This window comes from Streptococcus sanguinis (assembly GCF_020729725.1).
Taxonomy (GTDB): Bacteria; Bacillota; Bacilli; order Lactobacillales; family Streptococcaceae; genus Streptococcus; species Streptococcus sanguinis_V.
The window spans coordinates 228,978-286,648 of sequence record NZ_JAJEPA010000021.1; the positions used below are offsets into that span (position 1 = coordinate 228,978).

Below are 57,671 nucleotides of genomic sequence, written 5' to 3' on the forward strand. Positions count from 1 at the left end.
GACCTTTCTGGCTTTTCTCAGCAGTGTAATTCTACTTCATAATAACAAAAAATCCTATCAATCATGATAGGATTGCTTTTTATGCGGAGGAAGGGATTTGAACCCTCACACCCGTACGGGCACATGCGCCTGAAGCATGCGTGTCTGCCGTTCCACCACCTCCGCTTGAGATTCTATTATAACTTATTTTTGTGAAAATGCCAATAGAGAATATCAGTTTTTTTCACTGTAAGAAAAAAGCAGAAAAATTTCTATTTTTTCTTTACTAAAATAGTTCTATGATATTGCTATTATAGCAAGTATTTGTTACAATTAGATTAATTACTTATTTAGGTAACGAAATAAAAAAGGAGAATGTTATGAAACTGAAAAAATGGCTGCTATTTTTGATGCTGCCCCTTCTGTTTTTGCTGGATTTGAAGCTCTTTACTGCAACTGCTCAAGCAGATGTTTTGAAGAATGCAATCACAGATATTAAAATCTGGGACCACTCTAATGGCCGCGAAGCAACCAAGGTTAACGGTGCTTACAATTTGGTTCAAGGGGGAAATTATCGCTATGAGCTAGTTTTTGATTTGTCTGCTTACGATAACAAGCTCAAGGATGGGGATACCTTTACCTTTACAGTACCGAACGGTGCAACCATTGCTGATGGTACAACTTTTACTCTGACGGATAATGAAACGCAGGTCCAGCTCGGAGCTGCTAAGATGACATCGAATGGTTCAGGTAAGGGCGGTCTGATCACAGTTACTATTCAGAATTTGGCAGATTACAAGGCCAAGACAACTGCTAGTGGAGTAAGAGGAAGTTTCTTCTTTGATTTTCAGGCGACGACAGTAGGCGCTGATCAGGACTGGAATTATAAGCCTGAGGAAACTCAAGGCACGATGAGCCATAAGGTAACCATTAACGAGCGCAAACAAAGCAGTTTTTCAACAGCCGGTGAAAACTACGCTAAGATTGGAGGCGTCATTGCTAAGAAGCCATATAATTCGGCTATTCTCGGCAAGAGCGGTGACTACTCACATAACTGGACTGTTCGTATCAATACTCAGCAAAAGACTTATAATTCTCCGATTGTTATCAAGGATGTCATTCCAGATAGCAGTGCACCTATGCAATTCGTTCCGGAGCAATTTGTCCTTCGCCAAGGGGAGTACACACAGAGTTTATCAAGTATTGCGAATTCTGTTATCTTGAAAGAAGGTCAAGATTATACGGTTGCCTATAATGACACTTATACAGAGTTTACTCTAACCATCAATAACCCAGGCAATCGTGCCTTTATGTTGAACTATATGACAACTTCACCAGCTGATGGTTCTTTGGTATCCAATACGGCTGAGATGGAAGTTGATAATACAAAACTGCCATTCAGAGATGATCGTCCTGGTCAGACGAGCTCTACAGTAGAGCGTAGTAGCCGGATTACAGAAGGCGGTGTTATCACTGCAGATATCAGTAACAGTCTGGTTCTCTACAAACAAGATTCTAAGACTGGTAAAATGCTGGAAGGTGCTGTCTTTAAGGTTACAACTCCTAGTGGTGAAGAGATTACTCTGCCACCAACGGATGCTAACGGTCGGGTTTCTACACAGCCTTTCTCAAGTGAAGAAATCAAGAAAGGCCAATTCACAGTAGAGGAAGTAACAGCTCCGGAAGGCTATGTACTGGACAGTAATCCGATGAAAGTGACTATCAAGGCTGACGGAGCGGTTAAGACAGTCAAGAATACGATGGATCCAAATGCCAGCAAAAAGCTGACAGTCAAGAAAGTTTGGAAAGATGAAAGCAATCAGGATGGCAAGCGTCCAGCTTCTATTGCTGTAGATGTCTATGCCAATGGTCAAAAACTGGCTGATAAGACAGTGACTGTAACTGGTAGTAGTACAGATGCGGAGTGGACAGCTCAGACAACTGATTTACCAATCTTTGATGCAAGTGGTCAAAAAATCACCTATACAATCGGTGAAGATCAGCTTGATGGCTATGAAGCTCCAGAAGTAGATCAGGGAAATCTCTCTGTTACCAATAGTCGTACGCCAGAGAAAATCGCTATCAAAGCCAGCAAGAAATGGGATGATGCCGAGAATCAAGACGGCAAACGTCCTGCCAATGTTGTTGTAAAACTTTATAAAGAAGTTGGCGGTCAGAAATCAGAAGTTGCGAACCGAACTCTGACCGAGGCTGACCAGTGGGCAACCGAGTTCACCAACTTGGACAAATATGAAAAGGGCCAAGAAGTTGTTTATTCTCTGGAAGAAGACGCGGTCCCTCACTATCAATCTCAGGTAACTGGCAATGCTGCTGACGGCTTTGTAGTGACCAACACTTACAAGCCAGAAACCATCAAGATTTCCGGTCAGAAGAAGTGGGAAGATGCGGATAACCAAGATGGCAAGCGTCCAAATGCTGTTAGAGTCAAGATCTTGAAAGGACAAGATATTGTCGATGTGCAGGAAGTGACGGCTGCTAACGGTTGGAAATATGAATCTAATCCTCTTCCTAAGTATGCAGCAGGCCAAGAAATTGCTTATACTGTTGCAGAAGAAGCTGTCTCAGGCTACACGAGCAAAGTGGACGGCTACAATATCACCAACTCTTACACTCCAGAAACGGTCAAGGTTTCCGGTCAGAAGAAATGGGATGATGCGGAAAACCAAGATGGTAAGCGTCCAGCTTCAGTTAAGGTTAAAATTCTGAATGGTGATACGGTTGTGGATGAGCAAAATGTGACTTCCGCTAACGACTGGAAATATGAGTCCAAGGCTTTGCCTAAGTACGCAGCAGGCCAAGAAATCACTTATACTGTAAGTGAGGAAGCTGTTCCAGGTTATACTAGTAAGGTAGAGGGTTACAACATCACTAATTCTTACACTCCTGAGACAACGACTGTGTCTGGCAGCAAGACTTGGGAAGATGGCGATAACCAGGATGGCAAGCGCCCAGCTTCTATCACAGTTAATCTGCTAGCTGACGGTCAAAAAGTCAATACCCAAACAGTCGGTGAGGCAGAAGGCTGGTCTTACAACTTTACTGGCTTGCCAGTCTACAAGGATGGCCAACGAATTACCTATACAGTGACAGAAGAAGCTGTACCGGGTTATTCAACCAATCTCAACGGCTACAATATCACTAACTCTTATACACCAGAGAAGACAGAAATCACTGCCAGCAAGACCTGGAATGACAGCGATAATCAAGACGGCAAGCGTCCAACTAAGATTAGCATTAAGCTGATGAAGACAGTCGGCGGTGTCAAGACAGAAGTCGCTAGCAAGGAAGTGACGGCTGCTGATCAATGGCAAACTAAATTTGAAAATCTGCCAGTTTATGAAAATGGTCAGAAGATTGATTACTCTATCGAGGAAGATGATGTAGCTGGCTATACTAAAGAAATCAAAGATTTCACAGTTACCAACTCTTACACTCCAGAGATGATTAAGATTTCCGGTCAAAAAGTCTGGGATGACGCTGATAACCAAGATGGCAAGCGTCCAGCTTCTGTTAAGGTTAAGGTAAAAAATGGTAATACTGTCGTAGATGAGCTGGAAGTAACAGCTGCTAACAATTGGAAGTTTGAGTCTAAAGCCCTTCCTAAGTATGCAGCAGGTCAAGAGATTGCCTACACTGTCACTGAAAAAGCGGTTGCGGACTATCAAACTAAGATTGATAAGTTCACCATTACTAATTCTTACACTCCTCAAAGTACGGAGTATGCTGTTACGAAGGTCTGGGATGATGCTGATAACCAAGACGGCAAGCGTCCAGCTTCTATCACAGTGCAACTGTATAGCTCAGTAAATGGTGAAGAGCCAGTTGCTGTCGCAGGTAAGACATTAACATTGACAGTTGCTGATAAGGCAGATGCCAACACATGGAAAGCAAGTTTCACTAATCTGCCTCAGTTTGACAAGGGACAGAAGATCACCTACTCCGTCAAAGAGGATGATGCAACAGTAGTCGCTTTGAAAGAAAAAGGTTACAGTCCGAAAGTAGAAGGTCAGACAATCACTAACTCTCATACTCCAGAGCAGGTTAAAGTTTCTGGTCAGAAAGTCTGGGATGATGCAGACGATCAAGACGGCAAACGCCCAACATCTATTACAGTTAAGGTAATGGATGGAAGCACTATTGTTGATACACTTGAAGTAACAGCTGCTAATGGATGGAAGTTTGAATCTAAAGACCTGCCTAAATATAGAAATGGTCAAGAGATTGTCTACACGCTTTCTGAAGTGTCAGTTGCTCAATATGAAACTAAGATTGATAAGTTCACCATTACCAACTCCTATACTCCAGAAACCGTTAAAGTCTCTGGTCAAAAGGTTTGGGATGATGCTAATAATCAAGATGGCAAGCGCCCGGCATCTATCAAGGTCAAGATTTTGGACGGAGATAAGGTGGTAGATGAGCTGGAAGTGACAGCAGCTACTGACTGGAAGTTTGAGTCCAAAGATCTACCTAAGAATAAGAAGGGCAAGAAAATCAACTATACAGTCCTTGAAGAAGTGACAGTTGAGGGTTATAGCAGCAGCCAAGAACAAGCAACAGATGGCAGCTTCACTTTGACTAATAGCTATAAACCAACACAGATTGCTGTTAAGGGAACTGCGGTATGGTCAGATGCTGAAAATCAAGATAAGGTTCGACCTTCTAAGGTTACTGTTCGCCTCTTGGCAGATGGCAAACCAATCAAAGAACTGGTTGTGTCAGAAGAAAATGGTTGGCAGTATGACTTTAGCGGCCTTCCTAAGTACAAGGACGGCAAGGAAATTGTCTATAGCGTTGCGGCTGATCCAGTAGATGGCTACAAGCTTGAGATCAACGGTACTCAGCTGACCTTCAGTCATATCCCTGCTAAGAAAAAGTCTGTTGAAGGAGTGATAACTAATAAGCCAGGCGGTCAAGCTCCGAAAGTCGGAGGAAAAGCTCTTCCTCGTACTGGACAGGAAGAAAATCTCCTTGTTACTATTCTTGGCTTCCTAGCAGCGCTTCTCGCAGGAGGAATGCTGATGGCTAAGGCAAAACGCAGCTAATCAGTTTTGTGACTTACTGAAATTACAGTAAATATCTTATTTGATATAAAAAGCGAACAGGTTCTTTAGAGCTTGTTCGCTTTTTTTATGCCAGTTTCATCCTAGGTATTTTAAAATAGCTGCTTTCTATGAAAAATGAAGCAAACCTTAAGAAATGCCTTCTATGCAAAACAAGCAAGCTAAATCTCGCATTTTTTGTTATAATGAGTGTATTAACTTTTAAGGAGCAATCTTGCAAGGAAAAATCATTAAGGCTCTAGCTGGCTTTTATTATGTAGAGTCGGACGGACAGGTTTATCAAACCAGAGCGCGGGGTAATTTTCGCAAAAAAGGGCAGACACCCTATGTCGGTGATGAAGTCGAATTTTCAGCAGAAAAAGACTCGGAAGGCTATATTTTAAAAATAGCAGAGCGAAAGAACAGTCTCGTGCGACCTCCGATTGTCAACATTGACCAGGCAGTTGTAATCATGAGCGCGAAAGAGCCAGATTTCAATGCCAATCTGTTAGATCGTTTTCTGGTGCTTTTAGAGCATAAGAGGATTCATCCTATTATCTACATCAGCAAGTTAGACCTGCTTGAAGATGAGCAGAGCTTGGATGTCTATGTACAGGCCTATCAGTCCATCGGCTATGAGGTCATTAAAACCACTGAGGAGTTGCTGCCACGACTAGCAGGGAAAATCACTGTTTTCATGGGACAGACTGGGGTTGGAAAATCCACTCTGCTCAATAAAATTGCCCCAGACCTGCAGCTAGAAACAGGAGAGATTTCTGAAAGTCTTGGCCGCGGCCGTCATACGACGAGGGCTGTCAGTTTTTACAATCTAAACGGTGGGAAGATTGCTGATACACCAGGATTTTCGTCCTTGGATTACGAGGTGACTACAGCTGAAGATCTCAATCAAGCTTTTCCAGAGATTGCTGAGGTCAGCCAGTCCTGTAAGTTTCGTACTTGCACTCATACTCACGAGCCAGCTTGTGCCGTTAAGCCAGCAGTTGAGGCCGGCCAGATAGCTTCATTCCGCTTTGATAATTACCTGCAATTTCTCAGCGAGATTGAAAATCGTCGGGAGACCTATAAAAAAGTTGCCAAAAAAAATTCTAAATAAGGAGAAGAACTATGACTTCATTCAAAATTGCCCCTTCAATCTTAAGTGCAGACTATGCTAATTTTGAATCAGAACTGAAAAAGTTAGAAGCAACAGGCGCTGAGTATGCCCATATTGATATTATGGATGGTCATTTTGTACCCAATATCAGCTTTGGGGCTGGGGTTGTTGCCAGTATGCGTCCTCACAGCAAGCTAGTCTTTGACTGCCATTTGATGGTTTCCAATCCTGAGCACCATATCGAAGAATTTGCTCGTGCCGGTGCAGATATTATCAGCATTCATGCTGAAGCGACACCACATATCCACGGAGCGCTGCAGAAGATTCGGGCAGCAGGAGTCAAGCCTAGTGTAGTGATTAATCCGGGAACACCAGTTGAAGCAGTCAAAAACGTTTTGAATTTGGTTGATCAAGTCCTTGTGATGACAGTGAATCCAGGCTTTGGCGGTCAGGCTTTTCTGCCAGAAACCATGGATAAGATTCGTGAATTGGTTGTCTTGCGTGAAGTCAATCAGCTGAATTTTGATATTGAAGTGGATGGCGGTATTGACGATAAGACCATTGGGATTGCTAAAGAAGCTGGTGCCAATGTCTTCGTAGCTGGCAGCTATGTCTTTAAGGGTGATGTCAATCATCAAGTTCAGACTTTACGGGATGCCCTGTATGACTAAGGTTGCACTATTTGCTGGCGGGAACTTGGAGCATTTTAGCTTAGATTTTGATGTTTTAGTTGGAGTAGACCGTGGAAGCCTCTTTCTGCTTGAGCAGGGAGTTTGTCCTGACTTGGCTGTCGGGGATTTTGACTCTGTGACCGAGGAAGAATTGCTGCGCATAAAAGATAGTGCCAAGGAAGTCATTCAGGCCCATCCTGAAAAGGATGATACAGACTTGGAGTTAGCTGTTCTGGCTTGTTTTGAGCGGTATCCAGATGCTTTTCTGACCATTTTTGGAGCCTTTGGCGGCCGTCTGGATCATGCCTTGGCCAATGTTTTCCTGCCCAGTAATGAAAAAATTGCACCTTATATGGAAAAGATTTTTCTGGAAGATGAGCAGAATTTGCTGACCTATGTTCCTAAGGGGTGTCATGAAATCAAACCGGTAGCTGACATGCGCTATCTAGCCTTTCTGCCGTCAGATGATGCTGCCTTAACGATTGAGGGCGCCAAATATCCGCTCAATAAAGATAACTTTTTTTTCAAAAAAGTGTATGCTTCTAACGAATTTATAGGTAAGCCCATTTATTTGGACTTTGATAGCGGCTATACAGTCGTCATTTACAGCAAAGACAGGAGCTGATATGGAGTTTATAATCATCCTCATTCTTTTGGGAAATCTAGTGCTGACCTTTTTCCTATGGCAAAAGCTTAGTCAGCAGACCGAGACGCTAAAGCAAGTCTTGGAAAATCAGGCGGATCATCTATCGGATCAGTTGGACTATCGCTTGGAGCAGGAAAGTCAGAAAAAACAAACAGCTCAGAAAGAGCTGGAATTAGCTCTGGGAGACCGCTTGAGCGAGGTCAGGACAGATTTGCACCGCAACTTGACAGAGCTGCGCTTGGAAATCAGCGATAACCTGACCAAGAATCGGGATAAAACTGACGAGCGTATGCGGCAAATCCAAGAGTCCAATGAAACTCGTCTAGAGCAGATGCGGCAGACCGTTGAAGAAAAATTGGAAAAAACACTTCAGACTCGTCTTCAGACCTCTTTTGAAACCGTCTCTAAGCAGTTGGAGTCTGTCAATCGCGGTCTGGGAGAAATGCAGAGTGTTGCTCGAGATGTCGGCACGCTGAATAAGGTCTTATCCAACACCAAGACACGAGGGATTCTAGGGGAACTGCAGCTGGGGCAGATTATTGAGGACATCATGACGGCCAGTCAGTATGAGCGAGAGTTTGTGACAGTGGCCGGCTCCAGTGAGCGTGTCGAATATGCTATTAAACTGCCGGGACAGACGGAGCATGAATATGTCTATCTGCCCATTGATTCTAAGTTCCCTCTGGCTGATTACTACCGTTTGGAAGATGCTTATGAGTCTGGCAGTAAGGAAGAGATTGAGTTCTACCGCAAGTCTCTCTTAGCAAGTGTCAAGCGCTTTGCCAAGGATATTAAGAGTAAATATCTGGCACCGCCGGCTACGACCAATTTTGGAATTATGTTTCTGCCAACGGAAGGTCTCTATTCGGAAGTTGTCCGCAATCCAGCCTTTTTTGACAGTTTGCGACGGGAGGAGCAGATTGTGGTGGCGGGTCCGTCGACCCTTTCTGCCTTGCTTAATTCACTGTCTGTCGGATTTAAAACGCTCAATATCCAAAAAAGTGCGGACGACATCAGCAAGGTTCTGGGCTCAGTCAAATCCGAGTTTAACAAGTTCGGTGGCATTCTGACCAAGGCACAAAAACACTTGCAACATGCTTCGGGTAACATTGATGAACTCTTAACCCGGCGGACAGGAGCTATCGAAAGAACCTTACGCCATATTGAGCTGTCTGATCGAGACCTCGATTTGAACTTACTTGATTTTTCAGAAGAAAGGGAAAACAATGAAGATTAATCAAATGAAAAAAGATGAACTGTTTGAAGGTTTCTATCTGATCAAGTCAGCAGAAGTCCGTCAGACAAGGGCTGGAAAAAATTATCTGGCCTTTACGTTCCAAGATGATACAGGGGTAATTGAAGGCAAACTCTGGGATGCTCAGCCACATAATGTTGAAGAATTCACTGCTGGCAAGGTCGTGCACATGCAAGGCCGACGAGAAGTCTACAATAACACACCCCAGGTAAATCAACTGACCCTGCGTCTTCCTAAGGCTGGAGAGCCCAATGATCCAGCGGATTTCAAGGAAAAACCGCCAGTTGACCAGAAAGAAATTCGAGACTATTTATCTCAGATGATTTTTAAGATTGAGAATTCGGTCTGGCAGCGCGTGGTCCGCTCGCTTTATAGCAAGTACGACAAGGAGTTTTATTCTTATCCAGCTGCCAAGACCAATCACCATGCTTTTGAGTCTGGTCTGGCCTTTCACACCGCTACTATGGTCAAGCTGGCCGATGCTATCGGAGACATTTATCCTCAGCTTAATAAAAGCTTGCTCTTTGCTGGGATCATGCTTCATGACTTGGCCAAGGTTATTGAACTCACTGGTCCGGAAAATACAGAGTACACTGTGCGAGGCAATCTGATTGGGCACATTGCTTTGATTGATGAAGAGTTGACCAAGACCCTGATGGAGCTGAAAATTGACGATAGTAAGGAAGAGGTTATTGTCCTGCGCCATGTCCTTCTCAGCCACCACGGTCTCTTGGAATATGGCAGTCCTGTACGGCCTAAGATTATGGAGGCAGAAATTCTGCACATGATTGATAATCTGGATGCGGAGATGATGATGATGACTGCTGCCTTAGGACTTGTTGATCCAGGTGAAATGAGCAATAAAATATTCGCTCTTGAAGGCCGTTCTTTCTACAAACCAAAACTTGAACAGTAAAATACGAAAAATGGACATTACTTGGAAAAGAATGTTCGTTTTTTTGTTTCTGTTATGGTATAATGAATAAAATAACTTTAATTGGTGAAAAAATGAAATTAAGAAGAAGTGAGCGTATGGTGGTTATTTCTAATTATTTGATTAACCATCCTTATGAATTAACGAGCTTAAATACATTTGCAGAAAAATATGAATCTGCCAAATCTTCTATTTCAGAAGATATTGTCATTATTAAGCGTGCATTTGAAGAGATTGAAATTGGGACTATCGAAACGATTACTGGTGCTGGTGGAGGAGTCATTTTTAGCCCATCCATCTCCGATACAGAATCTAAGACCATTGTACAAGGTCTTTGTGATCAGCTGTCTGAAAGCAATCGGATTCTTCCGGGGGGCTACATTTACCTATCTGATCTGCTCAGCACTCCATCCATTTTGAATAATATCGGCCGAATCATTGCCAAAAGTTTTAAGGATCAACAGATTGATGCGGTCATGACGGTTGCGACTAAGGGTGTTCCTTTGGCCAATGCAGTAGCCAATGTACTTAATGTACCTTTTGTCATCGTTCGTCGGGATTTAAAGATTACAGAAGGGTCAACGGTCAGTGTCAACTACGTATCAGGCTCCAGCGGAGATCGTATCGAAAAGATGTTCTTGTCCAAGCGCAGTCTCAAGGCCGGCAGCCGCGTCTTGATTGTGGATGACTTCCTCAAAGGCGGGGGGACCATTACAGGGATGATTAGCCTCTTATCTGAGTTTGACTCTGAGTTGGCAGGTGTAGCTGTCTTTGCGGACAACGCGCAGGCCAATCGCGATTATCTGGACTATAAATCGCTCTTGAAAGTGACCAATATTGATGTCAAGGCGAATACCATTGATGTGGAAATTGGAAATATTTTTGATTAGGGAAAAGGGCGGAGATTATAGATGAAAACAGTTTTAGAAAAGTTTGACCACAGTCCGCTGTGGATTCGTTTAGGAGTATTGTCGATTTTATTTGGGATTCTGATTACTGGCATGGTTTTTGTGCAGGGGCAGTCTAATACCAATAGGAATTCAGTTAGTTCGGCTGCCAGCATCGCATCAAGCAGCTCTTCCTTACAACTGTCTTCTGCTCAAAAAGAAGCACAGGAAAAAGAAATTCAGGAAGAGGAGCAAGCAGTTCAGGGCGCAGAAGAAGCCGTTAAACAGCTTGAAACCATGCAAACTTTGGAAGATTTGCAGCTGGCTAAGACTGCAGTAGAGAAGGTTAAGGATGCAGCGACGAAAGCTAGATTCCAAAGCCGTATTCAGGCGATATCAGTCTTGATTGATCCGGAAGCAGCCCAGACAGCTATTTCTGAAAATCCAGCTGCTGTATCAGAAGAAGCAGTGGCTCAGCCGCAGCAATAAGTTAGCAGCAATCTAATAAGCAGAGATAAGCTTAAAATAGAAAAAATGTATTGACAGAAAAGTATCGTCGTGCTATAATGATAGACGGTACTTTTTACTTTTGGTCTCTCAAAAGTGTACAGAGACGTGCTGACAAATGTTGCAAAAGTACACGCAGATGGTAGCTGTCACCAAGTGTATCATCACCAAAATTAAAAAAATACAGGAGAATGTAGATGCCTACAATTAACCAATTGGTTCGCAAACCGCGTAAATCAAAAGTAGAAAAATCTAAATCACCAGCTTTGAACGTTGGTTACAACAGCCATAAAAAAGTTCAAACAAACGTATCTTCACCACAAAAACGTGGAGTTGCAACCCGTGTCGGAACTATGACACCTAAGAAACCAAACTCTGCCCTTCGTAAATTTGCCCGTGTACGTCTGAGCAACCTGATTGAAGTTACAGCTTACATCCCAGGTATCGGACACAACCTGCAAGAGCACAGTGTTGTGCTTCTTCGTGGTGGACGTGTAAAAGACCTTCCAGGGGTACGTTACCATATCGTCCGCGGTGCACTTGATACAGCAGGTGTTACTGATCGTAAACAAGGCCGTTCTAAATACGGTACTAAAAAACCAAAAGCATAAGGAAAGGGGAGAAAGATAAATGAGTCGTAAAAACCAAGCGCCTAAGCGCGAAGTATTGCCAGATCCGCTTTACAATTCAAAATTAGTTACTCGTCTTATCAACCGCGTTATGCTTGATGGTAAGCGTGGTACAGCGGCTTCTATCGTTTACGGAGCTTTTGACCAAATCAAAGAAGCAACTGGAAACGATGCGCTGGAAGTATTTGAAACAGCTATGGAAAACATCATGCCTGTACTTGAAGTTCGTGCTCGCCGTGTCGGTGGTTCAAACTACCAAGTTCCGGTTGAAGTTCGTCCAGAACGTCGTACAACACTTGGACTTCGCTGGTTGGTAACTATTGCTCGTCAACGTGGTGAGCACACAATGGTTGACCGCCTTGCAAAAGAAATCTTGGATGCATCTAACAACACTGGTGCAGCTGTTAAGAAACGTGAAGACACTCACCGTATGGCAGAAGCTAACCGTGCCTTCGCACACTTCCGTTGGTAAGAATAAGATACTAAGGGCGTTGAAAAAGCGACTAAAAATTAGGAAGCTTGACGCGGAATCAAAGATTCTAGGAAAGCTTATCTATTTGCCGAGCTTTTAGCCCGAGGTCAATTCAACTTATCTACAAGTTGAAACCAACAAAACAAGATAAACATTGAGAACGGGTAGGTCCTGCCTATCCGTTTTTGCTAAATAATGTTATAATAAATTGTAAAATAAATTAATAGGAGAAATAACCAAATGGCTCGCGAATTTTCACTTGAAAAAACTCGTAATATCGGTATCATGGCCCACGTCGATGCTGGTAAAACAACAACAACTGAGCGTATTCTTTACTACACTGGTAAAATCCACAAAATCGGTGAAACTCACGAAGGTGCGTCACAAATGGACTGGATGGAGCAAGAGCAAGAGCGTGGTATCACTATCACATCTGCTGCGACAACAGCCCAATGGAACAACCACCGCGTAAACATCATCGACACACCGGGACACGTGGACTTCACAATCGAAGTACAACGTTCTCTTCGTGTCTTGGACGGTGCGGTAACCGTTCTTGACTCACAATCAGGTGTTGAGCCTCAAACTGAAACAGTTTGGCGCCAAGCAACTGAGTACGGAGTTCCTCGTATCGTATTTGCTAACAAGATGGACAAGATTGGTGCTGACTTCCTTTACTCAGTAAGCACTTTGCATGATCGTCTTCAAGCAAACGCTCATCCAATCCAATTGCCAATTGGTTCAGAAGATGACTTCCGCGGAATTATCGACTTGATCAAGATGAAGGCTGAAATCTATACTAACGACCTTGGTACAGATATTTTGGAAGAAGATATCCCAGCTGAATACCTTGAGCAAGCGCAAGAATACCGTGAAAAATTGGTGGAAGCAGTTGCTGAAACTGATGAAGAATTGATGATGAAATACCTTGAAGGTGAAGAAATCACAAATGAAGAATTGAAAGCTGCTATCCGTAAAGCGACTATCAACGTTGAATTCTTCCCAGTATTGTGTGGTTCTGCCTTCAAGAACAAGGGTGTTCAGTTGATGCTTGATGCAGTTATCGACTACCTTCCAAGCCCACTTGACATCCCAGCAATCAAAGGTATCAACCCAGATACAGAAGAAGAAGAAACTCGTCCTGCATCTGATGAAGAGCCATTTGCAGCTCTTGCCTTCAAGATCATGACTGACCCATTCGTAGGTCGTTTGACTTTCTTCCGTGTTTACTCAGGTGTCCTGAACAGCGGTTCATACGTATTGAACACTTCTAAAGGTAAACGTGAGCGTATCGGACGTATCCTGCAAATGCACGCTAACAGCCGTAATGAAATTGAAACTGTTTATGCGGGTGATATCGCTGCTGCCGTAGGTTTGAAAGATACAACTACTGGTGACTCATTGACAGATGAAAAAGCTAAAATCATCCTTGAGTCTATCAACGTTCCAGAACCAGTTATCCAGCTGATGGTTGAGCCTAAGTCTAAGGCTGACCAAGACAAGATGGGTATTGCTCTGCAAAAACTGGCTGAAGAAGATCCAACATTCCGTGTTGAAACAAACGTTGAAACTGGTGAAACAGTTATCTCTGGTATGGGTGAGCTTCACTTGGATGTCCTTGTTGACCGTATGCGTCGTGAGTTCAAGGTTGAAGCTAATGTAGGTGCACCTCAAGTATCTTACCGTGAAACATTCCGTGCTCCTACTCAAGCTCGTGGATTCTTCAAACGCCAATCTGGTGGTAAAGGTCAATTCGGTGACGTTTGGATCGAATTTACACCAAATGAAGAAGGAAAAGGCTTCGAGTTTGAAAATGCTATCGTCGGTGGTGTGGTTCCACGTGAATTCATCCCAGCGGTAGAAAAAGGTTTGGTTGAGTCAATGGCGAACGGTGTCCTTGCTGGTTACCCAATCGTTGACGTGAAAGCTAAACTTTATGATGGTTCATACCACGATGTCGACTCATCTGAAACAGCCTTCAAGGTTGCGGCATCACTTGCTTTGAAAGAAGCTGCTAAGACTGCACAACCAGCTATCCTTGAGCCAATGATGTTGGTAACAATCACTGTTCCTGAAGAAAACCTTGGTGATGTTATGGGTCACGTAACAGCTCGTCGTGGACGTGTTGATGGTATGGAAGCTCATGGTAACAGCCAAATCGTTCGTGCCTATGTTCCACTTGCTGAAATGTTTGGTTATGCAACAGTTCTTCGTTCAGCATCACAAGGACGCGGTACTTTCATGATGGTATTTGACCACTACGAAGATGTACCTAAGTCAGTACAAGAAGAAATCATTAAGAAAAACAAAGGTGAAGCTTAAGCTTTGAGCAAACCTTGGCACTCGTGTTCGCGGGTGCTTTTTCTATTTTTTAGAGAACCGACCCTTCAATAAAAAGGGGAAATAATTGATCAAATGAATCTGAATTTATAATTTCTATTCTGTTTTGTAAGTTGTATTTCTACATTTTCAAAAGATACTGCTTTGCTTTTTCAAATCAATGAAAGCCGAAATGAAAGTTAGTGAAAGAATTCATAATACTTGTTAATAACAATGAAATCAGTTGCATTTTACCTCAATTAAGTATATAATAGAAATGTTGAAAGGTGATTTGTAGCAACTCAAGTTACTCTTTTCACATAAAAATTTTTTGATTTTCATAAGGAGGAAATCACGAATGGTAGTTAAAGTTGGTATTAACGGTTTCGGTCGTATCGGTCGTCTTGCTTTCCGTCGTATCCAAAACGTAGAAGGTGTTGAAGTTACTCGCATCAACGACCTTACAGATCCAGTAATGCTTGCACACCTGTTGAAATACGACACAACTCAAGGTCGTTTCGATGGTACTGTTGAAGTTAAAGAAGGTGGATTCGAAGTTAACGGTAAATTCGTTAAAGTTTCTGCTGAACGTGACCCAGAACAAATTGACTGGGCAACTGACGGTGTAGAAATCGTTCTTGAAGCAACTGGTTTCTTTGCTAAGAAAGATGCTGCTGAAAAACACCTTAAAGGTGGTGCTAAGAAAGTTGTTATCACTGCTCCTGGTGGAAATGATGTTAAAACAATTGTATTTAACACTAACCACGACATTCTTGATGGTACTGAAACAGTTATCTCAGGTGCTTCATGTACTACAAACTGCTTGGCTCCAATGGCTAAAGCACTTCAAGACAACTTCGGTGTTGTTGAAGGTTTGATGACTACTATCCACGCTTACACTGGTGACCAAATGATCCTTGACGGACCACACCGTGGTGGTGACCTTCGTCGTGCTCGCGCTGGTGCTGCAAACATCGTTCCTAACTCAACTGGTGCTGCTAAAGCTATCGGTTTGGTTATCCCAGAATTGAACGGTAAATTGGACGGATCTGCACAACGCGTTCCAACTCCAACTGGATCAGTTACTGAATTGGTTGCTGTTCTTGAAAAGAACGTAACAGTTGATGAAGTAAACGCAGCTATGAAAGCAGCAGCTAACGAATCATACGGTTATACAGAAGATCCAATCGTATCTTCAGATATCGTAGGTATGGCTTACGGTTCATTGTTCGACGCAACTCAAACTAAAGTTCTTGATGTTGACGGCAAACAATTGGTTAAAGTTGTATCATGGTACGACAACGAAATGTCATACACTGCACAACTTGTACGTACTCTTGAATACTTCGCGAAAATCGCTAAATAATTCAATGGTAAAAGAAAGAGGCTCATTTGAGTCTCTTTTTCTGTATGCTGTTTTGCGATAATTATCAGAGACAGGGCTATGGGAATGTATAGGTCTATTCTCTAATTTTTATTAGTCCCATAGAAAGTCAGTTTTGTCACATCTGTCCATTTTTTTAAATGCTTAAAGGGGCTGTTTTGTGGTAAGAGAAGCTAAGCATACTTTTCTTAAAGAAAACTATACCAATTTTATACTTGACAAACGAAAAAACTGTGTGTATACTATCTTTGTTGAAATTATTTAACTTCAAGCATACTATACCAATTTTTAATAAGAAGGGCTGGTTTCTAAAATATAGGAAATCAGAAGTAATGTTATGTGTGGAATTGTCGGAGTTGTCGGAAATCGCAATGCAACTGATATCTTGATGCAGGGCTTGGAAAAGCTGGAATACCGTGGTTATGACTCGGCTGGAATTTTTGTAACAACAGGGAAAACTTCTAGTCTGGTCAAGTCTGTCGGTCGTATCGCTGATCTACATGCTAAAATTGGCATTGATGTCGCTGGGACTACTGGTATTGGACATACTCGTTGGGCTACTCATGGAAAACCTAGTGAAAATAATGCCCATCCTCATACTTCACAGACAGGCCGTTTTGTCTTGGTTCACAACGGTGTGATTGAGAACTACCTTGATATAAAGAATACTTACTTAGCTGATCATGACTTCAAGGGTCAGACAGATACGGAGATTGTTGTGCACCTGATTGGCAAATTCGCTGAAGAAGAAGGCTTGTCTGTTTTAGAAGCCTTTAAAAAAGCTCTCCACATTATCCGTGGTTCTTATGCCTTTGCTTTGGTGGATTCAGAAGATGCAGATGTTATCTATGTTGCTAAAAATAAATCTCCTCTTCTAGTTGGACTGGGTGATGGCTACAATATGGTCTGCTCAGATGCCATGGCCATGATTCGCGAGACAAATCAGTTTATGGAAATTCATGATCAAGAGCTGGTTATTGTCCGTAAAGACAGTGTGGAAGTACAGGATTATGATGGGAATATTCTGGAGCGTGAAAGCTATACAGCTGAGCTAGATCTGTCCGATATCGGTAAGGGAACTTATCCATACTATATGCTCAAGGAAATCGATGAGCAGCCAACTGTGATGCGTAAGCTAATCAACACATACTCTAATGAGAATCAACAGATGGTCGTGGATCCTGAGATTGTTAAAACGGTTCAGGAAGCTGATCGAATTTATATCATTGCAGCTGGAACTTCTTATAATGCAGGCTATGCTTCTAAAACGATGCTAGAAGAATTAACTGATACACCTGTGGAGCTAGGAATTGCCTCTGAATGGGGATATGCTATGCCACTTTTGAGTAAAAAACCATTGTTTATTTTGCTCAGTCAATCTGGTGAAACTGCTGATAGCCGTCAAGTTTTAGTTAAAGCTAATGAAATGGGAATTCCAAGCTTGACTGTGACTAATGTTCCAGGTTCTACGCTTTCTCGTGAAGCAACTTATACTATGTTATTGCATGCCGGTCCAGAAATTGCCGTAGCTTCAACGAAGGCTTATACGGGACAAGTAGCGACTCTGGCATTTCTTGCTAAAGCAGTTGGAGAAGCCAATGGTAATGAAAAAGCAAAAAATTTCGATTTAGTGCGTGAACTTTCAATTGTAGCTCAGTCTATTGAGTCGACTCTTTCTGAAAAAGAGTTAATTGAAGAAAAGGTTCGTGGACTCTTGGAAACGACACGTAATGCTTTCTATATCGGGCGCGGTCAAGACTATTATGTAGTTATGGAAGCTAGCCTCAAGCTTAAGGAAATTTCTTATATTCAATGTGAAGGTTTTGCGGCTGGAGAGCTCAAACATGGAACCATCTCTTTAATAGAAGATGGTACACCTGTTATTGCGTTGATTTCTGACAATCCAACCGTTGCTTCTCATACTCGTGGGAATGTTTCTGAAGTAGTAGCACGTGGTGCTAATGTTCTGACTATTGTGGAAGAAGGAATAGAAAAAGAAGGGGATGATATTATTGTCAACAAAGTTCATCCATATCTATCTAGTATTTCTATGGTTATTCCTACTCAATTGATTGCTTACTACGCTTCACTTCACCGTGGACTAGATGTAGATAAGCCGCGCAATTTGGCTAAGGCCGTTACAGTTGAATAATAAATAGATGAACAATAGGCGTAAGACTAGGAGGGTTATCTCTTAGATTTTACAGCCTATTTTTTATAACTCATAATTTGAATTTTTGATGCGATTTTCAGTACATTTTATATTGTTATATGGCAAAATAAAGAGAATTTTGTGACAAAAGTTGATTTTTTGGCACAAAATCTGTGACAAAGCTTTAGTTTTAAGCGTTTTCATTTTTGTATATACTAGAATTAAAGAAAAGGAGGAAAATCCTAATGGAAGAAAAAGTATCTTTGAAAGTTAGAGTTCAAAAACTGGGAACATCACTTTCAAACATGGTTATGCCCAATATTGGGGCTTTTATTGCTTGGGGAGTGTTAACTGCCCTCTTTATTCCTGATGGCTATCTACCAAATGAGCAATTGGCTGCTATTGTTAGTCCTATGTTGACTTATCTATTGCCGACTCTAATTGGTTACACGGGCGGTTATGTAATTCATGGACAACGTGGTGCCGTCGTAGGGGCTATTGCTACTGTTGGTGCGATCACAGGTTCTAGTGTTCCTATGTTTATCGGAGCTATGGTAATGGGGCCACTGGGAGGCTGGGCTATCAAGAAATTTGATGAGAAGTTCCAGGAAAAAATTCGTCCTGGCTTTGAAATGTTAGTTAATAACTTTTCAGCTGGTCTAGTTGGTTTTGCATTACTGCTTTTGGCTTTCTACGCAATCGGTCCAGTGGTATCGACTCTTACTGGAGCTGTTGGAAATGGTGTTGAGGCTATTGTCAATGCTAAACTTCTACCTTTGGCAAACATTATCATCGAACCAGCAAAGGTACTTTTCCTTAACAATGCTCTTAATCATGGAATCTTTACACCTCTAGGAGCTGAGCAAGTATCTCAAGCTGGTAAATCTGTTCTCTTCCTCTTAGAGGCTAATCCTGGACCAGGTCTGGGTATTCTCTTGGCTTACGCCTTGTTTGGTAAGGGTTCTGCGAAATCTTCTTCTTGGGGAGCAATGGTTATCCATTTCTTCGGTGGTATCCATGAAATATACTTCCCTTATGTTATGATGAAGCCAATTCTTTTCCTAGCTGCGATTGCTGGAGGTGTATCAGGTACCTTTACATTCCAATTTTTAGATGCTGGTCTTAAATCTCCAGCTTCTCCAGGATCTATCATTGCGATTATGGCTATGGCTCCAAAAGGTATGTGGCCTCATCTTAATGTCCTGCTTGGGGTATTAGTGGGAGCAATTGTCTCTTTCCTTGTAGCAGCTCTTATCCTACGTGCAGATAAGTCGACTGATGATTCGTTAGAAGCTGCTCAAGCTGCTACTCAAGCTGCAAAGGCTAAATCTAAGGGGCAAGTAGTTCCAGTTGCTGTAGATACAAACATTTCAAGAGATTCAGTAGAGAAAATTATTTTTGCTTGTGATGCTGGCATGGGAAGCTCTGCGATGGGAGCTAGTATTCTCCGTGATAAGGTTAAAAAAGCAGGTCTGGGAATTCCAGTATCTAATCAGGCCATCTCAAACTTGGTTGATACACCAAAAACATTAATTGTTACTCAGGAAGAACTGACACCAAGGGCTAAAGGCAAGAGTCCAAGTGCTATTCATGTTTCTGTTGATAATTTCTTAGCGTCCCCTCGTTATGATGAAATTGTAGCTTCATTAACAGGAGCTTCTCCAATAGCAGAAATTGAAGGAGATATACCAACTTCAGCACCAGTAGATAGTCAGGAAATTGACCTTAACCATATTGATGCTGTAGTAGTTGCTTATGGTAAAGCACAAGGATCTGCAACTATGGGCTGTGAAACGATTCGGGCTATCTTTAGAAACAAGAATATTCGTATTCCAGTTTCTACTGCCAAAATTTCAGAATTAGGTGAATTTAATTCTAAAAACATAATGATTGTAACAACTATTGCTTTACAGGCAGAAGTGCAACAAGCAGCACCGAATTCTCAATTTCTTATTGTGGATAGTTTAGTAACAACACCAGAATATGATAAAATGGTTGCTAGAATGTATAAATAGAACTAGAGGTTTCTAAATTACGAATGCTATTAACCAAACGAGAAGAACAATTATTGAAGGCTTTCCTACATGTAGGGAAGCTTTCAATACAAGACATGACTGAAATCTTACAGGTCTCATCTAGAACAATTTATCGGACTTTATCAGATTTGACAGATAGCATAGAGCAATATGGGATTGAAATAACGAAGCATGGGAAATACTATATTTTGACTGGAGAACTGGACGATCTACCGACAGAACTTGAAGTGTTAGTTGAGTATAGTCCCCAAGAAAGACAAGAGTTGATTACCTATCGCCTTCTGACTGAGAATGGTTTTGTCACCAATGAAGCCTTGCAAGAGTGCACGAAAGTCAGTAATGTAACTATTATTCAGGATATTTCAGATATAGATAAGCGTCTTTTAGACTTTGATCTGAAAATTGAACGGCAAAAGGGTTATCGGATTTCTGGTGATTCAGTTAGTAAGAGAAGATTTTTGGCTATTTTACTGACAAACTGTATCTCAGTGTCAGATTTTTCAACCAGCAATTTTGGAAGCTTTGATATTTTAGAAGCAGACAGAACTCGGCTGGCCAGTCAGATTGTTAATAAGCAACTGTCAGGTTTTCCAGATATGGATGCTAGGATGAAGATGTTTTTTGCAATCTTGTTATCTCTTATAGGTCAGGAGCAAAACATTGAAAATTTGCCTAATACTAGTAAGCAAGCTTTGGAGATTTCTCAAAAAATTTTTCAAGCTTACTCTAAGCAGACTGAGCAATTTTATAGTATTCAGGAAATTATCTATTTTGCGAGCATCTTGGATGAATTAATCATTAAACGTCAGGAAAACCCGCTCTTTACGGAGAAATTTGATGGTGAATTTTTCTACAATATTTCAAATCTGATTGATACGGTTTCCATGTACACCAAGATTGACTTTTTTAAGGACAAGGTTTTATTCAATTTTCTTTTCCATCATATTCGGCTCAGTTTAGGCGTCCCTATTCTTTTTCAGGGTGAAAATTTACCAGAATCTGTCCAGCTTTTAGTTGAAAGAAATAAATTTCTTTATACAGTCATCAGTCTTTTGGTGAATGATATTTTTCCGAAATACCTTCATACAGAGTATGAGTATGGCATGATTGCCCTACATTTTATCTCTAGCTTAGGTCGCAGTCCAGAGATTTATCCAGTCCGTATTTTGCTTTTAACGGACGAACGTCGGGTCACTAGAGATTTATTAGTCAGTAAAATTAAGAGTGTTGCTCCTTTCGTAGAGTGGATAGATATTCAGTCTCTAGCAGACTATCATAGTATTGATCTCAGTCAGTATGATTATATTTTATCTACCAAGCCACTGGCTAATCAGGAAATTGATGTAATTTCTAGTTTTCCAACCGTCAAAGAATTGCTTGAACTGCAGGAACGGCTTCAGTATGTACAGGCACATCGCACGATTGTCGCGCGTGATGCTATCGCTCCGGAGAAAAGTTATGACTTGCAAGATTATTTGATATCTAGCAGTCAGCTTTTGAGTCAATTTGAGCTGGTACAATTGGAGAATGAGCAATCATTTGAGCGCACGGTAGAACAAATCATCCAATATCAGAAGAATGTGAGTGACTGTGATTATCTAACAAGAAAATTATTATCACACTTCCATAATAGTCCTATGGCTATTCCTAATACTGGTCTGGTACTTTTACATAGTCAGTCTAGCAAGGTAACAACAAATAGTTTTACTATGTTTGAACTCAAACTACCTATCTCCGCATTGTCAATGAAACGAGAGGAAGAAGAGGTCAAAAGGTGTCTGCTAATGCTTATGTCTAAGGAGGCTAGCGAGGAAGTGAGAGATTTAATGACAGCTATCAGTCAGTCGATTATTGAAAATCATCTTTATACAGAGATTTACAAGACGGGAAATCAATCCATTATTTATCAGATGCTAAATACTATTTTTAACGAAAAAATTAAGAAATTGGAGAACTAACATGAAACTTGAAAAACATTTGATTAAGCTTAATAAACAATTTTCTAACAAGGAGGAAGCTATCCGTTATTGTGGGCAAGTTCTTTATGAGGGTGGATATGTTAATGAAGACTATATTGAAGCCATGATTGAACGTGATAAAGAGCTGTCTGTTTATATGGGTAACTTTATCGCCATACCGCATGGAACAGATGCAGCAAAAAAGGATGTCCTCAAGTCTGGCATAACAGTCGTTCAAGTCCCAAGAGGGGTTGATTTTGGGAATGAATCTAGCCCTCAAGTGGCAACAGTTCTTTTTGGTATTGCTGGTATTGGTAATGAACACTTAGAAATTATTCAGAAAATTTCTATCTTCTGTGCAGATGTAGATAATGTTCTTAAATTAGCAGATGCTCAGTCAGAAGAGGAAGTATTGCGCTTACTTGATGCTGTTGAATAATCGAATTTCTTCATTTATCATCTAGTATATATGTCCCTCAAACAAGAAAAGGAGAAATTCAATGAAACATGCTGTTCATTTTGGTGCCGGCAATATCGGTCGAGGTTTTATAGGCGAAATTCTATTCAAAAATGGTTTTCATATTGATTTTGTGGATGTCAATAATCAGATAATTCATGCTCTAAATGAAAAGAGCAAGTATGAAATTGAAATTGCTCAGGAAGGACAGCCCCGCATAGAGATAGCTAATGTGGCTGGCATTAATAGTAAGGAACATCCTGAGCAAGTTATTGAAGCGATTCAAAAGGCGGATATCATTACTACTGCAATCGGACCTAATATACTCCCTTTTATCGCTGAACTTCTAGCTAAGGGAATCGAAGCTCGACGGGCTGCAGGAAATACGCAAGCATTGGATGTTATGGCCTGTGAAAATATGATTGGAGGATCTCAATTTCTCTATCAAGAAGTCAAGAAATATTTAAGTCCGGAAGGGTTGACATTTGCTGAGAACTATATAGGTTTTCCAAATGCTGCAGTAGACAGGATTGTTCCAGCACAAAGTCACGAAGATCCTCTTTTTGTTGTTGTCGAGCCCTTTAATGAATGGGTCGTGGAAACCAAGCGTCTTAAAAATCTAAATTTACGTCTAGAAGATGTTCATTATGAAGAAGATTTGGAACCTTTTATTGAGCGAAAACTTTTTTCAGTCAATTCTGGACATGCAACTTCAGCTTACATTGGTGCTCATTATGGTGCCAAGACAATTTTGGAAGCTCTCCAGAATCCTGATATCAAGTCTCAGATTGAAGCCGTTTTAGCTGAAATTCGCAGTCTCTTGATTGCCAAATGGAACTTTGATAAAAAAGAGTTAGAAAATTATCACAAAGTCATTATAGAACGTTTCGAAAATCCTTTCATAGTGGATGAGGTTAGCCGGGTAGCTCGTACTCCAATCCGAAAATTAGGTTATAATGAACGGTTCATCCGACCGATTCGTGAATTGAAAGAACGCGGTTTGTCTTATGAAAATCTACTTAAAACAGTTGGCTATGCCTTTGACTATCGCGATGTAAATGATGAAGAAAGTGTTAAATTAGACCAACTTTTAAGCAATGAGCCAATCAGAGACGTTGTTGTTCAAGTTACAGGTTTAGACGATAAAGAATTGATTAATCGGATTGTAGAGCTGATATGAAGTTAATTAGTGCCCCCCAAATAAAATGATAGCTGATGATCTTTAGTTCATCAGCTATCATTTTATTGTTGTCAGTTAATTTATCTTTTATTTACAATTTCAGAGAGAGTATTGTGGCGCGCGGAGCCAAGGTGCTGACCATTGCTGAGGAGAATGTAGCCAAGGAGGGAGACGATATCGTACTCAATCAGGTTCATCCATACCTGTCACCAATCTCTATGGTGGTACCGACACAGCTCATTGCTTACTTTGCAACCTTGCACCGTGGTCTGGATGTTGACAAACCGCGTAATCTGGCTAAGTCTGTCACTGTAGAATAAGCTTTCTAACCAATCTTGATAATAATACTAAGCCTCAGATTTTTCTGGGGCTTTTGGTATGGTATTTTGGTGACGATGCTCTTTGGAAGTCTCTTTCGACCATGGCAAAGCCATGCTGACGACAGTCATCCTATTTCATACAGATGGACAAATAGGTTGAGCATCATTTTTGTATTTATCACTAATTAGTGATAAAATATTTTTATCTTAAATATCAGGAGGACAAAAGCATGGTGGAATTAGGTATTTCTACTTTTGGAGAGACAACGCCGCTGGAGGGGACAGGGCAGACCTATACTCATGATGAGCGGATTCGGCAGCTGATAGCAGAGATTGAGCTGGCAGACAAGGTGGGGCTGGACGTGTATGGCATTGGAGAGCATCACAGGGAGGACTTTGCGGTCTCTGCGCCGGAGATTGTGCTGGCGGCTGGCGCGATCAAGACGGAGAAGATTCGTCTGACCAGTGCTGTCAGTGTCCTGTCGAGCTTGGATCCTATTCGAGTCTACCAGCAGTATGCGACGATTGATGCATTGTCAAATGGCAGAGCAGAGGTCATGGCTGGCCGTGGCTCTTTTATCGAGTCCTTTCCGCTCTTTGGCTATGACTTGAAGGATTATGAAGAGCTTTTTGATGAAAAGCTGGACCTGCTCCTCTATGCCAGTACCGAGACTCGGCTAAATTGGAAGGGCAAGCTGACGCAGACTATTGACAATCGGGAAGTCTACCCACGGGCTGTGCAAGAAACATTGCCAGTTTGGGTAGCGACGGGGGGCAATGTCGAGTCCACCATTAAGGTCGCCCAGAAGGGCCTGCCAATTGCGTATGCCATTATCGGTGGACAGCCTAAGCGCTTCAAGCCCCTGCTGGATGCGTATCGCCGGATTGGGCAGGAAAGTGGCCACTCAGATGAAAAGTTGAAGATCGCTGCCCACTCTTGGGGCTGGGTCATGGAGGATAATGAGGAGGCGGTCCGGACTTACTTCCATCCGACCAAGCAGGTAGTGGACGCTATCTCTAAGGACCGCCCTCACTGGCGGGAGATGACCTATGAGCAATACCTGGATCAGGTAGGACCAGAGGGGGCCATGTTTGTCGGTAGCCCTGAAAATGTCGCTCAGAAATTAATCAAGATGATAGAGGAGCTGGGACTGGACCGCTTCATGCTGCATCTGCCGTTGGGATCGCTTCCGCATGAGCAGGTTCTCCAGTCTATCGAACTCTTTGGCACCAAGGTTGCACCGCTCGTGCGGGAGTATTTTGCAGCTAAGGGTAAGTAAGATCGGAGTAGCAGTTTTTTGATAAAAATTACCTATCTCATCCATAGAAAATATATATGGTACTTATCTAAAAAGGGTACAAAAAATAAGGTTATTCAGCAGAGTCTGAAAAGCCTTGAAAAAGCTAGCTTAGTCTAGCTTTTTTATTTTGCTTTGATAAATATTTTTAATCAGGCTGATAGGGAAAATATATTTCCCAGAAGAAGGAGAGGATGGTAAGATATATTACAAATTCAAAGAAGGAGGAAGCAATGGTCAGCAAGAAAGAATTAGTGCTGAGAGCTTTTCGGGGTGAAGAAGTTGACCGAGTGCCTGTTGGATTCTGGTTTCACTTTGTAAGCCAAGAGGAAAAGATGCTAGGACTAGATAATCCAGTGATTTTCAATAAAAGTGTTGAGGGGCATGCTGCTTATGTTCGAGCTGCACGACCAGACTTTGTCAAGATTATGAGCGATGGCTTCTTTAAGTATCCTAGCGCGCTTTATTCGGATCATATTGAGTCCATTCGGGACTTGGCTGCTATTCAGTCTATCGGTGAGCATCATCCTTGGATTGAGCAGCAGATTGAGATGGTTAAGGCTGTAAAAGCAAGCTATCCAGAGGACCTCGCTTCCTTCTACAATATCTTTGCGCCGGTCTCCTATCTCAAGCGCTGGTTCCGCAGGGAAGGGTCACGAGGAGATAGAGAGATTGCAGATTTTCTGGCAGAGGATTCCGAGCTGACAGGACATGTTTTAGATGTCATTGCTGGCGATATTGCTATTTTGACTAGACGTATCATTGAGGAAGCAGGCATTGAGGGGATTTATCTCAGTACCCAGCAAATCCAAGACGGTCGGGTAGATGAGGCCAGTTATCGTCGTTATATTGAGCCTAGTACGGTCAAGGTTCTGGAAGCGGCCAATGCGGCTGGCGGTCAGAATATTCTCCATATCTGCGGCTTTGAAGGGGCCAGCAATGATTTAGAACTGTTCAAGGATTACCCAGCTCAAGTGTTTAACTGGGCAACTCACCATGAGGGGATCAGCTTAGCGGAAGGGCGTAAGCTCTTTGGCGGTCAGACTGTCCTGGGCGGCTTTGAAAATGGCAGAGCAGCTCTTCTAAATACAGGCAGTCGTGCAGAGTTAGAGGCTGAGACCAAGCGGCTGCTGGCTGAAACTGGCAGTCAGGGAGTGATTCTAGGGGCTGACTGCACTGTACCAGATGATTTTGAAATAGAAAGATTGGACTGGATTCGTCAGGCAGCTAGTCAGTTCTGATGGAATTGCCAAAGTTCTAAAGAGCATTTTTCAACTCTTTCAAGGAGGGAGATAGATGAATCGGTATCAAAAAAGGCTTGCAGCTCTTGCTCTGATATTCTTGATAATAGGAACCTTTCTGAGCATCAGTCAGATTTATGCTCATCAGTCTTCAGACAAAAAAGAAGATGATTTGCAGGTGCTCAAGAAATTACCAGATCAGTCAACTGGCTTGATGCAGCCCAATGATATCGCTGCTCTGCTCTTGTCGGATTAGAATTTTACTTAAAATGATGAATTAGTCCAATGAAAAAGCTAAAAAACAACTCATTGGCTAGATAGGAACAATAAAAAAGGAGAGAAGATGACTTCAAAAAGAGAATTAGTACTGAAGGCTTTCAGAGGAGAGTCCGTTGACCGAGTGCCAGTTGGTTTCTGGCATCATTTTACCAGCGAAGAGGAGTGGCTGACTGGTTTTGGGAATCAGGCCATTATTGAGAAAAATCTGTCCGGCCATCAAGCTTTTCTGGCAGAAGTCGAGCCAGACTTTATCAAGCTGATGAGTGATGGTTATTTTGCCTATCCTAATGAACGCTTGAAAAAAGTCCAATCTATCAAAGACTTGGCAGATATTGAGCCGCTAGGTGCTGACCATCCTTGGATTAGTGAGCAGGTGGAGCTGGTTCAGAAGATCAGGGATGGCTTCACAGAGGACTTGGTCGCTATTTACAATATTTTTGCGCCAGTGACCTATTTCAAATGGTTGGTCGGCAAGGTTGCCGGAGGGGATGATATCATTGCAGATTTCTTGGCAGAGGATGCAGTGCTCACGAAGCGGGTGCTGGATGTAATTGCTCAAGATATTGCAGCTCTGACAGAGCGGATTATCAAGGAAGCTGGTGCGGATGGAATCTACCTTAGCGTTCAGAGCATTCAGGATGCGCGGGTATCGGCTGAAGACTATAAGGCTTTTATTGCTCCTAGTGATTTGGCGGTGCTGGAAGCAGCCAATGCAGCTGGCGGAGTGAATATCCTGCACATTTGTGGATACGAAGGCGCGCGAAATGATGTTCATCTTTTCACAGATTATCCAGCTCAGGTCATCAACTGGGCAGTGGGGCCAGAAGGCATCAGCCTAGCGGAGGGCCGGAAATTATTTGGCGGTCGGACTGTCCTGGGTGGCTTTGAAAATGGCAAGGACGGCCTGCTCTACACGGGCAGTCAAGCGGCTATTCAAGATGAGACCAAGCGGCTGATAGCAGGAGCTGGCAAGGAAGCTTTGATTATCGGGGCTGACTGTACTATTCCAAGCGATATTGAAGCAGAGCGGATTCAGTGGGTTCGCCAAGCAGCAAGCTTAACATAAGAAGGAGACGAAAGAATGAGCAAGAAAAAATGGATTATTGGTGGAGCAGCAGTGATTGCTATTGTAGCGGCGACTTATTTGGGGCGGACCTTGACAGGTGCTTCATCTAGCAAGACGAGCAGCTCTGCATCAGGCGGCGGTAAGGTCACGACTTTGAAAGTGGCACATACACAGAACTATGTTCCTTATGACTTTGTGGATGAAAAAGGTGAGTCAGATGGCTATGAGGTTGCTGTTCTCAAGGCCATTGATGAAAAGCTGCCAGACTATCAGTTTGAATATACTGGTACCAGTGATGAAGATCTCTTAGTCGGTCTGGAATCTGGAAAATATGACATCGGAACCAAGGGAGCATGGTACACCGAAGAGCGGGCGAAGAAGTTCATCATTCCAAAAAGCCCAATCGGTGCTAGCATTATCGGTTTCACTATCCGCAAGGAAGACGCTGAAAAATACAAAACCATTGATGACTTTGCCAAGGAAAAGGGCAAGCTGGTACCAATTTCTCCGCAGAATGCTCAATGGGCGGTTATCGAAGAGTATAACCAAAAGCATAGCGGTGCTCCTATTGATTTGACTGCAGCAGAGTCCTTCAAGGTGGCTGATGCTTATGCTTGGGTTCTGGAAGGACGCTACGATGCCTTCTTTGACATCAAGCTGTCGTTTGAAAAAGCTGTGACTGACAAGGAAGGTTCTTACCACCAGTATGCGGATCAACTGACTTGGTTCCCTTACAAGGGGATTCCGACCTATCCCCTGCTTCATAAAAACGAAAAAAATGAAGAATTTGCCAAGGCATACGAGAAGGCAATTAAGGAACTGGAAAAGGACGGAACCTTGGCTAAACTATCTGAAAAGTATTTCGGAGAAGATGTCTTCTCTTATGTGGACAAGGATTAGTGGCTGCTGTCTGCTGATTACGGAAAATCAAAAGGCTGACTGAGAAGCTGGCTGAATATAGAGTTGGTGGCTTCTAAGCTGACCTTGCTGCTGTTTGAAGGAATTTTCAAAGAGGATAACTAGGCGAGAGCATGGCTGCTCCAAGCTGAAAGTGCCCGCCCAAGAGAAGCTTATTCTATCTAATCACTGTCGAAGGAGAAGAAAATTATGGTCTCGTATGACTTATCCCGTGTCTTTGGCCTGCTGCCTAGTCTGCTGCAGGCTCTGCCGACCACTTTATGGATTATGTTTGTGACAGCTTTGATTGGCTCCTTGCTGGGTGGTCTGTTGGCTTGGGCTCAGATTTCTGAGGAGCAGTCTTTTGCTGGCCTAGCTAGAGGATATATATTTATCCTTAGATGTACACCGCCTATTGTCTTACTTTTCTTGGTTTTTTATGGCATTCCAGAGTTTTTAGAATGGTGGCTGGGGCTGGATATCAATAATTGGTCGCGGACTGTGTTTGTCATCATCACCATGATTCTGCTCTTTGCGGCCATGATTGCGGAAGTCTTCAAGGCAGCTTATCTTGCTGTTCCCAAGGGACAGACCGAGGCAGGTCTCAGTATTGGCTTGGCACCGGTGCAGACTTTTCTGCGTATTGTCCTGCCACAGGCTTTTCGCATCGCCCTGCCCAATCTGACTACTGCCCTTCTTAATCTCATGCGGGATGCTGCGCTAGCTTATACGATTGGGGCAGTTGATGTCATGGGAGCGGGGCAAAATCTCATCAGCCGTAATCTAGGCAATTATTCCCTCGAAACCTATACAGCGGTGGCCTTGATTTACTGGGGGATTGCCCTAGTGGTTTCGCTTGCTTCCCAGCTTCTGGAAAAAAGTCTGATAGTCAAGGAGAGGTAAAGCATGGATTTGAATTATATTGTAAATACCTTTCTGGTTACTTTGAAAGGCATACCGGTAACCCTGATCATTATGGTGGTGGCTATTCTGCTCAGCTTTATTCCAGCCTTGCTCTTGGCTTTAGGGCAGATTTATAAAGTTCGAGGTGTGCGGACCTTTTCAGTGGTTTATCTGGCCTTTATTCGGGCGACGCCTCCCATTTTGCTCATTCTCTTTTTCTATAGTCTTTTTCCTAGCTTACTGAATCAAATTTTTAAAAGTCTGGGCAGTCAGGTAGACGTCTTTAAGTTCAATCCGCTTTACTATGCTTTCATCATTTATAGCCTGATGACGACAGGCAGCTTGTCGGAAATACTGCGCTCTGCCATATTAACAGTGGATAAAGGGCAGTTAGAAGCGGCTCAAGCGATTGGTTTAACGAATTTTCAAGCCTATCGGAGAATTGTTTTTCCTCAGGCTCTGCGCTCAGCCCTGCCCAATCTGGCCAATCTGGTTATCAATCTAGTCAAGGGAACTTCGTTGGTATTTGTCATGACAGTCAAGGATATCACAGCCTTGGCTAAGATAGAGGCCTCCCATTCTTACCAGTATTCAGAGTCTTATCTGGTGATTTTTGTTATTTATCTCATTATTTGTGGCTTGATTCAGTGGATGTTTAGGGGCTTGGAAAAGCGCTACGCTCTTGCTTAGGAAGGAAAGATTATGTTAGAAGTAAAACATATCTCCAAACGATTTGGAGAGCACCAGGTGCTGGCAGATGTCAGTCTCAAGGTCAATCAAGGTGACGTTGTAGTTATTCTGGGACCGTCAGGCTCTGGGAAAACAACATTTCTGCGCTGTCTGAATCACTTAGAAAAAGCGGATGGCGGCCAGTTGACTTTGTCTGGTAAGGACTATGATTTGGCTAAGCTCAGCAAAAAGGAGATTTTGGAAATTCGTAGAAAGACGGCCTTTGTCTTCCAGCATTATAATCTCTTTGCCAATAAAACAGCCCTTGAAAATATCTTAGAAGGCTTAGTGATAGCTCGTAAGATACCGAGGGAAGAAGCGCTTAAGATTGCGGAAGAGTCCTTGAATCGCGTGGGCCTCTTGGCCTACAAAGACTACTATCCTTCTCAGCTATCAGGCGGCCAGCAGCAGCGGATTGGGATTGCGCGTGCCATTGCTGTCAAGCCAGATGTCATCCTGCTGGATGAACCAACTTCGGCTCTAGATCCGGAATTGGTCGGTGAAGTTCTCAGCGTCATGAAACAGTTGGCTCAGGAGGGAGTGACCATGGTTGTTGTGACCCATGAGATGAGCTTTGCTCGTGATGTGGCCAACCATGTTATCTTTATGGACGGAGGTCACATCATCGAAGAAAATCCTCCTCAGGAATTCTTCAGCAGTCCAAAGGAAGAGCGGACCCAACAGTTTCTGTCCCGCATTCTGTCCGATGCCAGCTATAGTGTAGAATATATGATTTAAAATCTGGATTGTGTCCAGATTTTTATTATAAAAAGACATCTTTATAGGAATGAAAAGGACCTAAACGACAATTTTTAATTACATTTGTAAATTTATTTTAAAAAATTATGTAAAATCTATTGACAAATAAATTCTGTCATGATAAAATTACAACTGTAAACAAAAAAGTTTACGTAAATTTAATCAGAAGATGTGAATATAGCCGGAAGGCGATTATTTTTGGGAGGATTAAAAATTATGTAAAATTATCTTCTGCTGAAAGAGATCAAATCACTCATAAAAATAGAGACTGAATCAGTCTTGATTTTTGAAAAGAGAATAAGTTATGTAAAATAATAGATTGCAGAAGATCTCCCAAATCAAAATTTATAGTGGATAAGGAAGAGATTTCTTATCTGAAACTTTGGTAAAATCAAAAATTATGTAAAGCAAAATATGAAAACAGCGAGGTAATGCTATGAACAACAACTACAACAATTTTAACAATATGGACGACCTTTTCAACCAACTTATGGGACGCATGGGTGGCTACAACAGCGAACACCGGCGCTACTTGATTAATGGTAGAGAGGTCACACCGGAAGAGTTTGCTCAGTACCGGGCTACTGGCAAGCTCCCTGGTCAAGGAACAGGTGAGCAAACTGGACAAGCTGCTGCTCAAGGACCTAAGCAGGATGGTATCCTGGCTAAGCTAGGTCGCAATCTAACTCAGGAAGCTCGTGATGGTAAGTTAGATCCAGTCATTGGACGCAATAAGGAAATCCAAGAAACTGCTGAAATCCTTTCTCGTCGGACCAAGAACAATCCTGTATTGGTCGGAGATGCCGGAGTTGGTAAGACAGCCGTCGTAGAAGGATTGGCTCAGGCTATCGTTAATGGCGATGTGCCAGCGGCTATCAAGAATAAGGAAATCATCTCTGTTGATATTTCCGGTCTGGAAGCTGGTACTCAATATCGTGGTAGCTTTGAAGAAAATATCCAAAACTTAGTCAATGAAGTCAAGGAAGCCGGCAACATTATCCTCTTCTTTGATGAAATCCATCAAATCCTAGGAGCAGGATCTATCGGTGGAGATAGTGGCTCTAAGGGCATGGCGGATATTCTTAAACCAGCACTTTCTCGTGGAGAGTTGACCGTCATCGGGGCTACTACTCAGGACGAATACCGCAATACTATCCTTAAAAATGCAGCTTTGGCTCGTCGTTTCAATGAAGTCAAAGTTAATGCACCGTCTGCAGAAGATACCTATCAGATCCTTCGAGGCATTCGGGACCTGTATGAAAAGCATCACAATGTCATCCTGCCAGATGAAGTGCTGAAAGCGGCTGTGGACTACTCTGTTCAGTATATTCCACAACGAAGCCTGCCAGACAAGGCGATTGACCTGGTCGACGTGACTGCTGCCCACTTGGCAGCCCAGCATCCAGTGACTGATGTTCATGCGGTTGAAAATGAGATTGCTGAACAGAAAGACAAACAGGAAGCGGCTGTTGAGAAAGAAGATTATGAAGCAGCTCTGAATGCCAAGACTCGCATTGAAGAGCTTGAAAAGAAAATTCAAAACCACACCGAGGATATGAAGGTGACAGCTACGGTCAACGATGTAGCAGAGTCTGTTGAACGGATGACGGGTGTGCCGGTATCTCAAATGGGAGCCAGCGACATTGAGCGCCTCAAGGGCATGAATGACCGCCTCAAAGCTAAAGTAATCGGCCAAGACAAGGCTGTAGAAGCTGTGGCTAGAGCTATTCGCCGTAACCGTGCAGGTTTTGACGAAGGAAACCGTCCAATCGGAAGCTTCCTCTTTGTTGGTCCAACTGGTGTTGGTAAGACTGAGCTGGCTAAGCAACTGGCTTTGGATATGTTCGGTACCAAGGAAGCCATCATCCGTCTGGATATGTCAGAATACTCCGACCGGACTGCTGTTTCCAAGTTGATTGGTACGACTGCAGGCTATGTAGGTTATGATGACAACAACAACACCCTGACCGAGCGTGTGCGTCGCAATCCTTACTCTATCATTCTCTTGGATGAGATTGAAAAGGCGGATCCACAAGTGATTACCCTTCTCCTTCAAGTTCTGGATGACGGTCGTTTGACAGATGGTCAAGGGAATACAGTCAACTTCAAGAATACGGTTATCATTGCGACTTCCAATGCTGGCTTTGGCTACGAAGCAGGCTTGGAAGAGGATGCTGAAAAGCCTGATTTGATGGATCGACTCAAAGCTTATTTCCGTCCAGAATTCCTCAATCGTTTCAATGCGGTTATTGAGTTCTCTCATCTCAAGAAAGAAGATTTGATGGAGATTGTTAATCTCATGCTGATCGAAGTAAATCAAACCTTGAGCAAGAAAGAAATTGATCTGGCTGTATCTGATGCAGCTAAGGAATTCCTGCGCGATGCTGGTTATGACCAAGTCATGGGTGTTCGTCCGCTCCGCCGTGTCATCGAGCAGCAAATCCGTGACAAGGTGACTGACTTCCACTTGGATAATCTAGATGCTAAGCACTTGATGGCCGATTTGGAAGATGGTGTCTTGGTTATCCGAGAAAAAGGTGCTGCCGCATCTGAAGAAGACAAGCAGGCAGAATAAAGCTTACTAAGTCAACTAAATTTTCAAAGACCTCCTTCTTAGATGAAGGCAGGTCTTTTTTGTTAAGTAGGAATTCCAAATTACTTTCTGTGAATAAATTAGTATCTATCACAACATCTCGACTAAATTCTCCTTGATATTGCTGAAGCAGTCGATGACTCGAATCAACCTAGCTTCTCTCAAATAAGAGAGATGAATAATTTTTGACGAAAGCAGACTGCTATGAAACAGTAACTACAATTAAGCACAATGTCATTATCTTTGCCATTCTCAGCACTCTATGCGGCTGGATTGGTTATGTTGTTGATAAAGTAACCGGCCAAGCTCTTTACGATAATATCGGAACAGAGATAGGAAGCGGCTCTTTAGGGATGCTGATTTGGCTGGTAACTCCGTTAATCTGTACCATCTTTCTCCGTAGCTTTGGCGGAGATAGCTGGAAAGAAGCAGGGTTTTCCATTAATTTTAAAGATAATAAAAAATTATACCTGATTAGTTTTTTAGTTTACCCACTTGTTACGATAATAGTGATATTCTTGGGACTGATGACGCAAGGCATCAGAGTGACAGATGTGAAGGTTGAGTTCACGGCCTATCTTGGCATCTTGCTCACACAGGTCGGAACTCAATTCATAAAAAATATTTTTGAAGAATCCGTTTGGAGGGCATATCTTACCAATCAATTAATCAAATTAAAATTATCTGACTTAAAACTATATCTACTTGTTGGCTTTATCTGGTGGATTTGGCATCTGCCTTACATTATGAAGTTTCTGTCTGAGAGAGAAATCCAAAATACCTTGCCGGTTGGAAGGTTTGCATTCTTCCTTATCGGGATGATAACTGTTGCATGCTGGACGGTCATGTATACAGAGATTTTTAGACTTACTAAGTCTGTCTGGCCGCTGGTAATTATGCACAACATAATACGGAAAGGCGAGCTAACAAAGTAAGAAAAGAAGATAATATTAATTCTTTTTTCTATCTTAATAGAGGCAAAAGGCTCTCATAAGTCTATAAAAGTGGGAAAAGTTGACATTTTAATGAGTTGTGTTCTAATTTTTTTGTACATTTTCAAGTTTTTATATATGTAAATGTCAGAAAAAAGTGTATAATGGATTAGTAAATTAAATTTTAGGAGAGGATTTAATTATGAAAAAGTTGGATATTACAACCATGCCCGACTATAGGAAAGTCGAGGCTGTTGTTCAGTTGTTAGTTAATGGAACCTTAACTAGTTATCGAATTGCGACGGATGCAAACATCAGCAAGATGAGTATCCTGACCTTAACTAAAGGGACCAGCAAAATTAAGAACATTACTTATCAAACTGCGATGGCCTTAATTAATTGGTATGAAGAAAACCATGAAAAATACGGCATCACTATTCATCAAAAGGCCGCAGGATAGTCTAAAACTATGATGTAGCTCAACCCTAACCCAGCTAACCATTGGATAGCTGGGTTTTTCTATGCCTCTTAATGAGACAAGCCGAGGGCGCAGTCGAATTTAGAGGCATTGATGCAGACTGAGCGCAAGCGAAGTCTACGTTCCGCTAATTTCTTAGCGATTGCCGGCTCGCAGAGTCGAGCAGAGCTTAGAGGCATAGATGCAGTTTGAGCGTAATCGAAAACTACGTTCTGTAAAAACTTAATGAGACAAGCCAGAGGCGCAGTCGGACTTAGGAGCAGCGATGCTCACTTTCTTACTTTTTTCTGTCCTTATGGGCAGATTTTGACAGTTCAAGAGTGAACAGTCACCTGTGTAATTCTTGGTCTTTTTGTTACCGTTTTCAAGATTTATAATAAATCTATAAAAAAGATGAGATTATCCCTATCTTGCGATATAGGGATAATTTTCTTATAATAGATATGAGACAATTTTTATCGTTTCTACGACCATTGTTTATCCTGTTCTGATGTCAGGACAGATTTTAGTAAAAATAAGGAGAATCTAATGTCACAATTATCAGTTAATGCCATTCGCTTTTTAGGGATTGACGCGATTGAAAAGTCTAAGTCAGGTCACCCTGGCGTAGTCATGGGTGCTGCACCGATGGCTTATGACTTGTTTACTAAACAACTTCGTATCAATCCAGAAGAGCCAAACTGGATTAACCGCGATCGCTTCGTCCTATCTGCAGGACATGGCTCTATGTTGCTTTATGCCTTGCTTCATCTGTCTGGCTTTAAAGATGTCAGTATGGAGGAAATCAAAAACTTCCGCCAATGGGGTTCTAAGACACCAGGTCACCCAGAGTTTGGCCACACAGCTGGTGTTGATGCTACTACTGGCCCACTGGGACAGGGGATTTCTACAGCTACTGGATTTGCTCAGGCAGAGCGTTTCTTGGCTGCTAAGTATAATCGTGAAGGCTATCCAATTTTTGACCACTATACTTATGTCATCTGTGGTGATGGTGATTTGATGGAGGGGGTTTCAGCTGAAGCTGCTTCTTATGCTGGTCTGCAAAAGCTGGACAAGCTGGTTGTTCTCTATGATTCAAATGATATCAACCTAGATGGAGAGACTAAGGATTCCTTTACAGAAGATGTTCGTGCCCGCTATGAAGCCTACGGTTGGCATACTGCTTTGGTGGAAGACGGAACAGACCTTGCAGCGATTGATGCAGCCATCAATGAAGCTAAGGCTTCCGGCAAACCATCTTTGATTGAAGTTAAGACGGTTATCGGTTATGGTTCTCCAAACAAGCAAGGAACGAATGCAGTGCACGGTGCGCCTCTGGGAGCAGAAGAAGCGGAAGCTACTCGTAAAGCCTTGGGCTGGGACTATGCGCCATTTGAGATTCCTGAGGAAGTCTATGCTGACTACCGTACAAATGTAGCAGAGCGTGGTGCCGCAGCATACGATGCTTGGAAACAGCTAGTAGAGGACTACAAGCAAGCCCATCCAGAATTGGCAGCAGAAGTAGCAGCTATCATTGCTGGTCAGGATCCAGTAGAAATCAAACCAGAAGACTTCCCAGTGCTTGAAAATGGCTTCTCTCAAGCGACCCGTAATTCCAGTCAGGATGCCCTCAATGCAGCAGCTAAGGTCCTTCCAACTTTCCTTGGCGGTTCTGCTGACTTGGCTCATTCTAATATGACCTACATCAAGGAAGACGGCCTGCAGGATGATGCCCACCGTCTCAACCGCAACATCCAGTTTGGTGTGCGCGAGTTTGCTATGGGAACAATTCTTAACGGTATGGCGCTTCATGGTGGTCTTCGTGTTTACGGTGGTACATTCTTCGTATTCTCAGACTATGTTAAGGCAGCTGTCCGTTTGTCTGCCCTTCAAGGCTTGCCAGTGACTTATGTCTTCACGCATGACTCTATTGCAGTAGGTGAAGACGGTCCGACTCACGAACCGATTGAGCATTTGGCTGGTCTGCGTGCCATTCCAAACCTGACTGTTTTCCGTCCAGCAGACGCACGTGAAACTCAGGCAGCTTGGTACTTGGCCCTTAAGAGCCAATCCACTCCGACTGCTCTGGTCTTGACCCGTCAAAATCTGACAGTCGAAGAAGGCACAAACTTTGACAAGGTAGCTAAAGGTGCTTATGTGGTCTACGAAACAGGGGCAGATTTCGATACCATCTTGCTGGCTTCTGGTTCTGAGGTTAATTTGGCTGTTGCAGCTGCTAAAGCACTTGCAGCAGAAGGCGCTAAAATTCGTGTGGTCAGCGTGCCATCAACAGAGCTTTTTGATGCTCAAGATGCAGTCTACAAAGAAGAAATTCTGCCTAATGCAGTTCGTCGTCGCGTAGCGATCGAGATGGCAGCTAGCCAGCCTTGGTACAAGTATATCGGTCTAGACGGTGCAGTTATCGGAATCGATCAATTCGGTGCATCTGCTCCGGCAGGCAAGGTTCTGGAAGAATATGGCTTTACAGTTGAGCATGTAGCAGAAGTTGTTAAAAATCTTAAATAAAAAGACATAAAATCAGGGTATTAGTCATCCTGATTTTTACTTTTTAAAAAATGTGGTTAGGCCAGTCATGCTTCATCCGACTTGAGACGGACTTTGCCTGAAAAGTCAGAATCGTCTTGTAAAAATAAGGGAAATCTGCTATAGTAGTTCATATATGACATTCGAAGGAGAAAAGATATGAATCCAATTATGCTTATTGTATTTGCGGTTGTACTGGTAGGGATGACTTATTTCCAGATGCGTGCCCAAAAGAAACAGGCTCAGCAGCGTATGGAAAGCCTTAACAAGCTGCAAAAGGGTTATGAAGTCATTACCATCGGCGGTTTGTATGGAACGGTAGATGAAGTGGACACAGACAAGAAAACAGTTGTTCTGGATGTGGACGGTGTTTACCTGACCTTTGAACTGACAGCTATTAAGACTGTACTGCCATTGACTGAGGGGATTCCTGCTGTTGCTGGCGGTGAGGGAAGCGTTGACCTTCCCGAGGAAGAATCAGCGATTGAAGAGTAAAGAAATAAACAGCTTGCGGGCTGTTTTTTTGTTTTGACTCATGTGGCTAGGAGGTGTTTGATTGCAACCTTATCTGCCTTGCGGTTTGGACAGGCTGAGTGAGTTTTAACTGAGTTTGGATTCTCCGGTTGACATTCTGTCCTTATTTTATATCCTCAGGCTTGAAAAAGCGGATGAATTGCCCACATTCCAAGGATTTATGATATAATGAACTGACAAAACTTTAAATAGGATAAAAAGTATGTTTAGTTTTAAGAAAAAAGAAAAGCTGAACGCACCGCTGAATGTTCCCAAACACATTGCTGTTATCATGGACGGCAACGGCCGCTGGGCCAAAAAAAGGATGCAGCCGCGCGTGTTCGGTCATAAGGCTGGCATGGAAACCTTGCAAAGGGTGACGATTGCTGCCAAGGAAATGGGTGTTCAGGTCTTGACTGTCTATGCCTTTTCAACGGAAAATTGGTCTCGGCCGGAAAAGGAAGTTTCTTTTATTATGAATCTGCCGGTTGAATTTTACGACCGCTATGTGCCGGATCTGCACAAGAACAATGTTAAAATCCAGATGATTGGTGATACGGCTAAGCTTCCTAAGGCGACATTTGAAGCTCTGGAAAAGGCCGAAAGCCTGACCAAGCTCAATACAGGTTTGATTCTCAATTTTGCTCTAAACTACGGTGGCCGATATGAGATCAATCAGGCGGTTAAACTGATTGCTCAGGATGTTCTGGATGCCAAACTCAGTCCTGGTGACATTACTGAGGAAGTCATTGGCAACTACCTCTATACCAGCAACTTGCCTAAGATGCTGCGCGATCCGGATCTGGTGATTCGGACCAGTGGAGAGCTACGTCTCAGCAATTTTCTGCCTTGGCAGTCAGCCTACAGTGAGCTGTATTTTACGGACATTCTCTGGCCTGACTTTGATGAGAAGGCTTTGAAGGCTGCAATTGCAGAATACAGCCGTCGGAATCGACGCTTTGGCGGTGTTTAAGGGAGAAAGTAAAAAAGTATGAGTAAAAATTTACAAAAACGTCTAATCTTTGGAGGAATCGCTCTTGCTATTTTTATTCCTCTGGTATTGACTGGAGGAGTTATCTTTCAGATTTTTGTAGGGCTGTTGGCTATGCTGGCGGTGCATGAATTTCTCCAAATGAAAGGCCTGCCAACAGCGACCATCGAAGGTGTCTTGGCCATGCTGGCAGCCTTTGTCCTGACCCTGCCCTTGGAGAACTATCTGAAGTTTCTGCCAGTGGATGGCAATGTCGTGGCCTATGGCTTGGTCGTCTTTCTTCTGTTGATTTCGACTGTTCTAGGTTCAAACTACACCTTTGAAGATGCTGCCTATCCGATTGCAGCTAGTTTTTATGTCGGTCTTGGCTTCAATGCCTTGATTGATGCCCGCTTGATGAATATTGACAAGGTCCTGCTAGCTCTCTTTATCGTCTGGGCTACTGACAGTGGAGCTTATCTGGTCGGGGTGCGTTTCGGTAAAAGAAAGCTGGCGCCGAGAGTTTCTCCTAATAAGACTATTGAAGGAAGCCTGGGCGGCATTCTATCAGCTGTTCTAGTGACTGGAATCTTTATGTTGGTTCGACCGCAAGTGTACGCTACTTATAATGCCCTCGTCTTTTTGATTCTGGCAGTGCTCTTTAGTATTGCAGGCCAGCTGGGTGATTTGGTCGAAAGCTCAATCAAGCGCCATTTCGGGGTCAAGGATTCTGGTAAATTCATTCCTGGTCACGGCGGTGTCTTGGATCGCTTTGACAGCCTTCTCTTCGTCTTTCCGCTGATGCATTTTTTCGGCTTGTTCTAAGACAGTCGAGCATAGCTGAAAGTAAGGGACGGTAGGTTTGTCCAAAGACCGCACAATCTGAGAAGGAACTAGGATTTAGAGCTCAAAATTTTGAGTTGAGCTTGTAACCTATTTTCAAAAGTGTCAGCTATGCAGGGGCGGAAAGCTCGGTATTTGGCCGTTTTCTGCTCCTTCTTTGATTTAAAGAAAAAATATGATTTCTAGGAAAGGTAAAATATAGAAGTCCATGCAGTTTATAACCTTTATTATTATTTTTGGGATCATTGTGGTGGTCCATGAGTTCGGACACTTCTACTTTGCGAAGAAGTCCGGCATTTTGGTCAGAGAGTTCGCTATCGGTATGGGACCCAAGATTTTCTCCCATATTGGCAAGGATGGGACGGCCTATACGATTCGGATTTTACCCTTGGGGGGCTATGTGCGCATGGCCGGCTGGGGGGAAGATTCCACTGACATTAAGGTGGGGACACCGGCTAGTCTGACCTTGGATGCAGAGGGCAAGGTGGTTCGCATCAATCTCTCTGGCAAAAAGGTTGACCAGACAGCTCTGCCCATGAATGTGACCGGCTTTGACTTTGAGGAAAAGCTGGAAATCACAGGTCTGGTTCTTGACGAGCTCAAGACTTATGCAGTAGATCATGATGCAACGATTGTTGAAGAAGACGGCACTGAGGTGCGGATTGCACCGCTGGATGTTCAATATCAGAATGCTAGTATCTGGGGCCGCCTCATCACCAACTTTGCTGGGCCTATGAATAACTTCATCCTGAGCGTGCTGGTATTTATGCTGTTGGCCTTTGTTCAGGGCGGCGTTCGTGATGAAAACAGCAATCATTTTCAAGTCATGGATGGTAGTGCTATAGCAGCTGCTGGGGTTCAAAATAATGACCAAATCCTTAAGATTAATGATTATGAGATTAGCAACTGGGCGGATCTAACCAGTGCTCTGGCCAAAATCACAGCCAAGAGTAAGGAAGCGCCGACCTTGTCAGTTACCTACAAGCACGGCAGCGAAACGAAAGAGATTACCGTACAGCCTAAAAAAGACGGCAATCGCTATCTGCTAGGTGTATCCCCGACAGTCAAAACAGGCTTCTGGGACAAGGTCATTGGCGGCTTTACTGCTGCTTGGGCTACAACGGTTCGTATCTTGTCAGCTCTGAAAGATATTGTCTTCAACTTCAATATCAATAAGCTGGGCGGTCCGGTCGCTATTTACAATTTCAGCAGTCAGGCTGCGGAGCAAGGCTTGCCAGCAGTCCTCAGCCTTTTGGCAATGCTGTCGCTCAATATCGGTATTTTCAACCTGATTCCCATTCCAGCCTTGGACGGCGGAAAAATCGTCCTCAATATTCTGGAGGCTATTCGCAGAAAACCGCTGAAAAGAGAAACGGAGACCTATATCACTCTGTCTGGAGTGGCTATTATGGTCATCCTGATGATTGCCGTTACCTGGAACGATATTATGAAATTATTCTTCTAAGAGTCCGAAGCTCATAGAGCCATGAAAAAGAAATTATTCAATGAAAGTCAAGGAGTTTTGTTTTTATGAAACAAAGTAAAATGTTAATTCCAACCCTGCGTGAGATGCCTAGCGATGCTCAAGTTATTAGCCACGCTCTTATGCTACGGGCTGGCTATGTCCGTCAGGTTTCAGCTGGAGTCTATTCTTATCTGCCACTGGCCAATCGCGTGATTGAAAAAGCCAAAAAAATCATGCGGGAAGAGTTTGACAAGATTGGTGCAGTGGAGATGCTGGCGCCTGCCCTGCTCAGTGCAGACCTCTGGCGCGAGTCTGGCCGTTATGAGACCTATGGTGAAGACCTCTATAAACTGAAAAATCGTGAGAAATCGGACTTTATCCTAGGGCCAACCCATGAGGAAACCTTTACAGCTATCGTCCGTGATTCGGTTAAATCCTATAAACAGCTGCCACTCAATCTCTATCAGATTCAGCCTAAATACCGTGATGAAAAGCGTCCTCGTAACGGGCTCTTGCGGACGCGTGAGTTTATCATGAAAGATGCCTACAGTTTCCACGCTAACTATGACAGCTTGGATGTAGCTTATGATGAATACAAGTCTGCCTATGAGAAAATCTTTACCCGCAGCGAGCTAGATTTTAAAGCTATTATTGGTGATGGCGGTGCCATGGGAGGCAAGGACAGCCAAGAATTCATGGCCATTACGCCAGACCGGACGGATGTGAACCGCTGGGTGGTTTTGGACAAATCTGTAGCCAGCTTTGATGAGATTCCTGAGGATGTTCAGGAGGCTATTCGGACAGAATTGACCAGCTGGATGGTATCTGGCGAGGATACCATTGCCTACTCCAGTGAGTCTAGCTATGCTGCCAACCTTGAAATGGCGACGGATGAATACAAGCCTGCAGGACGTGTCGTGACTGAGGAAGAAGTTGCCCGCGTTTCAACGCCTGACTGCAAGACCATTGACGAAGTTGCTGCCTTCCTTGGGCTAGATGAAAGCCAGACAATCAAGACCTTGGTTTATATGGCTGACGAATCTCCTGTCGTAGCACTTTTGGTCGGCAATGACCAGCTTAATGAAGTCAAGCTGAAAAATCATTTGGCAGCAGATTTCTTTGATGTGGCGAGTGAGGATGAAGTCCGTCAGCTCTTGGGAGCGGGATTTGGCTCACTAGGGCCAGTTAATCTGCCAGAAGGCGTGAGAATCATTGCTGACCGCAAGGTGCAAGACCTAGCTAACGCTGTGGTTGGCGCTAACGAAGATGGTTACCACTTGACCGGTGTCAATCCAGGTCGTGACTTTACAGCTGAGTATGTGGATATCCGTGAAGTTCGTGAAGGTGAGATTTCGCCAGACGGTCAAGGCATCCTCAAGTTTGCTCGAGGGATTGAGATTGGACACATCTTCAAGCTGGGAACTCGCTACTCTGACAGCATGAACGCTAATGTCTTGGACGAAAATGGCCGAGCAGTACCGCTGATTATGGGTTGCTACGGTATCGGTGTCAGCCGTCTCCTGTCCGCTGTTATGGAGCAGCATGCTCGTCTCTTTGTTAATAAAACTCCTAAGGGAGAATTCCGCTATGCTTGGGGCATTAACTTCCCGAAAGAGCTGGCACCATTTGATGTGCACCTGATTCCGGTCAATGTCAAGGACGAGGAAGCCTTGACTCTAACTGACCAAATCGAGGCTAACTTGCTGAGTGCCGGTTATGAGGTCTTGGTGGATGATCGCAATGAGCGCGCTGGTGTTAAGTTCAGCGACAGCGATTTGATTGGTCTCCCAATCCGTGTGACAGTTGGTAAGAAAGCTGCAGAAGGCATTGTCGAAGTTAAGATTAAGGCTACTGGCGATACCATTGAAGTCCACGCCGATAATCTGCTAGAAACCTTGTCTATTTTGACAAAATAAAACAAACTGCCAGTTTTATCTGGCAGTTTTCTTTTGCTTATTGGAGGTGAAAATGCTATAGTAGGAAAAAATAGATTGGAGGACCGATTGATGGGATTATTCGGCGGTTTATTAGGCAATGCCTCTCAGAAAGATATTGAAAAAACAGAAAGACAATTGGAGGATATTCTGACAACAACAGAGAATGTAGAACTGGCTTTTAGCCTCATTCGTGACTTGATTGTCTTTACAGATAAGCGGTTAATCTTGGTCGACAAGCAGGGAATGACTGGCAAAAAGACTTCCTATAAGTCCTTTCCTTATCGCTCTATCAGTCGCTTCTCAGTAGAAACAGCCGGTCATTTCGACTTAGATGCTGAGCTGAAAATTTGGGTTTCCAGCGCTCAAGAGCCAGCAGAAGTCCTGCAATTTACCAGCGATCGCAGCGTCATCGCCATCCAAAAGGCCTTGGCAGAAGCGGTGTTAAGATAGACGGAAAAAGCCTTCTGAGTATTAACTGTAAAGTTAAATCACTCAGAAAGCTTTTTTTATTCTTCTTTAAGTCCTTGCCCCTTCAAATAATCAAAGACAACTTCTGGTTTATCTTGGAGTTTTTTGAAGAAAGTCTGACTACTTTCAGAGTCACTTGCTGATTGAATCAACTGTTCTTGATCTATTTTGCTGAGATCAAAGTCAAAAATGGCTATAGCGTTTTTCTTGTCTTCAGAAATTTTAAGATGAATTTTAAGTCCTTTTAGTTTTTCTTGATTTTCAATCATGGGACTTTTCTTAAGATCTTCTCTATAGGATTTCGTTAATTCTTCGACGCTCATTTTTTGATTTTCTTCAGGGATGGCCTGGCTGGAAATGAGCTGGAAAGATAGGATCTTGTCTTTAGTATAGAAAAGTTTGACTGAATTAGTATAATACTCATCAATTTTATTAGAAAAAGTTTTTGTCTTCGTCTTTTCTTCTTTAGTCTTGCTTTGACTCTGATTTTGCTTGGGCTTGTTTTCTTGCTTATGCTGATTAGGCATACTGCAGGCAGTCAGGGTCAGCAGACAAGCACTGAATAAGAGAATTTTCTTCACAATTAAGACTCCTTTTGATAAATGTTCTGTTCTATTATATCATAACTTAGCTCCAGGAAGAATGTCTTAATAATTGTGTAGGAGTCGCGCTTTGTCCTACTCTTTTTCTATCGAAAAAAGTGCTGATTTATGGTAAAATAGGGTCACTACTGTACGAGGAAATGTCATGTCAAACAAGTTTGAAATTTTAATGAATCAGCTGGATATGCCACTGGAAATGAGAAATTCAGAGGCCTTTTTGAATGCAGAAATCGAGAAGGTTCTGGTCCACAAGGTCAGTCGGGTCTGGGAGTTTCATTTTTCTTTTGCGAATATTCTGCCCATTGAGATTTTTCGGGAATTGCAGAAGCGCTTAGCTCAAGAGTTTTCTAAGACTGGCAATCAAGCTATTTTTGAAATTCACTGTCAGGCTCCTCGGGTGTCGGATGAGCTCTTACAGGCTTATTACCAGCTAGCCTTTGAGGAAGGTCCATGTGCCAGTCATGGCTTTAAAAGCCTGTATCAGGATTTGCGGGTTCATTTGGATGGGGACAAGCTGCTGATTGAGGGGGCTTCGACCATTGATACGGAGCATTTTCGCAAGAATCATCTGCCCAACCTCAGCCAGCAGTTGGTCAAGTACGGCTTTCCTCAGTTGACCTGTCAGGTTCAGCACAGCGATGAGCTGACCCAGCAGCAAGCAGAGAATTTCCAGGCGGAGAATGATAAGATTGTCCAAGCGGCCAATGAAGAAGCGCTCAAAGCCATGGAATCCCTGCAGCAGATGGCACCACCGCCGGAGGAAAAGCCGGCCTATGACTTCCAAGCTCGTAAGGCTGCGGCTAAACCAAAGCTGGACAAGGCAGAGATTACCCCGATGATTGAAGTTCAGACTGAGGAAAACCGTCTGGTCTTCGAGGGAATGGTCTTTGACTTGGAGCAGAAGGTCACTCGGACCGGCCGGGTCTTGCTCAATTTCAAGATGACAGACTACACTTCTAGCTTTTCCTTGCAGAAATGGATGAAAAACGACGAAGAAGCCAAGAAGTTTGACATGATTAAGAAAGGCGCTTGGCTGCGCGTGCGGGGAAATGTGGAGATGAACAATTTCACCCGCGACCTGACCATGAATGTGCAGGCTGTGCAGGCTGTTACTCACTATGAGCGCAAGGATCTGATGCCTGAGGGTCAGAAGCGGGTTGAATTTCACGCTCATACCAATATGTCTACTATGGACGCTCTGCCTGAGGTAGAGGAAATCGTGGCAACGGCAGCTAAGTGGGGCCACAAGGCTGTCGCCATTACCGACCATGGCAATGTGCAGAGCTTTCCCCATGGCTACAAGGCTGCAAAGAAGGCTGGTATTCAGCTGATTTACGGTATGGAGGCCAATATTGTAGAAGACCGAGTGCCTATCGTCTACAATGAAGTGGACATGGAGCTGAGCGATGCGACCTATGTTGTCTTTGACGTGGAAACGACGGGGCTTTCAGCGGTCTACAATGACTTGATTCAAGTCGCTGCTAGCAAGATGCACAAGGGCAATATCATCGCTGAGTTTGATGAGTTTATCAATCCGGGCCATCCTCTGTCGGCCTTTACGACGGATCTGACCGGGATTACAGATGAGCATGTCCGCAATGCAAAGCCACTTGAGCAAGTGCTGAAAGAGTTTCAGGAATTTTGCCAGGACAGTGTCCTCGTTGCCCATAATGCCACCTTTGACGTGGGCTTTATGAATGTCAACTATGAGCGGCATGGCCTGCCGAAAATCACTCAGCCAGTCATTGACACGCTGGAATTTGCCCGCAACCTCTATCCGGAGTACAAGCGCCATGGTCTGGGGCCTTTGACCAAGCGTTTCCAGATTGCTCTGGAGCACCACCATATGGCCAACTATGACGCGGAAGCGACGGGTCGCCTCCTCTTTATCTTTATCAAGGATGTGGCTGAAAAGCATGGTGTGACCAATCTCAAGGATTTGAATACGGATCTGGTCGATGAGAATTCTTACAAGAAAGCTCGGGTCAAGCATGCGACCATTTATGTGAAAAATCAGACGGGACTCAAGAATATTTTTAAGTTAGTCAGTCTGTCCAATACTAAGTATTTCGAAGGTGTCCCTCGGATTCCACGAACCGTGCTGGATGCCCATCGAGAAGGCCTGATTTTAGGCTCAGCCTGTTCAGAAGGCGAAGTCTATGACGCCGTTGTCTCTCAGGGGGTGGATGCGGCTGTCGAAGTAGCCAAGTATTATGACTTTATCGAGGTCATGCCGCCGGCTATCTATGAGCCGCTGATTGCCAAGGAGCAGATCAAGGACCAGGAAGAACTGCAGACCATTATTCGCAATCTGATTGAGGTCGGAGACCGCTTGGGCAAGCCTGTCCTTGCGACGGGGAACGTCCACTATATCGAGCCGGAAGAAGAAATCTACCGGGAGATTATCGTCCGGAGTCTTGGTCAGGGAGCTATGATTAACCGAACCATTGGTCACGGTGAAAATGCCCAGCCGGCTCCGCTTCCTAAGGCTCACTTCCGGACCACCAATGAGATGCTAGACGAATTTGCCTTTCTAGGCGAGGATTTGGCTAAGAAGCTGGTCATCACCAATCCGAATCAGCTGGCCGAGACCTTTGAGCCGGTTGAGGTAGTTAAGGGGGACCTCTATACGCCTTTCATTGAAAAGGCCGAGGAAACAGTTGCCGAGTTGACCTATCAAAAAGCCTTTGAGATTTATGGCAATCCGCTGCCAGATATCGTGGACTTACGGATTGAAAAAGAGCTGACCTCCATCTTGGGGAATGGTTTTGCCGTGATTTATCTGGCTTCGCAGATGCTGGTGCAGCGCTCCAATGAGCGGGGCTATCTGGTAGGTTCACGGGGGTCTGTCGGATCCAGTTTTGTCGCGACCATGATTGGGATTACCGAGGTTAATCCTCTGTCACCCCACTATGTCTGTGGCAAATGCCAATACAGCGAGTTCATCACGGATGGATCCTATGGTTCTGGCTTCGATATGCCGGATAAGGACTGTCCAGAGTGCGGCCACAAGCTGAGCAAGAACGGTCAGGATATTCCATTTGAGACCTTCCTTGGATTTGACGGGGACAAGGTACCCGATATTGACTTGAACTTCTCCGGAGAAGATCAGCCAAGCGCCCATTTGGACGTGCGGGATATCTTTGGTGCGGAGTATGCCTTTCGGGCTGGTACCGTTGGTACCGTTGCGGCTAAGACGGCCTATGGATTTGTCAAGGGCTATGAGCGCGATTACGGGAAGTTCTATCGGGACGCCGAAGTTGAGCGTCTGGCGCAGGGAGCTGCCGGAGTCAAGCGGACGACTGGACAACACCCGGGCGGAATCGTTGTTATCCCTAACTACATGGATGTTTATGACTTTACACCGGTCCAATATCCAGCTGACGATGTGACGGCCGAGTGGCAGACCACCCACTTCAACTTCCACGATATCGATGAAAATGTCCTCAAGCTAGACGTTCTGGGACACGATGATCCGACCATGATTCGGAAGCTTCAGGACTTATCTGGCATTGATCCTAATGACATTCCTATGGATGATGCTGGCGTCATGGCCCTCTTTTCTGGAACAGACATTCTGGGTGTGACTCAGGAACAAATCGGCACGCCGACTGGTATGCTGGGAATTCCGGAGTTTGGGACTAATTTTGTACGGGGCATGGTTGATGAGACCCATCCGACAACTTTTGCCGAACTCTTACAGCTATCTGGTCTCTCTCATGGTACGGACGTTTGGCTGGGCAATGCTCAGGACTTGATTAAGCAAGGGATTGCCGACCTGTCCACTGTTATCGGTTGTCGGGACGACATCATGGTTTACCTCATGCACAAGGGCTTGGATCCTAAGATGGCCTTTACAATCATGGAGCGCGTGCGGAAGGGTCTTTGGCTGAAGATTTCTGAAGAAGAGCGCAATGGCTACATCGCAGCCATGAAGGAAAACAATGTGCCAGAATGGTACATCGAGTCCTGTGGAAAAATCAAGTACATGTTCCCCAAGGCCCATGCGGCAGCCTATGTTATGATGGCCCTGCGAGTGGCCTACTTCAAGGTACATCATCCGATTTATTACTACTGTGCTTATTTCTCCATTCGAGCTAAGGCCTTTGATATCAAGACCATGAGTGGCGGACTTGATGCCGTCAAGCGTCGGATGAACGAAATCGCTGAGAAGCGTAAGAACAACGAAGCCTCCAATGTAGAAATTGACCTTTATACAACCTTGGAAATCGTCAATGAAATGCTGGAGCGGGGTTTCAAATTCGGAAAGTTAGATCTCTACAAGAGCCATGCAACTGAGTTTCTCATCGAAGGAGATACCCTTATTCCACCATTCTCCGCTATGGACGGTCTGGGTGACAACGTTGCCCGCCAAGTAGTCAGAGCGCGCGAAGAAGGCGAATTTCTCTCTAAGACAGAACTCCGCAAACGCGGCGGCCTCTCTAGCACCCTAGTCGAAAAAATGGACGACATGGGTATTCTAGGAAATATGCCCGAGGATAACCAGTTGAGTCTGTTTGATGAGTTTTTTTAAGAAGGATGTTTATGGAAAATATTACGGAACAATTTAATGCGGTTGCTTTAGAATATGATTGGGTAACTACTCTTTTGGAAGGCAAGCCCGATTATCTACTGGATAATTTGCCTGACCGTAGAGTTTCCGCTTTGGATATTGGTTGTGGCGGAGGGAATACCTGCATTTTTCTGTCTTCATATTTTCAACATGTGACAGGAATAGATCTTTCTGTGGATTTTCTGCAGATAGCAAAAGATAAAGTAGAAAAAGAAGATTTACAGAATGTAGAATTACTGCAGGATGATTTTTTAACCGCTGTTTTTGAGAAACAATTTGATTTTATTTTCAGTCGAACGACATTTCATCATTTGGACATCCCTGAAGCTTTGGAAAAATGTAAGAAATTACTAAAGCCAGGTGGCATCCTGTTTGTTATGGACAATGTATCAGAAAAGCCCACTCCTTCAACTTGGACCTATGTTGTAGGCGCTTATTTAGATTTTCCTCGACACTGGAAAAGATTCGGCTTGAAAAATGCCAGAAGAATCTTCAAACATAGCACCTCCAAATCTTGGCTCAATCATTTAGCAACAGATCGCTACCTTTCTAAAAAAGGATATGAAGAGATTTATGGGAAGTTGCTGCCAGGCTGTAAATTAATTCAGGATGGTTGGAATATGAAAGTCATCTGGCATCATAAACCAATAGATGGTTAACAAAGGAAAGGACTCTCTCATGAAACTTAGAATAAATGCCGAAGATAAGCCTGCGCAAAAGGTGTTTGATTACCAGCTGGATCTTGACCCAGATACAATTTTGAAAATGCCCGCTTTGATTTGCGGCACTGTGGCAGCGGTTAGCCTGCTGTCCTTGTTTAAAGAGAAATAACAAAAGAAAAGGAGAAGCAGCATGGTTCTGCCAAATTTTAAAGAAAACTTAGAAAAATACGCTAAACTATTGGTTGCCAATGGTATCAATGTGCAGCCGGGTCACACGGTGGCGCTCAATATTGATGTGGAGCAGCGTGAGCTGGCTCACTTGATTGTCAAGGAAGCCTATGCTCTGGGTGCTCACGAGGTCATCGTCCAGTGGGCGGATGATTTGACTACGCGGGAGAAATTCCTCCATGCGCTAATGGAGCGCTTGGACAATGTTCCAGACTATAAGGTGGCTGAGATGAACTATCTCCTCGAAAAGAAAGCTAGCCGCTTGGGCGTTCGTTCATCTGATCCGGGGGCTTTGAACGGCGTGGATGCTGAGAAATTATCAGCTTCTGCTAAGGCTATGGGGATAGCCATGAAGCCGATGCGGATTGCAACCCAATCCAATAAAGTCAGCTGGACAGTCGCTGCAGCAGCCGGTACAGAGTGGGCTAAGAAGGTCTTTCCAAACGCAGCCAGTGATGAGGAAGCGGTAGACTTGCTTTGGGATCAGATTTTCAAAACCTGCCGTGTCTATGAGAATGATCCAGTAGCCGCTTGGCAGGCGCATGAAGAAAAACTCAGCTCAAAAGCTAAGGTTTTAAACGAGGAGCAATTCACAGCTCTGCACTACACAGCTCCTGGAACTGACTTGACATTGGGCTTGCCCAAGAACCATCACTGGGAGTCAGCTGGCAGTCTAAATGCTCAGGGCGAGTATTTCATTGCCAACATGCCGACAGAAGAGGTCTTTACAGCACCGGACTTCCGCCGAGCTGAAGGTTATGTGACTAGCACCAAGCCTCTCAGCTACAATGGCAACATCATCGAAGGCATCAAGGTGACCTTCAAGGATGGCCAGATTGTGGACATTACTGCTGAAAAGGGCGATCAAGTTATGAAGGATCTTGTCTTTGAAAATGCTGGTGCGCGTGCTTTAGGTGAGTGTGCCTTGGTACCAGATCCAAGTCCGATTTCTCAGTCAGGCATTACTTTCTTCAATACTCTCTTTGATGAAAATGCTTCTAACCACTTGGCTATCGGTGCAGCCTATGCGACTAGTGTGGTCGGTGGAGAGAATTTCTCTGAAGAAGAGCTTGAAGCAGCGGGTCTCAACCGCTCGGATGTCCATGTGGACTTTATGATTGGCTCTGGTCAGATGGATATTGACGGTATCCGAGAAGACGGCAGCCGTGTAGCAATCTTTAGAAATGGAGACTGGGCAATCTAAGATTTCGAGTTGCCTTAAATGGCGCATTCCATAATGATAGCTTCCACTTGCTTCTTTAGAAGCCTTGCTAGAAATATAGAAAGAAGGGGAATATATGATTGGTAGTATGTTTGTCGGTTTTATCATCGGCCTTATCGCCGGGGCTATTACCAGCCGTGGGGAGCGCATGGGCTGTATCGGAAAAATCCTCTTGGGTTGGTTTGGTTCCTTGATTGGTCAATTTCTCTTTGGTCATTGGGGACCAATGCTGGCTGATACAGCTGTTGTTCCATCAGTGCTAGGAGCAGTTATCCTCTTGGCTATTTTCTGGAGACGGGATAGTTAGATAGAAAAAAATACCTAGATAGTTTCTATCTAGGTATTTTCGATAATGATATGCAAGTTATTTACTCAATCACCAACATGCCGTCTTTGACTGCAAATGGGTCTTTTTCATTAATACGGTCGTAGAACATGATGCCGTTGATATGGTCGATTTCATGCTGAACAACGATGGCATTATAGCCCTTGAGCTTGATACGATGCTTTTGACCGTCCTTGTCAAAGTAATCCACGGTGACTCGCGCATGCCGAACCACGTAGCCTGGTACTTCTCGATCGACTGACAGGCAGCCTTCACCATCAGCTAAGGCTGCATCCTGAACGGAATGGGCCACAATCTTAGGATTGTACATCAGCGTTTGCAGGCTATAAGCTTCCTTAGGTGGATTGCCCTCTTCGTCGTCAGGGTTGGGAACTAAAACAGCGATGAGCCGTTTAGAAATATCCAGCTGGGGAGCAGCTAGACCAACACCACCGCGCAAGCCCATTTTTTCAGCCATGACAGGGTCCTGAGAATGTTTCAGAAATTGCATCATCTTCTCGCCCAGAATGATTTCCTGGTCTGATAGAGGGAAACTGACTTCCTCAGCGACAGCGCGCAGGGTCGGATTGCCCTCGCGGATAATGTCCTTCATATCAATTAAATGGGCTGGTTTGGTTAATCGTTCAATAACAGATGTTTTTTCACTCACAGACATGATTCTCTCCTTTTTCTATCCTTCATCATAACATAAAACCAGCAAGAAATAAAGGCGGGAGCGGTTTTGACTGGCTGGGGGTGCCTGCTTTTGAATGGAGCAACAGCGACCCATAATATTCCTGACAAAGAAATTGCGTCTTGGCTCAAAAAACTGTATGATAGAGGTAGTGTGAATTTTAAAGGAAAATAGAATGAAAAAATTGATGGAAAAGGTGAGTATCCTCTCGCTTTCTTTGATTCTGACGACGGCTTTTTCGATTTCCAGTGCCCAGTCGGCCATGTTTGCTTTTTATAAAGGGATTCCAGAAAGTTGGGTAGAGCTTCTGGTTTCATTGCCTTCGGCTGGGATTATGCTGATGTTGCTGTTTAATAGGGTCATTGAAAAATACCTGACAGAGCGTCAGATGATTGTGAGCGGGCTTCTGATTTTTTCACTTTGCGGGCTTCTTCCTCTTCTTAACCAGTCCTACTGGCTTATGTTTGTATCTCGGCTTGTCTTTGGGATGGGAATCGGTCTGCTCAATGCCAAGGCTATCTCGATTGTTAGCGAGCGCTACAAGGGACAGGAACGCGTTCGGCTTTTAGGACTGAGGGGATCAGCAGAAGTAGTCGGGACAGCCCTCTTGACTTTTGGAGTCAGTCGACTTCTTCCTCTCGGCTGGCAGGCTGCCTTTCTCGTCTATACCTTCGGACTAGTGGTTTTAGCGCTTTATCTGCTTTTTGTCCCTTATGACAAGGTCTTTGAAAAGCAGCAAGAACAGTCTGAATCGACTTCTAAGTTAAGTCGGCAGGATTGGCAGCTGAGTTTGTTTTTTGCCTTTGTGGCGGGGGTTATTGTACTGACTTATATTGCTATCAATGTGCGCGTGCCGGGAATTGTAGAGAAGTCTGGCATGGGAACAGCCCAAACTGCAGGCGTTATTCTTTCCTTGATGCAGTTGATTGGGATTGCAGCGGGCATCAGCTTTGCTAGTTTGACCCGTCTTTTTAGAGATAAACTGCTGATGCTTTCTGGTCTGGTTTTTGGACTGACTCAGATTATTATTGGCTTCTCACCAAATCTCTTGTCACTCAGCATGGCTACTATTAGTGCTGGCTTTGTCTATAGTGTCGGTCTGACGACCATTTTTTACACTCTGTCCGAGCGCATTTCCGCCCACCTACTCAATCAAGCCACTTCTATCGTGATTTTAGGTTGCAGTATCGGAGCAACGGCCACTACATTTGTCCTCAGTTTTATCGGGAGATTCTCCAACGTCCCAGCCTTTATCTTCAGCGTTTTGGGACTAGCTATGATTTTGACCTCGCTCTTTGTTCTAAGATTTAGCAAAGAAAAGAGCGGATTGCCCCCAAAAAGCTAGGAGGTTATACGATGCGTCTGGATAAATTTTTAGCAGAAAATGGTCTGGGCTCACGCGCCCAGGTTAAGCAGCTCCTAAAGAAAGAGCTGGTTTTGGTCAATGGCAGAGCAGAGAAATCACCTAAGACCCAGATTGATGAGACAGCAGATGAGATTATTGTTTCTGGCCAAAGGCTGACCTATGAAAAATTCGTCTATTACCTTCTCAACAAGCCGCAGGGAGTCATTTCGGCGACAGAGGATGACCGTCATAAGACGGTTCTGGACTTGCTGGACGAGACTGCCCGTCAGAAAGAAGTTTTTCCTGTCGGCCGCTTGGATATTGATACCCACGGCCTGCTCCTTCTGACCAATAATGGCAAGCTAGCCCATGCCATGCTGTCACCCAAAAAGCACGTAGAGAAAATCTACCGAGCTCAAGTGGCTGGCCTGATGAACCAAGCAGATGAAGAGCGATTTGCTGCAGGAATAGAACTGAAAGATTTCACCTGCCAGCCAGCTCAGCTCAAGATTTTAGAGCTAGACGCGGCAAAAGAGACTTCTCTCGTAGAAATTACCCTAGCTGAGGGTAAGTTCCACCAGGTAAAGCGCATGGTGGCTGCCTGTGGAAAAGAAGTCACGGATCTTCAGCGCCTCACGATGGGACCCCTACAATTGGATTCCGCACTAGCTCTTGGAGAATGGCGGAGATTGACTGAGGCAGAAATACTTTCTTTAGAAATCTTTGGGGTTGAATTGTAAATGAAAGAGCCTGAATTCCTCATACAAAAGAGTTGAAACAGAATCATTTGACAAAGGTAGACCTTCTTGGTAGAATAAGTATGTCGCAAAGACAAATAACTTCTTCTTGGTTGCAGGCCATGCCAAACCTACCACTCGGATGAAGCGTAAAGAAAAGGAGTATATCATGGCAATCTCAAAAGAGAAAAAAAATGAAATCATTGCACAATACGCACGTCACGAAGGTGACACTGGTTCAGTAGAGGTACAAGTTGCTGTCCTTACTTGGGAAATCAACCACCTCAACGAACACATCAAACAACACAAAAAAGACCACGCTACCTACCGTGGTTTGATGAAGAAAATCGGTCGCCGTCGTAACCTCTTGGCTTACCTTCGTAAGAACGACGTTAACCGTTACCGTGAGTTGATCAACTCCCTTGGACTTCGTCGCTAATCTTGCGTCTAAAACGTTTCTATACTTCGTTAACTTCGCCTCGATGTACCATTAGTACAATCTTCGCCTCGTCGCCTAGTTTATAAACGTGTTATCCAGCAAGAATCATGATGCTAAGGGCGTCAAAAATCCGTATGAAAATAGGGAAACGACATCGTGTTCGATGAACACAAGGAGTTTCATCTTTTTTACGAGAATTTTAGTCCGAGCTCAAATTAGTTCTCTGATTTCAGGGAGCTTTTTTCTGTTCCTTCACCTTACCTCGATATACTCAAGTATTATCTTTGGTTACGGTTCCTAGCACTGTAAGGTAAAATAAACCAGAAAGCTCTCCCTTCAGGGAGATTTTTTTATTTTATCAACTCGCTTAGGCCATGTTCAATTGAATACACAAAGTTGAAACTACTCCACTAAAGAGTAGTTTTTCTTTTTCACTAGGATTGTAACCTAATCTCAAATCAGTTTTCAGGGTTTTGGGAGTACGATTATTCATCGTTCCTCTTAATTCATTTTAAGCTCTTCAAATATCATTTCCTAGTCTAATTCATCTAATTTTTCCAAATAAAAAGTCCTTCTATTTCTTTAGAAGAACTTTTTCGATTAGCAGCTTTACTCTTTCAAGAATTTTTGGATCGCAGGAGCGGCAGTGATAGCAAATCTTTCGTCAATACGATGCTCCCCGCCTTCTACAGTGACCAGCTCTGCATTTGGAATGGTCTGACTCGCTTGAACAGCATACTGGTAGGGCACGACTGCATCATCAGTGCCGTGGATAATGAGGGTAGGAGCTGTGATTTTGGTCTGTTCTGCTTGGATATCAATGTCTAAGGCATCGATTAGATAAATCTTGCCCAGAGTAGCATTGTGGTGTGTCAAGCTATCAGGAAGTTGGTCGAAGTCAGGACTCCCTAGCTCACGATAGGTCTCTTTGGCATCATCGAAAAGAACGAAAGCTGGAAAGATGAGCATAAGTTTGTGCACGCGGTCCGGATAAGCAGCAGCATAAAGACTGGCAACAACGCCGCCTTGACTGGCACCGAATAAGCTCATTTTGCTTTTATCTACAAAGGCCTCAGAACGAAGCTTTTCCATGATTTGTGTCAAGTCTGTTAGTTCGGTCTTGACCGACATATTCAGCATATCCTGTCCACCGCTTTTCGATTGGCGGCTGCCGCCGTAGAAATCAAAGCTGTAAACCAGATAACCTTTCTTTGCCAACAGCTGGCTGTACATTTCATATTGCTCAAGGGTGTTGTTCAATCCATGTGCGATAACAATAGTCGGCAATTTTTTACTCTTGTAGTCAGAAGGAGCAGTAATCTTTCCGTAGAGCTGCTTGTCATCGTATGAAACGCTGTATTCTTCAGACACGATGTCTTCTGTCGGAGTCGGTTGATTGTCGGTTTTCTCGCTAGAAGCTGTCTGTGTAGTTCCTAGCTTAGGAGGAGTAGAGTTCAGTTTGGTCTGGGAATGCCAGAAGAACAGAGCCAGTCCAGCCAAGCTCAAGACTGCTAAGAAAGTCCAAATATACTTCATAGTTCTCTCCTTTCAGTATTTGTAGTATTATAGCGGAAATGAATGTATTTTACAAGAAGAGAGTTTTCTTGTTTTTTGATTTTTCTGCCTTTCATACAAGAAAATCCAATTTAGCCATCTCGGCGAGATTTTGATAATCTTGAATTTTTTAGAAAATCTTGCTAGACTGTAGCTACTAAGATAAAAACACAGTTCTGGTTGGTAGTCCAGACGCAAAATCTATTTTTTGTCAGTAACCTTCCTCCTTGGTTGTCCATTCTTAGGGATTTTTTAAAGGAGGTGCTGTCATGGATAAGATTTCAATGACGCTGACAGTTTATTTTGAAGAGGGATTTTGGCACGGTCTTTTCGAGCGGGAACATGCTCAGTCTTATAGAGTTTGCCGAGTCGCCTTTGGTGCAGAGCCTAGTACGCAGGAATTGTTGGATTTTCTAAACCGTTATTATCATCGGTTGCAGTTTAGTCCTAGCATCAGGGTGAGGGAGAAGACTAAGTCGGTCAGTCCTAAACGCTTGCAGAGACAGGCTAAAAAGGAGCAGATGGCTTCACGTTCTTCAAAGTCTCAGGAAGCGCTGAAGCTACAATTTGAAGAGCAAAGGAAAATCGCTCAAGTCAAGCGCAAGCAGCAGAAAGAACTGGCTAAGCAAAGGAAATTCGAACTCAAACAGCAAAAACGGTTGGAAAAGCACAAGGGGCATTGATCCTGCTTTTTCTTATTTACATAAAAAGTCTTCCTATGGGAGGCTTTTTCATTTGCTAGGCACTCAGTGAGCGACTTGAAAAGTGAATGAATTTTTCTGAGTCGTTTTATTTGACAGATGTAACAAAGATGATTACAATATAATCATAAAATAAAAATTACAAGAGTAATTTGAAAAAGGAGAAGTTATGATTGAAATTACTTATTTGGATGCTGTCAAGCAAGAGCGCAAGATGACTTTTGAGTCATATCAAGCATTTGAACAATCTCAACAAGCCTGCTTGATTGGGGTTGCGGATTATTATCCAGTTCAGAAGCTGACCTATAATGGCCATGATTTGGATTATCATGGGACTTATGGCGATGTATTCTTTTTCCTGATGAAGCAGGATTTGACAAAATTTGATTAAAAGGAGATAAAAATAATGGTAAAAGCAATTACAGATGCAACATTTGAGCAAGAAACAAAGGATGGCTTAGTTTTAGTTGATTTTTGGGCAACATGGTGTGGACCTTGTCGAATGCAAGGACCAGTCTTAGATAGACTATCAGAAGAAGTTTCAGAAGATAAACTTAAAATTGTCAAAATAGATGTGGATGAAAATCCACTGACAGCTCGTTCCTTTGGAATTATGTCTATTCCAACACTTCTATTTAAAAAAGATGGCCAAGTGGTTAAACAAGTTGCAGGTGTTCATACTGCAGAACAAATCAAAGCTATCGTTGCTGAACTGAGTTAAAGTTAATACACTCC

The 57,671-nt window shown here is 43.6% G+C and carries 51 protein-coding genes, 1 tRNA gene and 1 pseudogene (1 of these 53 only partly in view); 48 read left to right on the forward strand and 5 right to left on the reverse strand.

Annotation, left to right across the window (positions count from 1 at the left end; genetic code table 11):
* Positions 1 to 67: the 3' portion of a hypothetical protein gene (locus tag K4I03_RS11320; RefSeq protein WP_227965406.1), read on the forward strand. Its footprint begins 341 nt before the window's first position; 67 of the gene's 408 nt are visible here — the last part of the coding sequence; the start codon falls outside the window, past its left edge; its stop codon occupies positions 65 to 67.
* Positions 68 to 82: 15 nt separating this feature from the next.
* On the opposite strand, the gene K4I03_RS11325 is transcribed toward K4I03_RS11320, so the two are convergent.
* Positions 83 to 165, reverse strand: a tRNA-Leu gene (locus K4I03_RS11325).
* A gap of 194 nt (positions 166 to 359) precedes the next feature.
* On the opposite strand from K4I03_RS11325, the gene K4I03_RS11330 reads away from it, so the two are divergent.
* The 36 genes and pseudogenes from K4I03_RS11330 to K4I03_RS11505 all read left to right on the forward strand — a co-directional run bounded on the left by K4I03_RS11330 (position 360) and on the right by K4I03_RS11505 (position 43,836).
* Positions 360 to 5,042 (forward strand): Cna B-type domain-containing protein, encoded by a 4,683-nt coding sequence (locus tag K4I03_RS11330; protein WP_227965408.1) that lies wholly within the window; start codon positions 360 to 362, stop codon positions 5,040 to 5,042.
* 232 nt (positions 5,043 to 5,274) lie between these two features.
* On the forward strand, positions 5,275 to 6,153 hold the full coding sequence (gene rsgA / locus K4I03_RS11335) for a ribosome small subunit-dependent GTPase A (RefSeq protein WP_227965410.1): 879 nt from the start codon (positions 5,275 to 5,277) through the stop codon (positions 6,151 to 6,153).
* A gap of 11 nt (positions 6,154 to 6,164) precedes the next feature.
* Positions 6,165 to 6,824 (forward strand): ribulose-phosphate 3-epimerase, encoded by a 660-nt coding sequence (rpe, locus tag K4I03_RS11340; RefSeq protein WP_061602672.1) that lies wholly within the window; start codon positions 6,165 to 6,167, stop codon positions 6,822 to 6,824.
* On the forward strand, positions 6,817 to 7,449 hold the full coding sequence (locus tag K4I03_RS11345; protein WP_227965417.1) for a thiamine diphosphokinase: 633 nt from the start codon (positions 6,817 to 6,819) through the stop codon (positions 7,447 to 7,449). The genes rpe and K4I03_RS11345 overlap by 8 nt, the downstream gene beginning before the upstream one ends.
* Before the next feature lies 1 nt (position 7,450).
* Entirely contained in the window at positions 7,451 to 8,707 is a 1,257-nt protein-coding gene (rmuC, locus tag K4I03_RS11350) for a DNA recombination protein RmuC (RefSeq protein ID WP_227965419.1), read from the forward strand.
* On the forward strand, positions 8,697 to 9,641 hold the full coding sequence (locus K4I03_RS11355; RefSeq protein WP_227965421.1) for a 3'-5' exoribonuclease YhaM family protein: 945 nt from the start codon (positions 8,697 to 8,699) through the stop codon (positions 9,639 to 9,641). Before rmuC ends, K4I03_RS11355 begins: the two co-directional genes overlap by 11 nt.
* 92 nt (positions 9,642 to 9,733) lie before the next feature.
* Complete coding sequence (purR, locus tag K4I03_RS11360) at positions 9,734 to 10,549, forward strand: pur operon repressor (protein ID WP_227965423.1); 816 nt, start codon at positions 9,734 to 9,736, stop codon at positions 10,547 to 10,549.
* Positions 10,550 to 10,570: 21 nt separating this feature from the next.
* Positions 10,571 to 11,035, forward strand: a complete 465-nt coding sequence (locus tag K4I03_RS11365) for a hypothetical protein (protein WP_227965425.1) — start codon at positions 10,571 to 10,573, stop codon at positions 11,033 to 11,035.
* Positions 11,036 to 11,250: 215 nt separating this feature from the next.
* A complete protein-coding gene (gene rpsL / locus K4I03_RS11370) occupies positions 11,251 to 11,664 on the forward strand; it encodes a 30S ribosomal protein S12 (RefSeq protein WP_002893867.1) in 414 nt (137 codons plus the stop codon).
* Positions 11,665 to 11,683: 19 nt separating this feature from the next.
* Positions 11,684 to 12,154 (forward strand): 30S ribosomal protein S7, encoded by a 471-nt coding sequence (gene rpsG / locus K4I03_RS11375; RefSeq protein WP_002893865.1) that lies wholly within the window; start codon positions 11,684 to 11,686, stop codon positions 12,152 to 12,154.
* Between the two features lie 240 nt (positions 12,155 to 12,394).
* Positions 12,395 to 14,476 carry an elongation factor G gene (gene fusA / locus K4I03_RS11380; protein WP_223315034.1) on the forward strand — a complete coding sequence of 694 codons (2,082 nt, stop codon included), beginning with the start codon at positions 12,395 to 12,397 and terminating at the stop codon, positions 14,474 to 14,476.
* A gap of 355 nt (positions 14,477 to 14,831) precedes the next feature.
* Complete coding sequence (gap, locus tag K4I03_RS11385; RefSeq protein ID WP_002899102.1) at positions 14,832 to 15,839, forward strand: type I glyceraldehyde-3-phosphate dehydrogenase; 1,008 nt, start codon at positions 14,832 to 14,834, stop codon at positions 15,837 to 15,839.
* A gap of 355 nt (positions 15,840 to 16,194) precedes the next feature.
* Positions 16,195 to 18,009 carry a glutamine--fructose-6-phosphate transaminase (isomerizing) gene (gene glmS / locus K4I03_RS11390; protein WP_223315033.1) on the forward strand — a complete coding sequence of 605 codons (1,815 nt, stop codon included), beginning with the start codon at positions 16,195 to 16,197 and terminating at the stop codon, positions 18,007 to 18,009.
* A gap of 245 nt (positions 18,010 to 18,254) precedes the next feature.
* The gene (locus tag K4I03_RS11395) at positions 18,255 to 20,024 is read left to right on the forward strand and encodes a PTS mannitol-specific transporter subunit IIBC (RefSeq protein ID WP_223315032.1); all 1,770 of its coding nucleotides are present in this window, start codon (positions 18,255 to 18,257) and stop codon (positions 20,022 to 20,024) included.
* Positions 20,025 to 20,047: 23 nt separating this feature from the next.
* Positions 20,048 to 22,003: a BglG family transcription antiterminator gene (locus K4I03_RS11400; protein WP_223315031.1), complete on the forward strand. Its 1,956-nt coding sequence runs from the start codon at positions 20,048 to 20,050 to the stop codon at positions 22,001 to 22,003.
* A gap of 1 nt (position 22,004) precedes the next feature.
* On the forward strand, positions 22,005 to 22,442 hold the full coding sequence (locus K4I03_RS11405) for a PTS sugar transporter subunit IIA (protein WP_223315030.1): 438 nt from the start codon (positions 22,005 to 22,007) through the stop codon (positions 22,440 to 22,442).
* Positions 22,443 to 22,503: 61 nt separating this feature from the next.
* Positions 22,504 to 23,640, forward strand: coding sequence for a mannitol-1-phosphate 5-dehydrogenase (locus K4I03_RS11410; protein ID WP_223315029.1), 1,137 nt, complete (start codon positions 22,504 to 22,506; stop codon positions 23,638 to 23,640).
* Between the two features lie 59 nt (positions 23,641 to 23,699).
* A pseudogene (locus K4I03_RS11415) lies at positions 23,700 to 23,960 on the forward strand (glutamine--fructose-6-phosphate transaminase (isomerizing)); the annotation flags it as partial.
* A gap of 230 nt (positions 23,961 to 24,190) precedes the next feature.
* Positions 24,191 to 25,240 carry an LLM class flavin-dependent oxidoreductase gene (locus tag K4I03_RS11420; RefSeq protein WP_223315028.1) on the forward strand — a complete coding sequence of 350 codons (1,050 nt, stop codon included), beginning with the start codon at positions 24,191 to 24,193 and terminating at the stop codon, positions 25,238 to 25,240.
* A 212-nt stretch (positions 25,241 to 25,452) separates the two neighbouring features.
* Positions 25,453 to 26,499 (forward strand): uroporphyrinogen decarboxylase family protein, encoded by a 1,047-nt coding sequence (locus K4I03_RS11425; protein WP_223315027.1) that lies wholly within the window; start codon positions 25,453 to 25,455, stop codon positions 26,497 to 26,499.
* A 55-nt stretch (positions 26,500 to 26,554) separates the two neighbouring features.
* A complete protein-coding gene (locus K4I03_RS11430; RefSeq protein WP_002893853.1) occupies positions 26,555 to 26,755 on the forward strand; it encodes a hypothetical protein in 201 nt (66 codons plus the stop codon).
* An 87-nt stretch (positions 26,756 to 26,842) separates the two neighbouring features.
* A complete protein-coding gene (locus K4I03_RS11435; protein WP_227965428.1) occupies positions 26,843 to 27,844 on the forward strand; it encodes a uroporphyrinogen decarboxylase family protein in 1,002 nt (333 codons plus the stop codon).
* A gap of 15 nt (positions 27,845 to 27,859) precedes the next feature.
* Complete coding sequence (locus tag K4I03_RS11440; protein ID WP_002908661.1) at positions 27,860 to 28,744, forward strand: transporter substrate-binding domain-containing protein; 885 nt, start codon at positions 27,860 to 27,862, stop codon at positions 28,742 to 28,744.
* Positions 28,745 to 28,951: 207 nt separating this feature from the next.
* Positions 28,952 to 29,644: an amino acid ABC transporter permease gene (locus K4I03_RS11445; RefSeq protein ID WP_002908662.1), complete on the forward strand. Its 693-nt coding sequence runs from the start codon at positions 28,952 to 28,954 to the stop codon at positions 29,642 to 29,644.
* A 3-nt stretch (positions 29,645 to 29,647) separates the two neighbouring features.
* Positions 29,648 to 30,334, forward strand: a complete 687-nt coding sequence (locus tag K4I03_RS11450) for an amino acid ABC transporter permease (protein ID WP_002908663.1) — start codon at positions 29,648 to 29,650, stop codon at positions 30,332 to 30,334.
* Positions 30,335 to 30,346: 12 nt separating this feature from the next.
* The gene (locus K4I03_RS11455; protein ID WP_002908664.1) at positions 30,347 to 31,111 is read left to right on the forward strand and encodes an amino acid ABC transporter ATP-binding protein; all 765 of its coding nucleotides are present in this window, start codon (positions 30,347 to 30,349) and stop codon (positions 31,109 to 31,111) included.
* A 457-nt stretch (positions 31,112 to 31,568) separates the two neighbouring features.
* Positions 31,569 to 33,707 (forward strand): ATP-dependent Clp protease ATP-binding subunit, encoded by a 2,139-nt coding sequence (locus K4I03_RS11460; RefSeq protein WP_002908665.1) that lies wholly within the window; start codon positions 31,569 to 31,571, stop codon positions 33,705 to 33,707.
* A gap of 203 nt (positions 33,708 to 33,910) precedes the next feature.
* Positions 33,911 to 34,660 carry a CPBP family intramembrane glutamic endopeptidase gene (locus tag K4I03_RS11465; protein WP_002908666.1) on the forward strand — a complete coding sequence of 250 codons (750 nt, stop codon included), beginning with the start codon at positions 33,911 to 33,913 and terminating at the stop codon, positions 34,658 to 34,660.
* A gap of 199 nt (positions 34,661 to 34,859) precedes the next feature.
* Positions 34,860 to 35,117: a hypothetical protein gene (locus K4I03_RS11470; RefSeq protein WP_002893837.1), complete on the forward strand. Its 258-nt coding sequence runs from the start codon at positions 34,860 to 34,862 to the stop codon at positions 35,115 to 35,117.
* A 546-nt stretch (positions 35,118 to 35,663) separates the two neighbouring features.
* Positions 35,664 to 37,640, forward strand: coding sequence for a transketolase (tkt, locus tag K4I03_RS11475; protein WP_227965429.1), 1,977 nt, complete (start codon positions 35,664 to 35,666; stop codon positions 37,638 to 37,640).
* 177 nt (positions 37,641 to 37,817) lie between these two features.
* Positions 37,818 to 38,153: a preprotein translocase subunit YajC gene (gene yajC / locus K4I03_RS11480; RefSeq protein WP_002926114.1), complete on the forward strand. Its 336-nt coding sequence runs from the start codon at positions 37,818 to 37,820 to the stop codon at positions 38,151 to 38,153.
* Between the two features lie 241 nt (positions 38,154 to 38,394).
* The gene (locus K4I03_RS11485) at positions 38,395 to 39,144 is read left to right on the forward strand and encodes an isoprenyl transferase (RefSeq protein WP_223337675.1); all 750 of its coding nucleotides are present in this window, start codon (positions 38,395 to 38,397) and stop codon (positions 39,142 to 39,144) included.
* An 18-nt stretch (positions 39,145 to 39,162) separates the two neighbouring features.
* Positions 39,163 to 39,966 carry a phosphatidate cytidylyltransferase gene (locus tag K4I03_RS11490; protein ID WP_227965430.1) on the forward strand — a complete coding sequence of 268 codons (804 nt, stop codon included), beginning with the start codon at positions 39,163 to 39,165 and terminating at the stop codon, positions 39,964 to 39,966.
* A gap of 226 nt (positions 39,967 to 40,192) precedes the next feature.
* Positions 40,193 to 41,449 (forward strand): RIP metalloprotease RseP, encoded by a 1,257-nt coding sequence (gene rseP / locus K4I03_RS11495; protein ID WP_227965431.1) that lies wholly within the window; start codon positions 40,193 to 40,195, stop codon positions 41,447 to 41,449.
* A gap of 65 nt (positions 41,450 to 41,514) precedes the next feature.
* Positions 41,515 to 43,365 carry a proline--tRNA ligase gene (locus tag K4I03_RS11500; RefSeq protein ID WP_227965432.1) on the forward strand — a complete coding sequence of 617 codons (1,851 nt, stop codon included), beginning with the start codon at positions 41,515 to 41,517 and terminating at the stop codon, positions 43,363 to 43,365.
* Between the two features lie 90 nt (positions 43,366 to 43,455).
* The gene (locus K4I03_RS11505) at positions 43,456 to 43,836 is read left to right on the forward strand and encodes a PH domain-containing protein (protein WP_032916189.1); all 381 of its coding nucleotides are present in this window, start codon (positions 43,456 to 43,458) and stop codon (positions 43,834 to 43,836) included.
* 56 nt (positions 43,837 to 43,892) lie between these two features.
* Here the strand turns inward: K4I03_RS11505 and K4I03_RS11510 are convergent, their stop codons facing one another.
* Positions 43,893 to 44,435: a DUF1307 domain-containing protein gene (locus K4I03_RS11510; protein ID WP_227965433.1), complete on the reverse strand. Its 543-nt coding sequence runs from the start codon at positions 44,433 to 44,435 to the stop codon at positions 43,893 to 43,895.
* 166 nt (positions 44,436 to 44,601) lie between these two features.
* Between K4I03_RS11510 and K4I03_RS11515 the strand changes: the two genes are divergently transcribed.
* From K4I03_RS11515 to K4I03_RS11535, 5 genes are all read left to right on the forward strand, one after another.
* The gene (locus K4I03_RS11515) at positions 44,602 to 48,990 is read left to right on the forward strand and encodes a PolC-type DNA polymerase III (protein ID WP_227965435.1); all 4,389 of its coding nucleotides are present in this window, start codon (positions 44,602 to 44,604) and stop codon (positions 48,988 to 48,990) included.
* Between the two features lie 11 nt (positions 48,991 to 49,001).
* Positions 49,002 to 49,688, forward strand: coding sequence for a class I SAM-dependent methyltransferase (locus K4I03_RS11520; protein WP_032906159.1), 687 nt, complete (start codon positions 49,002 to 49,004; stop codon positions 49,686 to 49,688).
* 19 nt (positions 49,689 to 49,707) lie between these two features.
* A complete protein-coding gene (locus K4I03_RS11525; protein ID WP_227965437.1) occupies positions 49,708 to 49,860 on the forward strand; it encodes a hypothetical protein in 153 nt (50 codons plus the stop codon).
* A 21-nt stretch (positions 49,861 to 49,881) separates the two neighbouring features.
* Positions 49,882 to 51,123 carry an aminopeptidase gene (locus tag K4I03_RS11530; RefSeq protein WP_125340337.1) on the forward strand — a complete coding sequence of 414 codons (1,242 nt, stop codon included), beginning with the start codon at positions 49,882 to 49,884 and terminating at the stop codon, positions 51,121 to 51,123.
* 94 nt (positions 51,124 to 51,217) lie between these two features.
* A complete protein-coding gene (locus K4I03_RS11535) occupies positions 51,218 to 51,448 on the forward strand; it encodes a GlsB/YeaQ/YmgE family stress response membrane protein (protein WP_002908679.1) in 231 nt (76 codons plus the stop codon).
* Positions 51,449 to 51,509: 61 nt separating this feature from the next.
* On the opposite strand, the gene def is transcribed toward K4I03_RS11535, so the two are convergent.
* A complete protein-coding gene (gene def, locus K4I03_RS11540) occupies positions 51,510 to 52,142 on the reverse strand; it encodes a peptide deformylase (RefSeq protein WP_227965439.1) in 633 nt (210 codons plus the stop codon).
* A gap of 193 nt (positions 52,143 to 52,335) precedes the next feature.
* Here def and K4I03_RS11545 point away from each other — a divergent pair, with 193 nt between their 5' ends.
* From K4I03_RS11545 to rpsO, 3 genes are all read left to right on the forward strand, one after another.
* The gene (locus tag K4I03_RS11545) at positions 52,336 to 53,505 is read left to right on the forward strand and encodes an MFS transporter (RefSeq protein WP_227965441.1); all 1,170 of its coding nucleotides are present in this window, start codon (positions 52,336 to 52,338) and stop codon (positions 53,503 to 53,505) included.
* 11 nt (positions 53,506 to 53,516) lie between these two features.
* A complete protein-coding gene (locus tag K4I03_RS11550; protein WP_227965443.1) occupies positions 53,517 to 54,245 on the forward strand; it encodes a pseudouridine synthase in 729 nt (242 codons plus the stop codon).
* A gap of 166 nt (positions 54,246 to 54,411) precedes the next feature.
* Positions 54,412 to 54,681: a 30S ribosomal protein S15 gene (gene rpsO / locus K4I03_RS11555; RefSeq protein WP_001018251.1), complete on the forward strand. Its 270-nt coding sequence runs from the start codon at positions 54,412 to 54,414 to the stop codon at positions 54,679 to 54,681.
* Between the two features lie 367 nt (positions 54,682 to 55,048).
* Here the strand turns inward: rpsO and K4I03_RS12580 are convergent, their stop codons facing one another.
* Together K4I03_RS12580 and K4I03_RS11560 are read right to left on the reverse strand one after the other, a co-directional pair.
* Positions 55,049 to 55,174 carry a hypothetical protein gene (locus tag K4I03_RS12580; protein WP_265333638.1) on the reverse strand — a complete coding sequence of 42 codons (126 nt, stop codon included), beginning with the start codon at positions 55,172 to 55,174 and terminating at the stop codon, positions 55,049 to 55,051.
* Positions 55,175 to 55,290: 116 nt separating this feature from the next.
* The gene (locus K4I03_RS11560) at positions 55,291 to 56,217 is read right to left on the reverse strand and encodes an alpha/beta hydrolase family protein (RefSeq protein WP_227965445.1); all 927 of its coding nucleotides are present in this window, start codon (positions 56,215 to 56,217) and stop codon (positions 55,291 to 55,293) included.
* A 287-nt stretch (positions 56,218 to 56,504) separates the two neighbouring features.
* On the opposite strand from K4I03_RS11560, the gene K4I03_RS11565 reads away from it, so the two are divergent.
* The 3 genes from K4I03_RS11565 to trxA all read left to right on the forward strand — a co-directional run bounded on the left by K4I03_RS11565 (position 56,505) and on the right by trxA (position 57,657).
* The gene (locus K4I03_RS11565; protein WP_227965447.1) at positions 56,505 to 56,918 is read left to right on the forward strand and encodes a YjdF family protein; all 414 of its coding nucleotides are present in this window, start codon (positions 56,505 to 56,507) and stop codon (positions 56,916 to 56,918) included.
* A gap of 187 nt (positions 56,919 to 57,105) precedes the next feature.
* A complete protein-coding gene (locus K4I03_RS11570; protein WP_008808355.1) occupies positions 57,106 to 57,327 on the forward strand; it encodes a DUF4649 family protein in 222 nt (73 codons plus the stop codon).
* A gap of 15 nt (positions 57,328 to 57,342) precedes the next feature.
* Positions 57,343 to 57,657: a thioredoxin gene (trxA, locus tag K4I03_RS11575; protein ID WP_045772807.1), complete on the forward strand. Its 315-nt coding sequence runs from the start codon at positions 57,343 to 57,345 to the stop codon at positions 57,655 to 57,657.
* Positions 57,658 to 57,671: the final 14 nt, after the last annotated feature.

Excerpts from the sequence above, each read along its gene's own strand:
- K4I03_RS11550 (WP_227965443.1), top strand. The coding sequence starts at position 53,517 with ATGCGTCTGGATAAATTTTTAGCAGAAAATGGTCTGGGCTCACGCGCC.
- K4I03_RS11440 (WP_002908661.1), top strand. The coding sequence starts at position 27,860 with ATGAGCAAGAAAAAATGGATTATTGGTGGAGCAGCAGTGATTGCTATT.
- K4I03_RS11535 (WP_002908679.1), top strand. The coding sequence starts at position 51,218 with ATGATTGGTAGTATGTTTGTCGGTTTTATCATCGGCCTTATCGCCGGG.
- def (WP_227965439.1), bottom strand. The coding sequence starts at position 52,142 with ATGTCTGTGAGTGAAAAAACATCTGTTATTGAACGATTAACCAAACCA.
- K4I03_RS11520 (WP_032906159.1), top strand. The coding sequence starts at position 49,002 with ATGGAAAATATTACGGAACAATTTAATGCGGTTGCTTTAGAATATGAT.
- K4I03_RS11420 (WP_223315028.1), top strand. The coding sequence starts at position 24,191 with ATGGTGGAATTAGGTATTTCTACTTTTGGAGAGACAACGCCGCTGGAG.
- K4I03_RS11570 (WP_008808355.1), top strand. The coding sequence starts at position 57,106 with ATGATTGAAATTACTTATTTGGATGCTGTCAAGCAAGAGCGCAAGATG.
- K4I03_RS11445 (WP_002908662.1), top strand. The coding sequence starts at position 28,952 with ATGGTCTCGTATGACTTATCCCGTGTCTTTGGCCTGCTGCCTAGTCTG.
- K4I03_RS12580 (WP_265333638.1), bottom strand. The coding sequence starts at position 55,174 with ATGAATAATCGTACTCCCAAAACCCTGAAAACTGATTTGAGATTAGGT.
- K4I03_RS11525 (WP_227965437.1), top strand. The coding sequence starts at position 49,708 with ATGAAACTTAGAATAAATGCCGAAGATAAGCCTGCGCAAAAGGTGTTT.
- purR (WP_227965423.1), top strand. The coding sequence starts at position 9,734 with ATGAAATTAAGAAGAAGTGAGCGTATGGTGGTTATTTCTAATTATTTG.
- K4I03_RS11460 (WP_002908665.1), top strand. The coding sequence starts at position 31,569 with ATGAACAACAACTACAACAATTTTAACAATATGGACGACCTTTTCAAC.
- rpe (WP_061602672.1), top strand. The coding sequence starts at position 6,165 with ATGACTTCATTCAAAATTGCCCCTTCAATCTTAAGTGCAGACTATGCT.
- K4I03_RS11500 (WP_227965432.1), top strand. The coding sequence starts at position 41,515 with ATGAAACAAAGTAAAATGTTAATTCCAACCCTGCGTGAGATGCCTAGC.
- glmS (WP_223315033.1), top strand. The coding sequence starts at position 16,195 with ATGTGTGGAATTGTCGGAGTTGTCGGAAATCGCAATGCAACTGATATC.
- K4I03_RS11560 (WP_227965445.1), bottom strand. The coding sequence starts at position 56,217 with ATGAAGTATATTTGGACTTTCTTAGCAGTCTTGAGCTTGGCTGGACTG.
- rpsL (WP_002893867.1), top strand. The coding sequence starts at position 11,251 with ATGCCTACAATTAACCAATTGGTTCGCAAACCGCGTAAATCAAAAGTA.
- K4I03_RS11410 (WP_223315029.1), top strand. The coding sequence starts at position 22,504 with ATGAAACATGCTGTTCATTTTGGTGCCGGCAATATCGGTCGAGGTTTT.
- K4I03_RS11530 (WP_125340337.1), top strand. The coding sequence starts at position 49,882 with ATGGTTCTGCCAAATTTTAAAGAAAACTTAGAAAAATACGCTAAACTA.
- rmuC (WP_227965419.1), top strand. The coding sequence starts at position 7,451 with ATGGAGTTTATAATCATCCTCATTCTTTTGGGAAATCTAGTGCTGACC.
- K4I03_RS11515 (WP_227965435.1), top strand. The coding sequence starts at position 44,602 with ATGTCAAACAAGTTTGAAATTTTAATGAATCAGCTGGATATGCCACTG.
- K4I03_RS11545 (WP_227965441.1), top strand. The coding sequence starts at position 52,336 with ATGAAAAAATTGATGGAAAAGGTGAGTATCCTCTCGCTTTCTTTGATT.
- K4I03_RS11425 (WP_223315027.1), top strand. The coding sequence starts at position 25,453 with ATGGTAAGATATATTACAAATTCAAAGAAGGAGGAAGCAATGGTCAGC.
- K4I03_RS11395 (WP_223315032.1), top strand. The coding sequence starts at position 18,255 with ATGGAAGAAAAAGTATCTTTGAAAGTTAGAGTTCAAAAACTGGGAACA.
- rpsO (WP_001018251.1), top strand. The coding sequence starts at position 54,412 with ATGGCAATCTCAAAAGAGAAAAAAAATGAAATCATTGCACAATACGCA.
- K4I03_RS11400 (WP_223315031.1), top strand. The coding sequence starts at position 20,048 with ATGCTATTAACCAAACGAGAAGAACAATTATTGAAGGCTTTCCTACAT.
- K4I03_RS11405 (WP_223315030.1), top strand. The coding sequence starts at position 22,005 with ATGAAACTTGAAAAACATTTGATTAAGCTTAATAAACAATTTTCTAAC.
- K4I03_RS11330 (WP_227965408.1), top strand. The coding sequence starts at position 360 with ATGAAACTGAAAAAATGGCTGCTATTTTTGATGCTGCCCCTTCTGTTT.
- K4I03_RS11565 (WP_227965447.1), top strand. The coding sequence starts at position 56,505 with ATGGATAAGATTTCAATGACGCTGACAGTTTATTTTGAAGAGGGATTT.
- trxA (WP_045772807.1), top strand. The coding sequence starts at position 57,343 with ATGGTAAAAGCAATTACAGATGCAACATTTGAGCAAGAAACAAAGGAT.
- K4I03_RS11490 (WP_227965430.1), top strand. The coding sequence starts at position 39,163 with ATGAGTAAAAATTTACAAAAACGTCTAATCTTTGGAGGAATCGCTCTT.
- yajC (WP_002926114.1), top strand. The coding sequence starts at position 37,818 with ATGAATCCAATTATGCTTATTGTATTTGCGGTTGTACTGGTAGGGATG.
- K4I03_RS11345 (WP_227965417.1), top strand. The coding sequence starts at position 6,817 with ATGACTAAGGTTGCACTATTTGCTGGCGGGAACTTGGAGCATTTTAGC.
- rpsG (WP_002893865.1), top strand. The coding sequence starts at position 11,684 with ATGAGTCGTAAAAACCAAGCGCCTAAGCGCGAAGTATTGCCAGATCCG.
- fusA (WP_223315034.1), top strand. The coding sequence starts at position 12,395 with ATGGCTCGCGAATTTTCACTTGAAAAAACTCGTAATATCGGTATCATG.
- K4I03_RS11455 (WP_002908664.1), top strand. The coding sequence starts at position 30,347 with ATGTTAGAAGTAAAACATATCTCCAAACGATTTGGAGAGCACCAGGTG.
- K4I03_RS11485 (WP_223337675.1), top strand. The coding sequence starts at position 38,395 with ATGTTTAGTTTTAAGAAAAAAGAAAAGCTGAACGCACCGCTGAATGTT.
- K4I03_RS11505 (WP_032916189.1), top strand. The coding sequence starts at position 43,456 with ATGGGATTATTCGGCGGTTTATTAGGCAATGCCTCTCAGAAAGATATT.
- K4I03_RS11430 (WP_002893853.1), top strand. The coding sequence starts at position 26,555 with ATGAATCGGTATCAAAAAAGGCTTGCAGCTCTTGCTCTGATATTCTTG.
- gap (WP_002899102.1), top strand. The coding sequence starts at position 14,832 with ATGGTAGTTAAAGTTGGTATTAACGGTTTCGGTCGTATCGGTCGTCTT.
- K4I03_RS11470 (WP_002893837.1), top strand. The coding sequence starts at position 34,860 with ATGAAAAAGTTGGATATTACAACCATGCCCGACTATAGGAAAGTCGAG.
- K4I03_RS11355 (WP_227965421.1), top strand. The coding sequence starts at position 8,697 with ATGAAGATTAATCAAATGAAAAAAGATGAACTGTTTGAAGGTTTCTAT.
- tkt (WP_227965429.1), top strand. The coding sequence starts at position 35,664 with ATGTCACAATTATCAGTTAATGCCATTCGCTTTTTAGGGATTGACGCG.
- K4I03_RS11435 (WP_227965428.1), top strand. The coding sequence starts at position 26,843 with ATGACTTCAAAAAGAGAATTAGTACTGAAGGCTTTCAGAGGAGAGTCC.
- rseP (WP_227965431.1), top strand. The coding sequence starts at position 40,193 with ATGCAGTTTATAACCTTTATTATTATTTTTGGGATCATTGTGGTGGTC.
- K4I03_RS11450 (WP_002908663.1), top strand. The coding sequence starts at position 29,648 with ATGGATTTGAATTATATTGTAAATACCTTTCTGGTTACTTTGAAAGGC.
- K4I03_RS11365 (WP_227965425.1), top strand. The coding sequence starts at position 10,571 with ATGAAAACAGTTTTAGAAAAGTTTGACCACAGTCCGCTGTGGATTCGT.